At 41.9% G+C, this 57,671-nt stretch carries 58 protein-coding genes, 1 pseudogene and 2 riboswitches (1 of these 61 only partly in view); of the genes and pseudogenes, 44 read left to right on the forward strand and 15 right to left on the reverse strand.

From position 1 onward, the window contains the following. Nucleotides 1–83: 83 nt before the first annotated feature. The 6 genes from ABE28_RS05010 (at nt 84) to ABE28_RS05035 (ending at nt 7,637) form a co-directional block, all read left to right on the forward strand. On the forward strand, nt 84–908 hold the full coding sequence (locus ABE28_RS05010; RefSeq protein ID WP_257390716.1) for a transketolase: 825 nt from the start codon (nt 84–86) through the stop codon (nt 906–908). 1 nt (nt 909) lies between these two features. Then, nucleotides 910–1,857 (forward strand): transketolase family protein, encoded by a 948-nt coding sequence (locus tag ABE28_RS05015; RefSeq protein WP_064466770.1) that lies wholly within the window; start codon nt 910–912, stop codon nt 1,855–1,857. A gap of 34 nt (nt 1,858–1,891) precedes the next feature. Beyond that, nucleotides 1,892–3,346, forward strand: a complete 1,455-nt coding sequence (locus ABE28_RS05020) for a four-carbon acid sugar kinase family protein (RefSeq protein ID WP_064466769.1) — start codon at nt 1,892–1,894, stop codon at nt 3,344–3,346. Further along, entirely contained in the window at nt 3,347–5,104 is a 1,758-nt protein-coding gene (locus tag ABE28_RS05025; RefSeq protein WP_064466768.1) for a thiamine pyrophosphate-binding protein, read from the forward strand. 145 nt (nt 5,105–5,249) lie between these two features. Then, entirely contained in the window at nt 5,250–6,188 is a 939-nt protein-coding gene (locus tag ABE28_RS05030) for a sugar phosphate isomerase/epimerase family protein (protein ID WP_064466767.1), read from the forward strand. A gap of 198 nt (nt 6,189–6,386) precedes the next feature. Next, nucleotides 6,387–7,637, forward strand: coding sequence for an allantoate amidohydrolase (locus tag ABE28_RS05035; RefSeq protein ID WP_064466766.1), 1,251 nt, complete (start codon nt 6,387–6,389; stop codon nt 7,635–7,637). A 346-nt stretch (nt 7,638–7,983) separates the two neighbouring features. Here the strand turns inward: ABE28_RS05035 and ABE28_RS05040 are convergent, their stop codons facing one another. Then, on the reverse strand, nt 7,984–9,639 hold the full coding sequence (locus ABE28_RS05040) for a PucR family transcriptional regulator (protein ID WP_064466765.1): 1,656 nt from the start codon (nt 9,637–9,639) through the stop codon (nt 7,984–7,986). A gap of 574 nt (nt 9,640–10,213) precedes the next feature. Here ABE28_RS05040 and ABE28_RS05045 point away from each other — a divergent pair. The 7 genes from ABE28_RS05045 to ABE28_RS05080 all read left to right on the forward strand — a co-directional run bounded on the left by ABE28_RS05045 (nt 10,214) and on the right by ABE28_RS05080 (nt 19,364). Further along, nucleotides 10,214–11,566, forward strand: coding sequence for an allantoinase (locus ABE28_RS05045; RefSeq protein WP_064466764.1), 1,353 nt, complete (start codon nt 10,214–10,216; stop codon nt 11,564–11,566). Between the two features lie 318 nt (nt 11,567–11,884). Then, nucleotides 11,885–12,649 carry a (S)-ureidoglycine aminohydrolase gene (gene allE, locus ABE28_RS05050; protein WP_064466763.1) on the forward strand — a complete coding sequence of 255 codons (765 nt, stop codon included), beginning with the start codon at nt 11,885–11,887 and terminating at the stop codon, nt 12,647–12,649. Nucleotides 12,650–12,770: 121 nt separating this feature from the next. Further along, a complete protein-coding gene (locus ABE28_RS05055) occupies nt 12,771–13,151 on the forward strand; it encodes a cupin domain-containing protein (RefSeq protein ID WP_257390717.1) in 381 nt (126 codons plus the stop codon). A 247-nt stretch (nt 13,152–13,398) separates the two neighbouring features. Then, nucleotides 13,399–14,673, forward strand: coding sequence for a uracil/xanthine transporter (locus ABE28_RS05060; protein WP_257390718.1), 1,275 nt, complete (start codon nt 13,399–13,401; stop codon nt 14,671–14,673). A gap of 163 nt (nt 14,674–14,836) precedes the next feature. Further along, complete coding sequence (locus ABE28_RS05065; protein WP_064466762.1) at nt 14,837–17,014, forward strand: malate synthase G; 2,178 nt, start codon at nt 14,837–14,839, stop codon at nt 17,012–17,014. 554 nt (nt 17,015–17,568) lie between these two features. Continuing rightward, nucleotides 17,569–17,694: a hypothetical protein gene (locus ABE28_RS25645; RefSeq protein ID WP_257390719.1), complete on the forward strand. Its 126-nt coding sequence runs from the start codon at nt 17,569–17,571 to the stop codon at nt 17,692–17,694. 407 nt (nt 17,695–18,101) lie between these two features. Then, nucleotides 18,102–19,364: a pyridoxal-phosphate-dependent aminotransferase family protein gene (locus ABE28_RS05080; RefSeq protein WP_064466759.1), complete on the forward strand. Its 1,263-nt coding sequence runs from the start codon at nt 18,102–18,104 to the stop codon at nt 19,362–19,364. A gap of 345 nt (nt 19,365–19,709) precedes the next feature. On the opposite strand, the gene ABE28_RS05085 is transcribed toward ABE28_RS05080, so the two are convergent. Further along, a complete protein-coding gene (locus ABE28_RS05085) occupies nt 19,710–20,015 on the reverse strand; it encodes a hypothetical protein (protein WP_064466758.1) in 306 nt (101 codons plus the stop codon). Nucleotides 20,016–20,258: 243 nt separating this feature from the next. Between ABE28_RS05085 and ABE28_RS05090 the strand changes: the two genes are divergently transcribed. The 14 genes from ABE28_RS05090 (at nt 20,259) to paaX (ending at nt 31,961) form a co-directional block, all read left to right on the forward strand. Further along, nucleotides 20,259–21,587: a phenylacetate--CoA ligase family protein gene (locus ABE28_RS05090; RefSeq protein ID WP_064466757.1), complete on the forward strand. Its 1,329-nt coding sequence runs from the start codon at nt 20,259–20,261 to the stop codon at nt 21,585–21,587. 94 nt (nt 21,588–21,681) lie between these two features. Continuing rightward, nucleotides 21,682–21,807: a hypothetical protein gene (locus tag ABE28_RS25650; protein ID WP_257390720.1), complete on the forward strand. Its 126-nt coding sequence runs from the start codon at nt 21,682–21,684 to the stop codon at nt 21,805–21,807. Nucleotides 21,808–21,931: 124 nt separating this feature from the next. Further along, nucleotides 21,932–22,888, forward strand: coding sequence for a 1,2-phenylacetyl-CoA epoxidase subunit PaaA (gene paaA / locus ABE28_RS05095; RefSeq protein ID WP_064466756.1), 957 nt, complete (start codon nt 21,932–21,934; stop codon nt 22,886–22,888). Nucleotides 22,889–22,905: 17 nt separating this feature from the next. Further along, nucleotides 22,906–23,265 (forward strand): 1,2-phenylacetyl-CoA epoxidase subunit PaaB, encoded by a 360-nt coding sequence (paaB, locus tag ABE28_RS05100; protein ID WP_064466755.1) that lies wholly within the window; start codon nt 22,906–22,908, stop codon nt 23,263–23,265. Continuing rightward, nucleotides 23,255–24,055 carry a 1,2-phenylacetyl-CoA epoxidase subunit PaaC gene (gene paaC, locus ABE28_RS05105; protein WP_064466754.1) on the forward strand — a complete coding sequence of 267 codons (801 nt, stop codon included), beginning with the start codon at nt 23,255–23,257 and terminating at the stop codon, nt 24,053–24,055. Before paaB ends, paaC begins: the two co-directional genes overlap by 11 nt. 26 nt (nt 24,056–24,081) lie before the next feature. After that, complete coding sequence (paaD, locus tag ABE28_RS05110) at nt 24,082–24,579, forward strand: 1,2-phenylacetyl-CoA epoxidase subunit PaaD (RefSeq protein ID WP_064466753.1); 498 nt, start codon at nt 24,082–24,084, stop codon at nt 24,577–24,579. A gap of 18 nt (nt 24,580–24,597) precedes the next feature. Then, on the forward strand, nt 24,598–24,903 hold the full coding sequence (locus ABE28_RS05115; protein ID WP_064466752.1) for an EthD family reductase: 306 nt from the start codon (nt 24,598–24,600) through the stop codon (nt 24,901–24,903). Further along, a complete protein-coding gene (locus ABE28_RS05120) occupies nt 24,900–25,676 on the forward strand; it encodes an enoyl-CoA hydratase/isomerase family protein (RefSeq protein ID WP_064466751.1) in 777 nt (258 codons plus the stop codon). Before ABE28_RS05115 ends, ABE28_RS05120 begins: the two co-directional genes overlap by 4 nt. A gap of 10 nt (nt 25,677–25,686) precedes the next feature. After that, nucleotides 25,687–26,460 (forward strand): enoyl-CoA hydratase-related protein, encoded by a 774-nt coding sequence (locus tag ABE28_RS05125; protein WP_064466750.1) that lies wholly within the window; start codon nt 25,687–25,689, stop codon nt 26,458–26,460. 22 nt (nt 26,461–26,482) lie between these two features. Then, nucleotides 26,483–28,000: an aldehyde dehydrogenase family protein gene (locus ABE28_RS05130; RefSeq protein WP_064466749.1), complete on the forward strand. Its 1,518-nt coding sequence runs from the start codon at nt 26,483–26,485 to the stop codon at nt 27,998–28,000. A 115-nt stretch (nt 28,001–28,115) separates the two neighbouring features. Beyond that, nucleotides 28,116–28,988, forward strand: a complete 873-nt coding sequence (locus ABE28_RS05135) for a 3-hydroxyacyl-CoA dehydrogenase (RefSeq protein WP_064466748.1) — start codon at nt 28,116–28,118, stop codon at nt 28,986–28,988. Then, on the forward strand, nt 28,985–30,193 hold the full coding sequence (locus tag ABE28_RS05140) for an acetyl-CoA C-acyltransferase (protein WP_064466747.1): 1,209 nt from the start codon (nt 28,985–28,987) through the stop codon (nt 30,191–30,193). The genes ABE28_RS05135 and ABE28_RS05140 overlap by 4 nt, the downstream gene beginning before the upstream one ends. Nucleotides 30,194–30,216: 23 nt before the next feature. Continuing rightward, nucleotides 30,217–30,993 (forward strand): enoyl-CoA hydratase-related protein, encoded by a 777-nt coding sequence (locus ABE28_RS05145; RefSeq protein ID WP_064466746.1) that lies wholly within the window; start codon nt 30,217–30,219, stop codon nt 30,991–30,993. Nucleotides 30,994–31,100: 107 nt separating this feature from the next. Beyond that, nucleotides 31,101–31,961, forward strand: a complete 861-nt coding sequence (gene paaX, locus ABE28_RS05150; protein ID WP_064466745.1) for a phenylacetic acid degradation operon negative regulatory protein PaaX — start codon at nt 31,101–31,103, stop codon at nt 31,959–31,961. Between the two features lie 98 nt (nt 31,962–32,059). On the opposite strand, the gene ABE28_RS05155 is transcribed toward paaX, so the two are convergent. Beyond that, complete coding sequence (locus tag ABE28_RS05155; protein WP_064466744.1) at nt 32,060–32,572, reverse strand: gamma carbonic anhydrase family protein; 513 nt, start codon at nt 32,570–32,572, stop codon at nt 32,060–32,062. 80 nt (nt 32,573–32,652) lie between these two features. Here ABE28_RS05155 and ABE28_RS05160 point away from each other — a divergent pair, with 80 nt between their 5' ends. Then, nucleotides 32,653–33,618, forward strand: coding sequence for an NAD(P)H-dependent flavin oxidoreductase (locus ABE28_RS05160; RefSeq protein WP_156775916.1), 966 nt, complete (start codon nt 32,653–32,655; stop codon nt 33,616–33,618). A 339-nt stretch (nt 33,619–33,957) separates the two neighbouring features. Beyond that, on the forward strand, nt 33,958–34,569 hold the full coding sequence (locus ABE28_RS05165; protein ID WP_064466742.1) for a DedA family protein: 612 nt from the start codon (nt 33,958–33,960) through the stop codon (nt 34,567–34,569). Between the two features lie 45 nt (nt 34,570–34,614). Here the strand turns inward: ABE28_RS05165 and ABE28_RS24375 are convergent, their stop codons facing one another. Beyond that, complete coding sequence (locus tag ABE28_RS24375) at nt 34,615–34,782, reverse strand: YjcZ family sporulation protein (RefSeq protein WP_083231952.1); 168 nt, start codon at nt 34,780–34,782, stop codon at nt 34,615–34,617. 204 nt (nt 34,783–34,986) lie between these two features. On the opposite strand from ABE28_RS24375, the gene ABE28_RS05170 reads away from it, so the two are divergent. From ABE28_RS05170 to ABE28_RS05185, 5 genes are all read left to right on the forward strand, one after another. After that, nucleotides 34,987–35,742 carry a metallophosphoesterase family protein gene (locus ABE28_RS05170; RefSeq protein ID WP_257390721.1) on the forward strand — a complete coding sequence of 252 codons (756 nt, stop codon included), beginning with the start codon at nt 34,987–34,989 and terminating at the stop codon, nt 35,740–35,742. Nucleotides 35,743–35,840: 98 nt separating this feature from the next. After that, complete coding sequence (locus ABE28_RS25655) at nt 35,841–35,972, forward strand: hypothetical protein (protein WP_257390722.1); 132 nt, start codon at nt 35,841–35,843, stop codon at nt 35,970–35,972. Between the two features lie 137 nt (nt 35,973–36,109). Next, nucleotides 36,110–37,039, forward strand: a complete 930-nt coding sequence (locus tag ABE28_RS05175) for a cation diffusion facilitator family transporter (RefSeq protein ID WP_064466741.1) — start codon at nt 36,110–36,112, stop codon at nt 37,037–37,039. 239 nt (nt 37,040–37,278) lie between these two features. Next, nucleotides 37,279–37,968: a response regulator transcription factor gene (locus ABE28_RS05180; protein WP_064466740.1), complete on the forward strand. Its 690-nt coding sequence runs from the start codon at nt 37,279–37,281 to the stop codon at nt 37,966–37,968. Then, the gene (locus tag ABE28_RS05185) at nt 37,958–39,388 is read left to right on the forward strand and encodes a HAMP domain-containing sensor histidine kinase (RefSeq protein ID WP_257390798.1); all 1,431 of its coding nucleotides are present in this window, start codon (nt 37,958–37,960) and stop codon (nt 39,386–39,388) included. Before ABE28_RS05180 ends, ABE28_RS05185 begins: the two co-directional genes overlap by 11 nt. Before the next feature lie 65 nt (nt 39,389–39,453). Here ABE28_RS05185 and spx read toward each other — a convergent pair whose 3' ends face one another. Further along, nucleotides 39,454–39,849 carry a transcriptional regulator Spx gene (gene spx / locus ABE28_RS05190; protein WP_064466738.1) on the reverse strand — a complete coding sequence of 132 codons (396 nt, stop codon included), beginning with the start codon at nt 39,847–39,849 and terminating at the stop codon, nt 39,454–39,456. A gap of 105 nt (nt 39,850–39,954) precedes the next feature. Here spx and ABE28_RS25435 point away from each other — a divergent pair, with 105 nt between their 5' ends. The 4 genes from ABE28_RS25435 (at nt 39,955) to ABE28_RS05205 (ending at nt 41,757) form a co-directional block, all read left to right on the forward strand. After that, the gene (locus tag ABE28_RS25435; protein ID WP_167353385.1) at nt 39,955–40,092 is read left to right on the forward strand and encodes a hypothetical protein; all 138 of its coding nucleotides are present in this window, start codon (nt 39,955–39,957) and stop codon (nt 40,090–40,092) included. Then, nucleotides 40,089–40,742: a molybdate ABC transporter permease subunit gene (gene modB, locus ABE28_RS05195; protein WP_064466737.1), complete on the forward strand. Its 654-nt coding sequence runs from the start codon at nt 40,089–40,091 to the stop codon at nt 40,740–40,742. Before ABE28_RS25435 ends, modB begins: the two co-directional genes overlap by 4 nt. Before the next feature lie 138 nt (nt 40,743–40,880). After that, the gene (locus tag ABE28_RS05200) at nt 40,881–41,372 is read left to right on the forward strand and encodes a hypothetical protein (RefSeq protein WP_064466736.1); all 492 of its coding nucleotides are present in this window, start codon (nt 40,881–40,883) and stop codon (nt 41,370–41,372) included. A gap of 187 nt (nt 41,373–41,559) precedes the next feature. Further along, nucleotides 41,560–41,757: a cold-shock protein gene (locus tag ABE28_RS05205; RefSeq protein WP_028393295.1), complete on the forward strand. Its 198-nt coding sequence runs from the start codon at nt 41,560–41,562 to the stop codon at nt 41,755–41,757. Between the two features lie 61 nt (nt 41,758–41,818). Here the strand turns inward: ABE28_RS05205 and ABE28_RS24855 are convergent, their stop codons facing one another. The 4 genes from ABE28_RS24855 to ABE28_RS05220 form a co-directional block, all read right to left on the reverse strand. After that, a complete protein-coding gene (locus ABE28_RS24855) occupies nt 41,819–41,986 on the reverse strand; it encodes a hypothetical protein (RefSeq protein WP_156775686.1) in 168 nt (55 codons plus the stop codon). Between the two features lie 109 nt (nt 41,987–42,095). Then, on the reverse strand, nt 42,096–42,515 hold the full coding sequence (locus tag ABE28_RS05210; RefSeq protein WP_083231953.1) for a flavodoxin domain-containing protein: 420 nt from the start codon (nt 42,513–42,515) through the stop codon (nt 42,096–42,098). Continuing rightward, entirely contained in the window at nt 42,505–43,557 is a 1,053-nt protein-coding gene (locus tag ABE28_RS05215) for a ribonucleotide-diphosphate reductase subunit beta (RefSeq protein ID WP_064466734.1), read from the reverse strand. Before ABE28_RS05215 ends, ABE28_RS05210 begins: the two co-directional genes overlap by 11 nt. 45 nt (nt 43,558–43,602) lie before the next feature. Beyond that, nucleotides 43,603–45,900, reverse strand: a complete 2,298-nt coding sequence (locus ABE28_RS05220) for a ribonucleoside-diphosphate reductase subunit alpha (RefSeq protein ID WP_083231954.1) — start codon at nt 45,898–45,900, stop codon at nt 43,603–43,605. 138 nt (nt 45,901–46,038) lie between these two features. After that, nucleotides 46,039–46,218: riboswitch (cobalamin riboswitch) on the reverse strand. A gap of 293 nt (nt 46,219–46,511) precedes the next feature. Between ABE28_RS05220 and ABE28_RS05225 the strand changes: the two genes are divergently transcribed. Next, the gene (locus ABE28_RS05225) at nt 46,512–47,441 is read left to right on the forward strand and encodes a manganese-dependent inorganic pyrophosphatase (RefSeq protein ID WP_064466733.1); all 930 of its coding nucleotides are present in this window, start codon (nt 46,512–46,514) and stop codon (nt 47,439–47,441) included. Nucleotides 47,442–47,532: 91 nt separating this feature from the next. On the opposite strand, the gene ABE28_RS24860 is transcribed toward ABE28_RS05225, so the two are convergent. The 5 genes and pseudogenes from ABE28_RS24860 to ABE28_RS05250 all read right to left on the reverse strand — a co-directional run bounded on the left by ABE28_RS24860 (nt 47,533) and on the right by ABE28_RS05250 (nt 51,806). Next, the gene (locus ABE28_RS24860) at nt 47,533–47,679 is read right to left on the reverse strand and encodes a hypothetical protein (protein WP_156775687.1); all 147 of its coding nucleotides are present in this window, start codon (nt 47,677–47,679) and stop codon (nt 47,533–47,535) included. Between the two features lie 86 nt (nt 47,680–47,765). Next, nucleotides 47,766–49,070: pseudogene (locus tag ABE28_RS05230) on the reverse strand (SulP family inorganic anion transporter). A gap of 403 nt (nt 49,071–49,473) precedes the next feature. Next, complete coding sequence (locus tag ABE28_RS24865; protein WP_156775688.1) at nt 49,474–49,698, reverse strand: hypothetical protein; 225 nt, start codon at nt 49,696–49,698, stop codon at nt 49,474–49,476. 82 nt (nt 49,699–49,780) lie between these two features. After that, nucleotides 49,781–49,871, reverse strand: a riboswitch (cyclic di-GMP riboswitch). 488 nt (nt 49,872–50,359) lie between these two features. Continuing rightward, on the reverse strand, nt 50,360–50,539 hold the full coding sequence (locus tag ABE28_RS05245; protein WP_064466730.1) for a hypothetical protein: 180 nt from the start codon (nt 50,537–50,539) through the stop codon (nt 50,360–50,362). Between the two features lie 55 nt (nt 50,540–50,594). Next, nucleotides 50,595–51,806 carry an MFS transporter gene (locus tag ABE28_RS05250; RefSeq protein ID WP_064466729.1) on the reverse strand — a complete coding sequence of 404 codons (1,212 nt, stop codon included), beginning with the start codon at nt 51,804–51,806 and terminating at the stop codon, nt 50,595–50,597. A 212-nt stretch (nt 51,807–52,018) separates the two neighbouring features. Here ABE28_RS05250 and ABE28_RS05255 point away from each other — a divergent pair, with 212 nt between their 5' ends. Beyond that, nucleotides 52,019–53,326 carry a CitMHS family transporter gene (locus ABE28_RS05255; RefSeq protein WP_064466728.1) on the forward strand — a complete coding sequence of 436 codons (1,308 nt, stop codon included), beginning with the start codon at nt 52,019–52,021 and terminating at the stop codon, nt 53,324–53,326. Nucleotides 53,327–53,494: 168 nt separating this feature from the next. Then, a complete protein-coding gene (locus ABE28_RS05260; RefSeq protein ID WP_064466727.1) occupies nt 53,495–54,127 on the forward strand; it encodes a superoxide dismutase family protein in 633 nt (210 codons plus the stop codon). A gap of 246 nt (nt 54,128–54,373) precedes the next feature. Here the strand turns inward: ABE28_RS05260 and trhO are convergent, their stop codons facing one another. Continuing rightward, a complete protein-coding gene (gene trhO / locus ABE28_RS05265; RefSeq protein ID WP_064466726.1) occupies nt 54,374–55,339 on the reverse strand; it encodes an oxygen-dependent tRNA uridine(34) hydroxylase TrhO in 966 nt (321 codons plus the stop codon). A gap of 138 nt (nt 55,340–55,477) precedes the next feature. Between trhO and ABE28_RS05270 the strand changes: the two genes are divergently transcribed. The 3 genes from ABE28_RS05270 to ABE28_RS05280 form a co-directional block, all read left to right on the forward strand. Further along, nucleotides 55,478–56,542 carry a nitronate monooxygenase gene (locus ABE28_RS05270; protein ID WP_064466725.1) on the forward strand — a complete coding sequence of 355 codons (1,065 nt, stop codon included), beginning with the start codon at nt 55,478–55,480 and terminating at the stop codon, nt 56,540–56,542. Further along, nucleotides 56,514–56,969, forward strand: a complete 456-nt coding sequence (locus ABE28_RS05275) for a GNAT family N-acetyltransferase (RefSeq protein ID WP_064466724.1) — start codon at nt 56,514–56,516, stop codon at nt 56,967–56,969. Before ABE28_RS05270 ends, ABE28_RS05275 begins: the two co-directional genes overlap by 29 nt. Before the next feature lie 556 nt (nt 56,970–57,525). Then, nucleotides 57,526–57,671: the beginning of an undecaprenyl-diphosphatase gene (locus ABE28_RS05280; protein ID WP_064466723.1), read on the forward strand. Its footprint extends 418 nt past the window's final position; 146 of the gene's 564 nt are visible here — the first part of the coding sequence; it begins with the start codon at nt 57,526–57,528; the stop codon falls past the right edge of the window.

Below are 57,671 nucleotides of genomic sequence, written 5' to 3' on the forward strand. Positions count from 1 at the left end.
GTTAATAAGCAACAAAATACTTATTTTTTTAATTGTTAAATGAAACTGCGTTGCTTATTAAGATGCTAAAAGGAGGAGTAATAGTGGATTTTTCTAAAGAGAAAAGCGATTTTTATAATAATCTAACGAAAAAGATTCGCCGGCACATAGTTAAGATGACGAACCATGCAGGAAGCGGTCATCCCGGTGGTTCTTTATCAGCTACTGAACTAATGTCCGTGCTATTTTTTGAACACATGAATGTAGATCCTAACAACCCGGATTGGGAAGACCGAGATTGTTTCTTCCTATCTAAGGGCCATTGTACTCCTGTATTTTATTCGGTATTAGCTGAAAAAGGTTTCTTCCCAGTTGAAGAGTTAATGACCTTCAGGGATGTGGACGGCAGGTTGCATGGACATCCATGCGGAGAGCATATTCCGGGTGTAGATATATCGTCGGGATCACTTGGTCAAGGGTTATCAGTGGCTAATGGTGTGGGATTAATTGCAAAACTCGATGGTCGCGACAGAAGATCATACTGCATGATTGGTGATGGTGAACTCCAAGAGGGTCAAGTATGGGAAGCGGCAATGACAGCTGCACATTACAATCTTGATAACGTTTGTGCGATTATCGACTGGAACAAAATTCAACTTGATGATTTCGTTGAAAATGTAAAAGGTGTAAAAAATCTTGGTGATAAATTTAGAGCTTTCGGCTGGCACGTCGTTGAAATTGACGGTCATGATATTAATGCAGTCAATGAAGCGTATAAAGAAGCTAAACGCACTAAAGGCAGACCTACAGCAATTCTAGCTCATACGGTTAAAGGCAAGGGCGTTTCATTTATGGAAGATACACATGATTGGCACGGTATGGCTCCAAATGATGAGCAATTAGAAACCGCATTAAAGGAGTTGGCTTAAGATGGCGAATCTAGAAGCACCACGTAAAGGTTTTGCTGATGCACTGATCAGACTTGGAGAAAAACATGAAAATTTAGTGGTACTTGACGCGGATTGCGCAAAATCAAATATGACAAATCTTTATAAAGATAGATTTCCAGACCGCTTTTTCAACATCGGTATTTCTGAATGTGATTTAGTGGGAACTGCAGCTGGTATGGCAGTCGCAGGAAAAGTACCATTTGCGAATGCCTACGCAAACTTCCTTACTGGGCGTGCATTCGATCAAATGAGGATATCCGTATGTTATTCGAATAACAATGTAAAAATTGTTGGTCATAACGCTGGTACTTCAGCTGCTCAAGAAGGTGCAACACATTTACCGCTTGAGGATATTTCGTTAATGCGCACACTCCCACGCATGACTGTAATTGTTCCAGCAGATGCGGTTGAAATGGAAAAGGCAGTAGAAGCTGCTTACTACCATGAAGGACCTATTTATCTCCGTGTTGGCAAATTACCGGTACCGATCGTTACAAAAAAAGAAGAACCATTCAAAATAGGTAAAGCAATTAAATACCGTGAAGGAGCTGATATTACCATCATCAGTACGGGGATAATGCTTGATGAATCACTAAAAGCAGTAGGTGAATTAGAAAAGCAAGGTGTAAGCGCTGAACTTTTGCACATTCATACAATTAAACCTATTGATAAAGAAGCCATCATTGCCTCTGCTGCGAAAACAAAACATGTTATCACAGTTGAAGAGCATTCGATTATAGGTGGGTTGGGTAGTGCAGTTGCTGAAGTATTATCGGAAAACCAACCAGCTAAATTAAGAAGGATCGGTACGAATGATCGTTTTGGAGTTTCTGGGAAAATGGATGAATTACTTGATTTGTTTGAATTGAGATCACACCGGATCGTTTCGACTGCAAATGAATTATTAGGTCATAGAGTAACTAGCTAATCACATTTTTAAATAAAGAAAGGGGGGAGGGTTTTTGTCAAAAGGAACCCAATATCCAAGTTTAAAGGATGCTTTAGACCTCTTCTCTAAATCGGATGATGGTCTTCGTGCTGAAATCAAAGCTCATTTAAAACGAACAAAACATAAGTTCATCGTTTTAGATGATGATCCAACAGGTGTCCAAACGGTACATGATATTTTTGTCATCACGGACTGGGGAAAGGATTGGATTAAAAAAGGGTTATCTGATGAGAGAAGCGTACTTTATATTTTAACGAACACAAGAAGTTACAATTCAGAAAAAACGGAAAGCATCAATCGGGAGATTGTTCGAAACATTGTTGACGTTACTAAGGAAATGGGTATTGATTATTCGATTATAAGTAGAAGTGACTCAACATTGAGAGGACATTATCCACTCGAAATTAATGTGCTCCAAGATGAATTATTTAAAACGGCTCATGTGGAAATTTCAGGTCATTTAATCATACCGGCATTTTTTGAAGCACATCGTTACACCTTGGATAATACACATTTTTTAGGTGTGGGTGACCAGCTTGTACCAGTGAACGAGACAGAATTCGCGAATGATTCGGTTTTTGGTTTCAATACTGCAAATTTGCCGAAATGGATTGAAGAGAAGACGAATGGACGCGTGAACTCAGAGTCAGCTTTGATCATTTCACTTGAAGATATTCATAAAGGTGGCATTGATGAAGTTTATGATATTTTACTATCCGCCAACAATAATGCTCCTATTATAGTAAATGCAAAATCTTACTATGATTTGGACATCGTATCATTGGCAGTCCTTAAAGCAATTGATTCTGGAAAGCATTTCTTGTTTAGAACGGCAGCATCTTTTGTTAAATCGATTGCGGGTATTCAGGAGCGTCCATATTTATCAGCTAATGAGATTGTTTCAAATGATGCAAACGAAAAGAATGGCGGATTTATTATAGTAGGTTCTCACACGAATAAAACTACGGAACAAATTAAAGAGTTAATGAACAAATACCCGATTGAACAAATTGAAATCAGTGTTCCGAAAATTCTCGATGAAGAAACAAGAACGGAAGAGCTAACTCGAGTATGTCAATTGGTGGATCATAATATTTCTTCTAATCACGATACACTAGTTTTTACAAGCAGGGATTTAATTAGTGCAAACGACAAGGAAGAAAATTTGAAAATCAGTCAAACCGTTTCAAGTTCTTTAGTTCAAGTTATTCGCTCATTAAAAGTCAAGCCGAAATTCATCATGGCTAAAGGCGGTATAACTTCTAGTGATGTGGCAACTGAGGGCTTGGAAATAAAATATGCAAAAATTTTAGGTCAAGCGATCGCTGGTGTTCCAGTATGGTTAACCGGAAGTGAAGCTAAATTTAAAAATACACCTTATATCGTATTTCCCGGCAACGTTGGGGACAAAGAATCGATTGCTCAAATCTTTGATAATATAAAAAAGGATCAAAAGGGAGAGATATAAATGGCTAAACAAAAAATGACAGCTGCTGAGTTAATCGCCTTGTATTTAGAAAAACGAGGAGTGAAACATGTTTATGGTGTACCGGGAGCCGCAATTTTACCATTCTATGATGCAGTAAAAGAATTAACTGATATTGAATCATATATTGTCCGTCACGAGCAGACCGGTGCTTTCATGGCTGACGGGTATTCAAGGGCAACTGGTGAAGTAGGTGTATGTGCCGCCACATCAGGACCTGGTGGAACGAACTTCTTAACTGGTCTTTACGGAGCATGGATGGATTCAATTCCAATGATAGCGATTACTGGTCAACAAAAAAATAGTTTAATTGGAACCATGCAATTCCAAGAAGCCCCTATCGTGGAAATGGCAAAGCCTGTAACTAAAGCGGCATACCGTTTAACTGACGGATCGAAAGCTGCTGAATTTATCCATGAAGCATGGGTAACGGCCACTACTGGAAGAAAAGGTCCAGTTCTTCTTGACTTACCGGTCGATCAACAAAAAGTTGAAATAGAAGTTGATTTAGATGAACTTATCGCTTCCACTCCGGTCGATAACTTGCCACAAGCTTCTGCCGCTGATATAGAGAAAACATTAGAATTATTAAAAGATGCAAAAAGGCCGGTCCTGCTTTCTGGTGGAGGGGTCAACATTGCAAACGCTACCGCTGAATTAAAAGCATTAGCTGAAGAACTGCAAATCCCTGTAGTAACTTCTGGCATGGGTATGGATACATTCCCCAATGATCACCCTTTATTCGCTGGACGTATGGGAACGATGCTTGATACGCCATTCGGTAACAAAACAATTGTTGAAGCTGATTTAGTAATCAACCTTGCCGGACGTTTTGCAGATCGTTCTACTGGTAATGTTTCGGTATTCACACAAAATGGTAAGAAAATTATCCACGTAAATCTTGATAATAAGGAAATCGGTAAAGTGGTGCCAACCATTTTAGGTATCGTTTCCGATGTTAAAACATTCATGGTTAAACTTGCAGAAGCCCATAAAGCACTTGGTGCCCATGTAGCGGCAACTGCCGAGGTAGGTACTAGAGTTAACTTAACTGAAGAGCGTAAGAAATGGGCACGTAAAACGGATTACACATCACTTCCGATCAGACAAGAACGTGCATTGCGCGAGCTTCGTGAATTTTTGGATCGGGATGCTTTTGTATCACATGACTGCGGCATCAGCCAAATCTGGTCCAGTCAATTATTTGAAACGTATGTACCAAGAACATACCTATTAACTGGTGGTGCGGGGACAATGGGTTGGGGTCTTGGTGCAGCAATGGCAGCGAAGCTTGCATTTCCTGAAAGACAAAGTGTAAACATTCTTGGTGATGGAAGCCTAGGGATGTCATTACAAGATATTGCCACGGCTGCGAAACATGATATTCCGGTCATTATTTTCTGTATGAATAATTCATTGATGGGATTGATTCGACAACAACAAAACTGGTTCTATAATGAGCGCCAAATATCTACAGATCTAATATACAAAAATGAATTATGTGATAACGAAGAGCGAGGAATCGATTTTGTGAAAACGGCTGAAGGTATGGGTGTTCGTGGTGAGCTTGTGACACATTATGATGATATCAAACCAGCTCTACAACGTGCAGTTGACTCAGGTAAGCCGTATTTAATCGAAGTCATAGTCGATCCAGATCCTAAGAACGCATGCGAATTCTCTAACAACGGGGCCCTTAACGGATTCAAATACTCTGAAGATATCGATTATTCCAAATGATCACCACTTTATTGGACGTGATTTTTTTGAAGCAATGGGACATTAACCTGTTGCTTCAAAAAACATATCAGTAATGAAAAGTAGGATTGACCTTACTTAAATAAAAGGATTAATAAGGGAGGGAAGCCGAAAAATCGGCGATAAAATGTCAGCAAATCTTCATAATTCTATGAAAGTCGGAATTGTTCACTTTATGGCTTATCCGGAAACGATGGGGGGAGATGGTCCAACCGTTGAAACGATTAAGAAGATTGTACAAGATGATTTTTTCTCTGGAATTGAGATTACATCCATCAACAAACCAGAAGAACGTAAAGAAGCTGCTCAAATTTTACAATCTGGTGGAATGACTGTGGGATTTGGTGCACAACCGATTCTATTAAGAAACAAAGGAAACCTTAATTCTTTTGATGAAGCAGAGCGTAGAAGGGCCATCGATCTAGTTAAAGCAGGAATTGACCAAGCCTACGAAGTAAATGCTGCTAAACTTGGTTTCTTAAGTGGGGCCAAGCCGGAAAATCAACAAGATGTTGCTTTACAATTACTAACGAATTCCATCAAAGAAATATGTGATTATGCAAAATCAAAAGGAGATTTAGTACTTTCACTTGAAACGTTTGATGATGAAACGGACAAGAAATGTCTGATTGGTTCGAATAAACTTGCTGTTGAAGTCGCTAAAGAAGTCCGTAAGGTAGATCCCACTTTCGGTTTGATGCTCGATTTAAGTCATTTACCAATGCAACGTGAAACATCCAGTGATGCCTTAACGGCTGCTCGTGATTATATTAACCATGCCCATATCGGCAATTGCTATATTAAAGATCCTTCCGATCCGGCATACGGAGATCAGCATCCGCGTTTCGGATATCCAGGAAGTGAAATTGATGTTGCGGAATTAGCCGAGTATTTAAGATCTCTATTAGAAATTGGTTACATCGGTGAAGGGATAAAGAATATAGTCGCTTTTGAAGTGAAACCTGTAGGTACAGAAGCTTCAGATATTGTCATTGCACAGTCAAAACGTACTCTCATTGATGCATGGTCATTAGTACATTCAAGAACAGGGCGCTTAGTGAGTTAGCCTACCTATATATTTACAATATGGATTGAACGGTGACAGCGCTTTTGCCTGTCGCCGTTTAATCTACTATTCAAAAAGCTTATTTATGCAAAATTCCTATTGAGCCACAACTAAATAAGGTGTTACTATGACCTTGAATCTTAAGAAATTGGAATTACCTAACAAAAAAAGAGATTACATTGGCAAGGAAGTGATCGATTGGTTAAACTTCAGAAGGATATTGATGCTATAAGAATCAACACAAGGACAGAAGAACTCGCTGCTTGTTCATCCACCTCTGTGGGTGTCACTAGACTACCTTTCACAGTGGAAAGCTTGAAAGCAGAAAGACTTGTTGAAGATTGGATGAAAGCAGCTGGGATGACGGTAAGAAAAGATGCTCTTAGCAATATAATCGGACGTTATGAAGGGAAAGATCCTACAGCTCCAGTTTTAATGATTGGCTCACATTTGGATAGCGTGATTGAAGCAGGTAAATATGATGGTATTTTAGGAGTTATTACTGGAATAGAAGTTGTTCAAACTCTTAAGGATAATGGCATTATATTAAACAATCCAATCGAAGTGGTAGGTTTTTGTGATGAGGAAGGAGTAAGGTTTCACTCAACTTTCCTCGGCAGTAAAGCGATTGCAGGGACTTTTACTGCTGAAGATTTAGAAAGGGCGGACGGACAAGGAATAACAATTGCTGAAGCGTTAAAAGGAATTGGTATTGCTGACCCATATGCTTATAGAGAAGCTAGCCGTACCCCGGAAGAGCTTTTCGCTTATTTGGAACTTCATATTGAACAGGGGCCTGTGCTGGAGAAGGAAAATGAACCTGTAGGAATAGTTAGTGGGATCGCTGGTGCCACAAGATTTTATTTTGAAATTATCGGGAAACCTGGACATGCTGGGACAGTTCCCGTTGCCATCAGGCAAGATGCACTTTTAGGAGCTAGTGATCTCATATCCTACATTGAGCACATCGCTATCAAAAATCAACCATTAGTGGCAACCGTCGGTAAACTTAACGTAAGTCCGGGTGCCAGTAATGTAATACCAGGTCTTGTAACAGGGACGTTGGATATCCGTGATTTGAATGTTGATCGTAAGAAAAAAGCTATTGATGCCATTCTAACTGAAAGTGAAAGAGTAGCAAAGGCAAGAGGGCTTCAAATACGTTTTGAACAAGTCATGGAAGCCGATCCTGTATACTGTGATGATCGATTGGTTGCAGTAATCGAAGAATCCATTAGCGAACTGGATGGAAGCGTCATCAGCCTTGTAAGTGGAGCTGGCCACGATGCAATGGCTATGGCGGATGTGACGAATGTTGCAATGATTTTCGTTCGTTGTAAAGATGGTCTTAGTCACCACCCTGATGAATACGTTACTGTAGAAGATATGGGTGCAGGAGCTAGGGTCCTATACTCTACTGTAATTAAAATGGCCACTAAACAGTATTGAAGGACATATAAGCCTAGCTTCCAAAAAACTCGTGAACCGACTGTATCGGATCACGAGTTTTTTTAAAATGGAAATACAATTCAATCAGTCAACTGTAAACAGGAGCATTTCCTGTGGATCGAATGATTCGTAAGGCTCGTTTTGTAAGAATTAAGATCTTTCCTGCAATGAAAATGTCAGCTCAGATCTGGTTACATAAAGCGTTCTGCATATCCTCTATATCCTGTCCATTCCTCCACGATCAAACGATTCGGTAGCGTCACTTCCAATAAGGAAGTCACGATTTCCTTTATATTTAATTGTGTGTGCAAGTTTAGCTGCAGTCAATACCAGTAATTATACTCATTTATTGTTCACTGTTATCTCTGAAAATTGAAACCATGAGTAAAGCTATACGTAAATGAAGTGAATTTTTTGAATCATGGACGGAATAATTCAAAATGTCCTCACATTTGGCAATTCTGTATTTAACGGTATTGCGGTGAACAAACAGTTTCCGCGAGGTAACCGCAAGCTCACAATTATTATCCAAATAGACCAATAAGGTATTAACTAAGTCTTTTTCATCTTTAGTTTTAGGATAGGATAGAGAACGTAAAGTATTCTCATAAAATTTTTTCAAGTCTTTTTCGGGAATTAATCGAATCAGTGCGATTAATTCCTTGGACTCGTAAAAGTTTATGAATTTATTTTGAAACAGTTCAGACCCTTGTGTCCATGCTTCCACTGCCTCTTCGTATGTAAGTGGGATATAGGTAAGGTCGTTAGAAAAACTACCAACTCCGAACGATAACGAAATTTTCAGATTTGAATAAGCCTCATTCTGAAATTCCTTCAGTCGTTCTTCAATTATGCTTTTAATCGAATCATTAATATTCGGAGGAGATTGCATCAAAATAACAAAATAACCATCCTTCATAAAAACGATGTTGTTAGTATCTATTTTTAAAAATGATTTATGTAAAAATTTATAAAGATAGTCGTATAATCTATTCATGATTTCTGCACTTTTTTGTAAGGCGTTTTGTTTATCATAATCAATCTTACATACAATGCATGCATATTTCATATTGTCGATTAAGCCATGCTGTTTTCCCCTATGAATGATTTCTTGTTTGTTGGAGATGTTTCCATCAACAAGGGAAGCAAAAAAATTATTTTCTAACAGACGACTGTTTTCTCTAATAGCCTCGTTTTTAAGCAGCGTGAATGAAATGACTGTTGATGCTTGCTCTATAGCTAATTGGGAAGATGGGTATGAAAGCTTCTCAGGGTGAAGAATCAATAATAAATATGGATAGGGACGCATTGTTTTCACCCGAAACATTTTTATGGAAATATCAGTGTTCTGGATGTCGATTGTAAGCTTGTCTTTTTCTAGGTATGTTTCTATCTCACTTTTAATGTGTTCCTGAACACTTTTCATGACGGATTTCATATTTCCTGTTCGAAAATGATGAGAAAAGGATGTCACATCACCAATAGGATCAAGTAGGAGAACAGGACATTTTAATAGCGAGCCAAGATTTTCAATTAAAGAATTGAGGCCGTAGCCTTTTATCATCATATTGGTGAATTCCTTGTGAATATGCATCGCATAAAATAACTCTTCGATCTGGTTATCCCAGATAAAGCTTAATAATTGATGAGCGACCGCACCTAATGTTAATGTCTCTGGAATTTGAATAATCGGAAATTCTAATGAGTCAGCTAATTCAATTACTTCCGTCGGTATGTGATCAATGAATCTTTTTAGTTTAATGGCGATCCCAGCACAGGGCAGTTCATTAATCTGGGAAATGAGATTGCATAAAGCATGAGGATCGTCTTTAAAAGCGTATCCTGTTGTCAATAATAGGGAGTTTTCAGCTAAGAAATTGATGGCATCTGGCGTCTCTGAAATCTCAATCGATTCTACCTTCCTTTTAAGTCCCGCATGTCCAGCAATAATCTTGGCTTCGCGAAACACATCAACGATAAATAAATCTTCTATTTTTTTCATCATACACCTTCTATTTCGACATTTTGTCAGTTTATAATTCTAGAAAGGGAAGCAAACGAAGTTAGTAAATATAGACAAAAATTAATATGTTAATTGTTTACACTGCATAATGATTTTGTGAATCAATCCGCTTATAATCAATTGTATAGAGGATTGAAGGTTAATGAAACTGTTTCATTCGATAAATCATAAGTTTTCATTATTTGAGTAACTATATTCATACCTGCATAATTGTTAAATGATTAAATCTTCTAATCAGAGCTCACATTAAAATTTGTACAGACCCTTCATTCCGGTAAAGAGTAAGCGCTATCATTGTCCAGTGCTATAACGAGTGGGAAACCCCCTGGAACAATTAAGCTGGAATTATATGATTCAAGAAAAATGCAGAAACGAGAGGATGTGGTCAAAAAGGCTTAATTGATGGAAGGTAAAAAGTCCGAAAATTCAAACAAGCAAAACGAGCTTAGTGAAGTGAAATCTATTATATCCAAAAACGAAGTTCCGGACATTCAGGAGGAATTTCCTTACTATATTTATTGAAATTTAAGAGCTCAATGAAGGGAATGAACTTATGGCTACATATGATTTACTCATTAGAAATGGAAATCTTGTAATGTTGGATTCGATTTTTCAAGGAGATATTGCCATTAAGGAAGGGAAAATTAAAGAAGTGTCCATCGGAAAAAATATTGATGCTGTTGCAACAAGAGAAATTAATGCGGAGGGGCAACACATCCTCCCAGGACTAATCGATACTCATGTTCATTTCAACGAGCCAGGCAGAACTGAGTGGGAAGGTGTTCGAACGGGTAGCAGAAGCTTAGCGGCAGGTGGGGTAACAACCTACTTTGATATGCCATTGAACAGTACACCACCAACAATCAATAAAGAATATTTGGAATTAAAGAGAGCTTGCTCTGAAGAAAAGTCGGTAATCAATTGCCGCTTTTGGGGTGGACTTACACCAGAAAATATTGAGAATATTAAGGAACTTGATGAAAATGGAGTAATTGGATTTAAAGCTTTTATGTCACCGAGCGGAATTATCGATTTCAATCATGTCGATGATATTTCAATTTTTAAAGGGATGAGGGAAATTGCCTCTGTAGGTTCACTTTTAGCCGTTCATGCTGAAAGTACAGTCATTTGTGATCAGCTAGCGCAAGAAAAACAAAGGCAAAATAAAACGACTGCAAAAGATTTCGTCGAATCCAGACCGATAATTTCCGAAATCGAGGCGGTTAGCAGGATCATTTCATATGCTGAAGCTACAGGCTGTAAACTGCATATTGTTCATGCGAGCAGCCGGAAAGTGGTGGATGTCATTAATCAGGCAAAGCAAAGAGGTCTGGATATTACAGTAGAAACATGCCCTCATTATTTATCTTTGACATTAAAAGATTTAGAGGAAAAAGGCGGTTTGGCAAAATGCTGCCCCCCACTGCGTGATGAGGAAGAAGTGGAGCAATTATGGGAAGCTGTGGCAAATGGTGAAATTGACGTTATAGCATCCGACCATTCACCTGCACCTGCCTCAATGAAAGAAGTAATAAATGATGATTTTTTCAGTGCATGGGGTGGTATTTCCGGTGCTCAAACTACGCTTAATATTATGTTGACAGAGGGGCATTTCAACCGTAATCTCCCCCTGGGGAAAATTGTTGAATTAACATCAACGAATCCAGCTAAGTTATTTGGCCTTTATCCCCATAAAGGGATAATAGCCGTTGATAGCGACGCTGATTTGGCGATCGTTAATCTGAACGGAAGCTTCGAGCTGAAAAAGGAAGATTTGTTCTACCGTCATCAGCAGTCGCCTTATGTGGGCAGGACATTCAAAGGGCAAGTAACGACGACGATCGTCAATGGGGCTATTGTTTTTGAAAATGGAAGCATTACCACTGTGGAAAAAATTAAAATTTAATATTTATTAAGGTTAAGGACGGAAAAAATCTTAATCATTTCTTTTGCTTGATCGGTTTCAGAAATTTGTTTATGACCTAATCTAAAATGCAAAAATGTATGAATATATAAACAGATGTTTTATCTATAATCGATAAAAAACTTACTCGTTTTTGTTAATTAGGGTTAATGACTATTTAAATGAAAGCGTTTAACCTTTAGGTAAGGAAGCTATCAATATATGAAATGAAGCTTCAATTATAAGGTAATCTAGAGGGCACACCAGGATTTGATGTTAAATGAATACTCAAAAAATGCGATTAAAAGGAGAGTTTAAAAGATGGGTTATCCTAAAGATTTATTGTCAAGCAGATCAATAATTGAGCACGGTAAATATGCTTTAATTGCACCGGAAGGATTGGTCAATAATGTTGTACCAGGATTCGAGAATTGCATCATCTCCATTTTGGGTTCTCCAAAGCTTGGAGCAAGCTTTGTCGATTATATAGTGACAATGCAAAAGGAAGGTAAGAACAGCGAGGGTTTTGGTGGACAAGAAGATATAGAGACCTTTGTTTATGTTATTGAAGGGAAAATAAAAGCTGCTGCTGGTGAACAAGAGTTTGTCCTCGAAGAAAGCGGGTATTTATACTGTCCGCCAGGGACGAAGCTGTATTTAGAAAACCAGTTGGATGGTGATTCCAAACTATTCCTATATAAGCAAAAATATCGTCCGCTTGAAGGACGAAATCCATGGGTTTATTCAAATCATGCGAACAACATTGAATTTAGGATTTATGATGATATGCATAATGTCCATCTAAAGGACCTATTGCCTGCTGATATAGATTTTGATATGAATTTTCATATTCTTTCCTTTGATCCTGCTGCATCCCATCCGTTCATCGAAACGCATGTGCAAGAACATGGCGCATATCTACTCTCGGGAGAGGGGATGTATAATCTTGATAATCAGTGGGTCCCTGTAAAGAAGGGAGATTACATTTTTATGGGTCCATATGTACATCAAGCAGCCTATGCGGTAGGCAGAGAAAATCTAACATATGTTTACTCTAAAGATTGTAATCGTGATGCAGCCTTATAATAGGCACACCTACTAATGCGTAGAAACCAGCTTCAAGAGATTTAATGCGGCCAGAGGTTTTAACTAGGAAATCTGGGTAAGTGTAATTCAAATCCATTAAGTATGAAAGAGGCGCTGAAATATGGACAATATAATTTTGAACACAAAGTCGATAATGGAGGAAAGAGTTTTTGAAATTGATAAAATAGCAAAATTCGATCCGAATGTACCACAAAAAAACTATTTCTATGAAACGGATAAAACGGTTGGGGCCGTTTGGTGTCTTGAACCTGAGCAGGAAGTATATTTACATTCCCATTCGAATGTTGACGACATTTGGGTTTGCATCGAGGGGGAAGGAACTTACTTTCCAGATTTAGAGAATGAGATTACGATCAGACAAGGAATGGTAGTTTTGGCGAAGCCCAATCAAATCCATGGAATGCGTAATACGGGAAGCAGTAGATTCGTGTTTGTAGGCTTTGCTGCAGGGACATTGCCAATGGATATTACAAGATATTAAAAAAAAAGTTATTATTTCAAAAAACGGTAAAAGTGATCAAGGCGAAGCGGTTGTAATGAAGACAGCGCTTCGCTTATATGTTTATTTTTTTTTGAAATGATTAATTTCACGAAGAAACTAAGGCTTCCAAAGGAAAGAATACTTTTAGAGCATGGCTTTCATAAAAACCCACAAACAGATTTTATAAAGGAAATGGTGATGATTAAGATTGATTAAGATGACACAGCAAGGAGTTACTGTAACAATAATGTCCTCTTTACAGTGGCTTTTTTTTATTTTTGCCAATACGGTTGTCGTCCCAATTTCTGTAGGGGCAGCATTTCAGCTTCCTTCAGAAACAATTGAAATGACAATAAGATGCTCCTTTATCTTTACAGGAATAGCTTCTATTCTGCAGGCCTGGATTGGGCATCGTTATCCATTATTGGATAGCCACTCTGGTCTAATGTGGGGCCTAATGATAAGTATGGGCATTTCTGCATCTGCACTCGGATTGGATTTTGCAACCGTAGGAGGGGGAATTGCAACAGGTATCATGCTAGCGGGAGCTGTAACCATACTGCTTGCGGCATTTAACATGATTGATATCATACAGAAAGTAATTAAGCCGATGGTGATTAGTGTTTATATATTTTTGCTAACCTTTCAGCTCATCTTCATTTTCTTCAAAGGAATGTTTAAAATAACCGAAAGTGGAACGATTGATCTCCCTGTCAGTTTGTTTTCAATTTTGATTGTTATTTTCGTTGGTTTTTTAAGGATTAAGGGAGGGAAAATACTAGGCAATTTTTCAATCCTGATCGGAATTATCGTAGGATGGGCATTTTATCGGATTATTTTCCCTTCAGATCTTCCGACGGCCAGCTCTTCAGGAATGGCTTTCACTTTCTTTCCCCTCGGAACTCCAAACTTGGATATTGGTATTATTCTTGTCTCTTTTTTTGCGGTCCTTCTGAATTTAACGAATTCTTTCGCTTCTATTCAAGCCGTAGCGGATGTTTACAAGGAAAAGGTGGAAAATGGTCAATACAGGAGATCCATTTTTGTGACAGGTATTTTTGCATGTATCACCCCAATTTTTGGCTTGGTCCCTTTTACACCATTTACATCTACGATAGGATTTTTACAAAGTACCAAGTTATTAAAAAGAGCGCCATTCATTATAGGCGGATCCTTGTTCATTCTCCTTGGAGTCATTCCGCCATTAGGGAGGTTCCTGGGAACAATACCACTAACGATAGGTAACGCTGTTTTATTTGTCGCATACCTTCAATTGTTCGGGACTGCATTAAACAGCCTAAAAGGAACGTTTTTCAACTCTGAAACGATATTCCGCTTAGCGGGACCAGTCCTGGTTGGTGTCAGCATCATGAATATCCCGCCAGCATCATTCGGCAGTATTCCAGTCCTCTTGCAGCCCTTCATTGCAAATGGTCTCATTATGGGTGTCATTATATCGATCTTTTTGGAAAAACTTATAGATTGGAATAAGTTATCAAGTAAATTGGAAATCAGACAATAAACGATATATTTTCCGGTAAAATGATAAATGAGCAATATCCCAAAAGAAATGGAAATTGATTAATCGATTGTTGAACACGTTAAGGGTAAAGCGTTCACCTTGTTTACAAAAATTCTTCTGGGCGTAATCCGGAAGTCAAACTAAGTTAAAGGAGGAATGTTCCGTGGAACAATATGTAAAAGTAGGTAATATTAAAGTGGCTCCGGTCCTTTTGGAATTTATCAATCAAGAAGGAATTCCTGGAAGTAACCTGAATCAGGAGCAATTTTGGACTGATTTTGAAAAATTGGTATACGACTTGTCTCCAAAAAACAAAAAATTGTTAGCTCGTCGTGATGAAATTCAAACCAAAATCAATTCATGGCATAGAAAAAATAAAGAGATTGACTTTGCTGAATATAAATCATTTTTGCGGGAAATTGGCTATCTCGAACCTGAAGGAGAAGACTTTCATATTACGACAGAAGGTGTAGATGATGAAATAGCCTTCCAAGCTGGGCCCCAGCTTGTTGTCCCCGTTGATAATGCCCGTTATGCTATTAACGCTTCAAATGCAAGGTGGGGTAGCCTATATAATGCCCTATATGGAACAGATGCCATTGGCGAAAAAGGAGGTGCCTACCGAGAAGGAAGCTACAATGAAGTACGCGGTGGAGAAGTCATTTCATTTGCAAAGGATTTTCTTGATCAAGTAACTCCCTTAAATGGTCATTCACATAAAGACGCTGTGAAATATGCAGTGGTGGACGGGAAGTTGGCTGTTACACTAAAAAATGGGAAAATTACGAGTTTAGTAGAGGAATCTAAGCTAGTTGGCCATCAAGGCGAATTCGAAAAACCATCGGCTATATTATTAAAAAATAATGGCTTGCATTTTGAAATTCAGATCGATCGAAGTCATACGATCGGCAAAATGGATAGAGCAGGGGTTAAGGACATCCTAATGGAAGCTACGCTTACGACCATTATGGATTGTGAGGATTCAGTTGCCGCAGTGGATGCTGATGATAAAGTTCTGGTATATCGAAATTGGTTAGGTCTTATGAGGGGTGATTTGAATGTAACTTTCAAAAAGGAGAATAAAATGATCACCCGTACATTGAACCCGGATCGTTTATACAGCGCACCAGATGGTGAAGAATTCACATTGCCAGGTCGTTCACTAATGTTTGTCCGTAATGTGGGACACTTAATGACCACAAATGCTGTCATGGATGCAAATGGTGAGGAGATTCCTGAGGGAATCATGGATACAGTCATGACTAGCTTGCTTGCCAAACATTCCCTGATGGGTAATGGTGAATATTATAATTCCTCTAAAGGATCAGTCTATATCGTTAAGCCAAAAATGCATGGGTCCGAAGAGGTGGCTTTTGCCAATGAACTCTTCGATCGTGTGGAAGACATGCTTGGACTACAGCGAAATACACTGAAAATTGGTGTAATGGATGAAGAACGTCGGACCTCATTAAACTTGAAAGCCTGCATTCGCCAAGTTAAAGAAAGGGTGGCTTTCATTAATACCGGATTCTTAGATCGAACCGGAGACGAAATCCATACTTCTATGGAAGCAGGACCCATGATCCTAAAAAATCACATGAAGGGATCCATGTGGCTTCAAGGCTATGAAAAGTCTAATGTCCAAGTAGGTTTGACAACCGGTTTTCAAGGTCGTGCCCAAATTGGTAAAGGAATGTGGGCAATACCTGATATGATGGCGGAAATGCTAACGCAAAAGATAGGTCATGTGAAAGCGGGGGCTAATACAGCATGGGTGCCTTCTCCAACGGCAGCCACATTGCATGCTCTTCATTATCATCAAGTGGATGTAAAAAAGGTACAAGATGTGTTGAAAAAGAATCCAGTAAATTTACGTGATGATATGTTAAACATTCCATTGTCTCAAAACCTTGAATGGAGTCAGCAAGAAATTCAGCAAGAGCTGGATAACAATGCTCAAGGTATCCTCGGTTATGTTGTACGCTGGATAGATCAAGGGATAGGCTGCTCCAAAGTACCAGATATAAACAATGTAGGGTTGATGGAAGATCGTGCCACACTAAGGATTTCGAGTCAGCATATGGCTAACTGGCTTCATCATGGAATTTGTACGAAGGAACAGGTATTGGAGACTTTACAACGAATGGCTAAAGTAGTGGATGAACAGAACACTGGAGATTCAGCATATCAATATATCACGGGAAATTTCGACAACTCAGTGTCGTTTCAAGCGGCATGCGAACTAGTGTTTCAAGGCTATGACCAACCAAATGGGTATACTGAGCCCATCCTGCATCGACGGCGGATTGAAGCGAAAAAAATAAGAAATAACAATAAGTAAGTTTTCTTTACTTTCGTTCTAAAATATACAAATGAAAGTAATAAAGATATAAAGCCTGAACATACTTTAACTTCTTCTAGTAAATTCCTACGGGGGCATCGGGTCGAAAATAAGTGATCATTTTATAAAATGGGGAACAAGTGATCAACATTACTTGTTCCCCATTTCGGTTTTAATTCGTTATAAATAGAAGAAGACTGGTAAACATGGGTCAATCATTACTAAAAAGATTAATTATACCCTATGTAGGTTTGCAGATCATCAGAAGTCAATTTAAATGTTTGATTGGAATTGGTATCTTAATTGATAAAAAAATACCAGTGAAATATGATAAGATGCTAACTATAACAATATGGACCGCTTCTTTTGAGTATAGAAATCTGTAGGTTTTACACATTATTGGTTTAGTTACACTGGCTATATTGCACAAAAAAACAGCGAAATACTAACATTTTTGTCAATGAAGTCAAAAGCGAAAGCAAGTAAAATAATAGAAGATATAAATTTAGTGATTAATCATATTGTGAATGGATATTCAGAAGGGGAGCACTGTGATGGGCAGTCGAATCAATAAATTCATGGAGGAAAATGATGAAGCTGCGTGCGATGATAAAATGGTCAAAATGCTTCGGGTGCAACTGAAAGTCATGAGGAGAACCGGCTATTTTATTCCAAGGTAAAGGATGGGTGCTCAACCTTATTACATATTCTTATTTACAAGCAGTTTATTAGTCGGGCTTGGGGATGAATTCCTCGGGTGGGAGAATTCCGACTGGTTCTCATAGAGGCCTGGCAACGCCAATAATTATGGTGAAAATCATAAGTGAGAGTGAGCCATGCGGGTACGACTCTTATGTCATACAGGAAGGTGCCATTGGTTCTGCTTCGGAATTCAAGGCATGGATCATGGTTTTGTTGCTCACCTTGTCAGAACAAATATCAAATTATCCGGAAGCTGACGGAGCCCGGTTGCAAAAGTGTTCAGTTTGAATCGTCCAGCTTGCCAGCTTTTCGTTTTTAGGCAGGAGGGGATGAACGCTTTAAATGAAAAACTATCTAGATTAGTCTATTAAAGGAGTTGCTTGAAATGGCATATTCAGAGTTGAACGCACCGATAAGAACGATCATGACACCAGGCCCAGTCGAAGTGGACCCACGTGTCCTAAGGGCGATGAGCACACCGATATTAGGGCAATTCGATCCTGCTTTCACTACTATCATGAATGAAGTGATGGAAATGCTGCGATCGGTTTTTCAAACGAAAAACAAATGGGCGTTCCCGATAGATGGTACCTCAAGGTCGGGGAATGAAGCAATTCTATGTAGTATCATTGAGCCAGGAGATAAGGTTCTGGTTCCTATATTCGGCAGGTTCGGTCATTTATTGGTGGAAATCTGTGAGCGGTACGGAGCTGAAGTGCATACGATGGAATGTCCTTGGGGAGAGGTGTTCGAACCGGAAGCTGTCATCGCGGAAATCAAGAAGGTCTCCCCTAAAATAACGGCAATCGTCCATGGGGAAACTTCCACAGGTTGTATGCAGCCTATGAAGGAAATCGGGTTGGCTTGCCGTGAATTGGGAGTACTGCTTGTGGTGGATGCGGTTGCCTCCATCGGGGGCACTGATGTGAAGGTGGATGAATGGTGTATTGATGGATTGATAGGCGGAACACAAAAATGTTTATCCGTTCCTCCGGGTATGGCACCGATTACGTATAACGAGCGAATAGAAGAAATCATCCAGTCCCGCAAAAAGGTGGAACGCGGCATTGCTACGGATGAAGACAATCAAAACGTTTCGGGCCGTCCTCCGATTGCCAGTAATTATTTCGATTTAAGCATGCTGCAGGATTATTGGGGACCGCGCAGGTTGAATCACCATACAGAAGCCACTTCCATGATTTATGCGTTACGTGAAGGGTTGCGCCTTGTACTCGAAGAAGGCTTGGAAACACGCTTTGCCCGTCATGAACTTCACGAAACCGCTCTCGTTGAAGGGATCAAGGCAATGGGACTTACATTATTCGGGGACGGGAACAATAAACTTCCATGTGTAACCTGCATCGACATTCCAAAAGGAATCGATGGTGAAGCGGTAAGAGCCATGCTATTGAATGAATTTGGTATCGAAATCGCTTCCTCGTTTGGACCGCTTCAAGGGAAAATTTGGAGGATCGGGACCATGGGTTTCAGTTGCAGGAAAGAAAATATCCTGTTTGTATTGGCCTCCTTCGAAGCTGTCCTTTTGCGTCAAGGGTTCCAAGTTAATCGGGGAGAGGCTTTGCAGGCAGCACTGGATGTGTATGTAGGAAAGACGGAGAAACTGGTAGCGTCACGAGGGTCTCTATAAGTAATGGATATCCCAGTGCAACTTTGAAAAATCTTGGGAAGACTCTAGAAACTGGATCAAAATGTTGGCGGCGGGAGGCTGTAGCACATATTTTGATTTGTCATCGAATGTGATTCCGTCGAGCAAAAGGATCTCCTTGAGATGGGCAAGTTTTGAAAGAATTAGTCGGTTAAGATTTTGGATCAAGGGGGGAATGGTCCCGTGAAAAATAAGATGGAATCCTCTATATGATTTCTTCGGACCACACAATACATTCTAAGTGTGTTCGTGAAGCAAGGTTTATATAGTTTATCAGATTGATAGAATAAGTGAGAGGGAGCCCACGAAGTGACTTCGATATTGCGGTTAATAACTAGGGAGGAGGCTTTGCGAATTAAATTCATTATAAGTGGGGGGATTCCGAATCGGGAATCCCCCCACTTGGTCGACGAAGTATTGAGTCTTTTGGAAAACCATCGCCTCCATCGTTGCGAGCAGTTCTTTTTCGGCCACCACTTCTATATGATACCATGCGAGTTTATTTTTTTTGGCTTCTGTTGTGCCAGGACCAAGCTTTGTCAACTTCATCCTTGAAAAAGAGGCGTATGGTTCGTCCACAAGCACTTGCTTAATTTGGTCGTCATGCACTTCCTTATCAATTTCAGTGGTCATTCATTTCTTCCTTTCCCTAATGGTCTTTTGCTGAACAAATTCCGATTCCAATGTAAATTATCATAAACAGAAATTTTGCGCAATTAAAGTTTAAATATTCTTTAAATTCAAAAAACAATATTGACAAGGTGGAATTGCCGTATTAATCTTGAAATGAAGCATAACGTTAATTTGTTTTTCGTTAAAATATCGTTATTTATTAGTGTGACTGAAAACGAGTAAACAAAGAGGGGGACTGAAACCATGTACAATCCCGAGATTGAAACGGCTACCCGTGCTGAAATGGAAAGTATGCAATTGACACGTCTGAAAAGAACGGTAAGCTATGTTTTTGAAAATGTATCATATTACAGAGAGAAATTTTCAGAAATGGGTCTTGATCCGACAGATATTCAAACGCTGAACGATGTGACGAAACTACCCTTCACAAAAAAACAGACCCTCCGTGATCAATATCCTTTCGGGTTATTCGCCGTTCCGATGGAAGAAATATCACGGATTCATGGCTCATCAGGTACAAGCGGGAAACCTACCGTAGTGGGATATACGAAAAACGATTTGGAAAACTGGGCTACGATCGTCGCTCGCGGAATTGTAGCTGCCGGAGGACGGAAGTCAGACATATTCCATAACGCATATGGATACGGTTTGTTCACGGGCGGACTTGGTCTCCATTGCGGTGCAGAGAAGCTAGGGGTTGCCACCGTGCCTATTTCAGGCGGGAACACCGATCGTCAAATAACGATCATCAATGATTTTAAACCGCGTGGCATTTGTGGAACACCCTCTTATATCTTGAATATTGCAGAAAAAATGGAAGAGATGGGTCTTGATCCAGCCGATAATGGACTTGAATATGGAATATTTGGAGCTGAGCCGTGGTCAGAGGAAATGAGAGCGACACTTGAGAAAAAATTGAAGTTGAAAGCGATGGATATTTACGGTCTTAGTGAAATCATGGGGCCAGGTGTTGCGATAGAATGTCATGAAGCTCAGAATGGTCTTCATATCGCAGAAGATCATTTCCTCGTTGAAGTCATTAATCCCGATACCCTTGAACGTGTAGACGACGGCGAGGATGGAGAACTTGTGTTTACAAGCCTTACGAAGGAAGCGCTTCCAATCATTCGTTACCGGACGGGTGATATTGCCTCGATAACCCGTGAGCCGTGTACATGCGGGAGGACGACCACAAGAATGTCACGTGTTAAAGGCAGGACCGATGACATGATCATAGTAAGAGGAGTGAATGTATTTCCTTCTGAAATCGAGCGTGTGTTATTCCAAATGGAAGGAATTGTGCCGCATTATCAGATTCACCTCGTAAATAAGGGGCAGATGGATAGCGTTGAACTGCATATAGAAATCGAGAGCGGTTTCTACCGGGAAATCGAGGGAGATCTAGCTCATCAAAATGTCGGGAAATTAAAGAAAAGGCTCCAACAGCAAATGAAATCGACCTGCTTAGTAACGATTGAAATCGTAGTTAATATCCCGAAAAGCATTCCCCGCTCGGAAGGAAAAGCGATTCGTGTTGTTGATAAACGAAAAGGTGAAATTCTCAGTATGTGATTGATAATATAGGATCATCAGAGTGTTTGGAGAAACGCTAACAGTAGTCAGCGATGAAAGTATTTATCAAACCCGGTAACGAAGAGCGGCTTTCATGATTCTGGATGAAGTTGAGGGAGCTATGGAAGTCGCCGATGAATTGTTCGATGAAGCGTTGGAAGCTGTCCATCTGAATCAATCAAAGTGGAAAAGCCGGCATTCGAAAATGGCCATTGAATGAAGGTTTGTCTCATTATGTTTTCCTTAATTAAGGAAAAATACGGAATAATCTTGCATTTAATATAACATTAAAATATAATAACGTTAAATATACGTTATGAATTAATTAGTGAGAGGTGTTTTGGATGAATGTTCTTTTAAATGATATGGCAGAACAAGAAAGGCTGAATCATTTTATTGCCAGGATCGAAGCTGGGGAAAAGATAGAAGCTGATGATTGGATGCCTGAAGATTACCGAGGGACTCTCATCAAGTTAATTTCCATGCATGGCATCAGTGAAATAATGGGGGCGCTCCCAGAGAAGGAATGGGTGCCTAAAGCTCCGACCTTGAATCGAAAGCTTGGAATCATGGCAAAGGTACAGGATGAAATGGGACATGGACAATTATTGCTTCGTGTCGTCGAGGATTTGCTAAAGCCATCCGGCAAAAAACGGGATGACCTTATGCAAGATTTGTTTAATGGAGATTTAAAGTTTCATAACGTTTTTCATATGGAGGCCAAAACCTGGGGAGATGCGGGATTGATTGGATGGCTCGTTGATGGGGCAGCGATCATTTCCCAAACGAATATGCTAGGCGCTTCATATGGACCATATTCCCGTGCGCTACACCGTATTTGTGCCGAAGAGGTTTTTCATGCCCAGCATGGCGAGGCGATAATCATGGCCTTGGCCGAAGGTACGAAAGAACAAAGGAAATTAGTTCAGGACTCCATCAATTATTGGTGGGAATCATTGTTGCTCTTCTTTGGACCTCCAAGCAAAAAAGAGGTAGGCTCCTCCAAGCAGGATGTAACGATCAGGTACAGAATCAGAACGAGTACGAATGAAGAACTTCGCCAAGCCTTTTTTTCCAAGTATGTAAAGCGAATACTTTCGCTTGGCTATACCGTACCTGATGAAACCCTTCAATTTGATGAAAAATCAAAAAACTGGACCTACCAGCAGCCTGATTGGAGTAAATTGAAGGTGCTGGCTAGGAATGAAGGTCCCCGGTCACAGGATCGCTTAAGTCTTCGAAGAATCTCCTATGAAAATAACAAATGGGTCCGGGAAGCCTTAGCGCCGGAGGTCATCTAAGGAAGGGGAAGGACGATATGGAAGCTAGACAAAAAAACTTCTTTGAAGAATTTGAAGTATTTAGCCGTAAAACCAAATCCTCACCCGTCCAATATCACTTTAGCCTGCTTGCCCCAAACGAGGATATTGCGATCATGATGGCTCAGGAGAATTTCATGAGACGTGAAGCAGTCGATGATATCTGGGTGGTTAAAAGGCAGAATATACGGAAAATGACGGCCGAGGAGAAGAAAACGCTTCAGCGTATGGATAATAAAGATTACAGGACCACGAAAGGATATGGATATTTAAAGAAAAAATGGCGGAAGTACGAGCAGGAAATGCTCGATGAAAAAGAGATAATGTCTTGGGCGGGAGGCGTGGAAAATGGAGAATGATTCATTGAAGGACATGGCAATCAAGGAATTGCTTTATCAATTGGCTGATGATGATTTTATCCATGCATATCGCGGTTCTGAATGGCTGGGACTCGCACCGCATATCGAAGAAGATGTTGCCTCTTCCTCGATAGCCCAAGATACGATGGGGCATGCAGCGATATTTTATAAATTACTGGAAGAAACCGGTGAGGGAACGGCAGATTGGCTTGCTCACGCTCGTCCTGCTAAAGAACGGCGTAATGCCATCATCCTCGAAACTGTCAATGGTCCCGGATATTATATGAAAGACCCCGATTATGATTGGGCCTTTGCTGTGGTCCGGAATTATTTTTACACCCAGGCTAAAGCGATCAAGATCCAATCTCTGCAATCAAGTTCATATGAACCGCTGGCTGAAGTGGCACAAAAGGTACAGATGGAGCTTTATTATCATTTGATGCATTGGAAAATGTGGTTCGTCCAATTGATTGGTTCCAATCACATGGAAGCGGTTTCGAGAATGAAAGCAGCCATTGAGAAAACTTTACCCGATTTCGCGGGCGTGTTTTCATTTGGGCAATATGGCGAAGAAATGGTGGAGCTTGGCTTGATAGAGGGCGAGGCTTCCTTACAGAAGAAATGGGTCGATGCCGTCACTCCGATTTTTGAAAGTGTAGGCTTAGCTACAACATTTGAATTGGGAATGGCCAAAGGTGATGGACGTAATGGTGTGCATACGGAGGATTTGGAAACGGCGCTTGAAACGTTAAGCGAAGTGTATGCTTCCGATAAAGCGGCTTCATGGTGAATCATTAAAAGTAGGGGAGGGATAACATGTCGACCGTACTGATTAACGCAGATGATATATATAAGCTTCTGGAAGACGTTAAAGATCCCGAAATCGATACAGTGAGTATATTGGATTTGGGGATGGTTGAAGAAGTGACGGTTTCAGGCTCCGACGTATCGGTTAAAATGCTTCCGACTTTTCTTGGGTGCCCGGCATTGTCAATCATTCAAAAAAATGTGGAAACCGCTGTAAAACAGCTTGTTCTAGTGAAAAATGTAACCGTGGAATTTTTACGCTCGCCATCCTGGACATCCGATCGGATTACGGAAAAGGGGAAAGCTGGATTGAAGGTTTTCGGAATATCTCCACCTCCCAGACAAATGAAAGAAGATGGGTCGTGGCATATAGATTGCCCATATTGTGAATCGGCATATGTCACGATGGAGAACATATTCGGCCCAACGGCTTGTCGCAGCATTTTATATTGCAAAGCATGTAAAAACCCGTTCGAAGCAATGAAACCGATGATAAAAATGATCTAATAAATGGAGGTTTTCTAAATGGTAAAACTAATCGCCCTATACAAACAACCTGAAAACAAGGAAGCATTCGATGAGCACTATTTCAATGTCCATGGCCCGATCACGGAAAAAATCCCTGGTCTTAAAAAAATGGAGGTCACTAAAATAGTGGGGACTCCAATGGGCAAAGACTCTGAATATCACATTCTATGTGAAATGTATTATGAAGACCATGATGCCTTGCAAAAAGGGATGCGTTCGCCGGAAGGAAAAGCATCAGGGAAAGATTTAATGGGATTTGCAGGGAAACTTGTCACGATGATGATTGGTGAAGAAATAAAATGAATGCGCTTCAATTCATTGAAACGTCGATAGAGGAAGGGATTGGATACATCTTTCTAAACCGGCCGAAGCAACTGAATGCCCTTAACAGGAAAATGATCAGAGAAATCGTTTCTGCTATGGAAGCATACGATCTTGATCTAAGAGTGAAAGTGATTGTGCTGGCGGGCAATGGTAAAGCATTTTCTGCTGGAGCTGATATAGAAGAGATGGTGAATGACAACCCCGTCAGCCTGGAGTTAATGAACCAATTTGCCGATTGGGACCGAATAAGCCTAGTCAAGAAGCCAGTGATTGGTGCAGTGAAAGGTTTTGTGTTCGGTGGCGGTTTTGAACTTGCATTATCCTGCGATTTTTTGATTGCCGCTAGCGACACACAGTTTTCATTTCCGGAAGTGACGCTAGGAGTGATGCCTGGTGCAGGTGGTACTCAAAGACTGACGAAGCTGGTAGGTAAAACGAAAGCACTTGAATGGATATTGACGGCTGAAAGAATCAAGGCAAAGACTGCTCTGCAGTATGGTTTCATTAATAAAATCGTCGCTCCTGAGTTGTTAATGGAAGAAGCGGTTGATTTAGCGGGAAAGATTGCGAAGCAACCACCTTTAGCTGTAAGGCTCATTAAAGAATCCGTCAATAAAGCCGTTGATCATTCCTTATATGAAGGCATGCAATTTGAACGGAAGAACTTCTACCTTCTGTTTGCATCAAAGGACCAAAAAGAAGGAATGAGTGCGTTTGTTGAAAAAAGAAAGCCTAACTTCACAGGCGGATAAGGAGTGCTCTATGTACGAAACGATCACATATAGGGTTGAAAATGGAATCGCTTGGCTTACTTTGAACCGTCCTGATAAATTGAATGCCTTTACTTCCCAAATGAATTCTGAAATAAAGAAAGCGATCAAAGCATCTGCGGGATCTGATGATGTACGTGCGATCATCATCACCGGGGAAGGCAGGGCCTTTTGCTCGGGACAGGATTTATCGGAAGTGGATGAAAGCAAGCATCTAGGTCAAGTGCTGCGTGAAGACTACGGCCCGATGATGCAGCAAATAGCGGGCTGCGAAAAACCAATCATTGCGGCAGTAAACGGTGTGGCTGCGGGAGCGGGATTCAGCCTGGCTCTTGCATGCGATTTCCGGCTTGTTTCTGAAAATGCCAGTTTTATAAATGCTTTTGTCAATATCGGCTTGATACCGGATTCAGGAAACCTGTACTACCTCACGCGAATCGTTGGCCATGCGAAAGCCTTGGAACTATCCTTGTTGGGAGAAAAGGTCTCTGCCTCCGAGGCAAAATCCATCGGACTCGCAACAAAAGTCATCGGTGTGGGTGAATGGAACGAGCAATTGAAAGCCTTTGCAGGGAATATAGCTGCTAAACCGACGAAAGCAATCGGCTTGATCAAAAGATACTTAGAGGCAACCTATCACCTTACATTGGATGAATACTTAACGGAAGAAGCGGAAGGTCAGCGAATTGCCGGCTTGACGCAGGACTTTGCTGAAGGTGTGGCAGCATTCACGGAAAAAAGGAAAGCTCAATTCATAGGAAAGTAATATAAAAAGGGAGTGGGAGTATATGGCTAAAGTTCAAGAGGCGGCATTTGAAAAAGCGGAAACGAAACGTGATTATTACCACCTAATCATCAATGGTGAAAGAATGGAAAGCTCTAATGGATCGACTATCGATGCGTGCAATCCCGCCACTGGAGAAATCATCGCCAAAGTGGCAAAAGCCACTAAAGAAGACGCGGAAAAGGCGGTTCAAGCTGCACGTCAAGCGTTTGATAATGGGAAATGGAAGAAAACCCCGATTAATAAACGGTCCCGTGTATTGAACAAGATTGCAGCAATCATGCGTTCCCGCTTCAATGAATTGGTTGAGTTGGAAGTGTTGAACAGTGGGAAATCCATATCGGCTGCGGAGGGCCAGGTCATGCAGGCAATAGAGGATTTTGAATTTTATGCAGGTGCTTTAGTTGCGCACCGCGGATCTGTCAATAATGTACCAGGCCAATTCCATAATTATACCGAGAAAGAGCCAGTCGGTGTTTGTGCCCAGATCATTCCTTGGAATTATCCAATGATGATGGCAGCTTGGAAAATTGCCCCTGCAATTGCAGTTGGCTGCTCGGTCATCGTGAAGCCGGCTTCCTTAACGCCGCTGACTGCCATAGTCTTAGGGGAAATCTGTTTGGAAGCTGGTGTTCCGTCCGGAGTGGTCAATATCATTCCAGGTCCTGGAGCGGACGTAGGGAATTACTTAGTCGAGCATCCTGACGTGAATAAGGTCGCCTTCACTGGTTCTACGCCAATCGGAAGGGACCTCATGGGCAAGGCTTCCCAAACATTAAAGAGGGTGACATTGGAGCTTGGCGGAAAATCTCCTAATATCGTTTTTGATGATGCCGACCTTGAAGCAGCTATCGATGGTTCCCTATACGGCATTTTCTACAATACGGGACAATCTTGCGAGGCGAGATCGCGCCTATATGTGCATGAAGACATTTACGATGATTTCGTTGACAAGTTCGTAGAAAAGACGAAGAAATTGAAATTGGGCAATCCGCTCGATAAAGAAACGCATGTCGGTGCCATCATTGATCAAGGACAATTGGATGTCATCAATAATTATGTACAATCGGCCATTGCTGATGGTGCGGATATCCTTACAGGCGGAAAGCCGGCGGTCATTGAAGGATTTGAAGGCGGCTATTGGTTTGAGCCGACCGTCATCGCTAATGTGAATCACGATATGGATGTGGTGAAAGAGGAAATTTTCGGTCCCGTTGTTGTCATTATGAAATTCAAAGATGAAAAAGAGGCCATCAAACTCGCGAATGATACAGAGTTCGGTCTGGGCTCAGCGCTTTGGACCAAGGATGGCGGCCGTGCGACCAGGGTTGCCAATCAAATCGAAGCGGGGATCGTCATGGTGAACTGCCCATTCTCCGCTTTTCCTGGAACACCTTTTGGAGGATATAAACAGTCAGGGTTCGGGCGGGAGCTTTGTATTGAAACACTGGATCTTTATACAGAAACGAAAAGCATCATTTCCTTTTACGGAAGCCGTCCCTTAAATCCTTTCGGCATATAATCGAATATAAATAGATGGCTGGCAAAACGATTGCCGGATAAGTAATTCACGTATGGATGAATGCTGGTCTGATTCGTTGTGGCCGGCCATCTTTCAATAAAAGGAGGCACTATTAATGATTAAAAATCTAGTGATTGTCGGTTCCGGGGTCATGGGCAGGGGCATAGCCTACGTAGGGGCAACTGGAGGTTTTGACGTAATATTGGTCGACGTGAACCAAGTTGCATTGGAAGGTGCAAGAAACGAAATCGATTCCATTTTCGAGAAGGGCATCCGCTATCAAAAAATCTCGAAGGAAGAAGCGGATTATGCAAAAAACAGATTTTCCTATTCTACGAATCTGAAAGAAGCGGCAGCAGCTGCAGATTTGATTATAGAGGCTGTTCCGGAAAAAGCGGAAATTAAGAAAGCCGTTTTTGAAACGATTGAACAGCATGCAAAAGAAGACTGTTACTTTGCAACGAATACGTCCACCATGAGCCCGACGGAAATCGGATCTTATTGCAAACGGCCCGAAAAAACGATTGCCATGCATTTCTTTAATCCTGTCCAAAAGATGCCGCTCGTGGAAATTGTACGCGGACTTGAAACAAGTGATGAAACGGCAGCCATGATCAGGGAAGTTGCCGCAAAAATGGGGAAAGAGACCGTGGTCATCAATGAATTCCCCGGGTTCGTGACAAGCAGGATCAGCTGTCTCGTTGGTAATGAAGCCTTCTATATGCTTCAAGAGGGTTTAGGAACTCCTGAAGAAATCGATAAGGCCATAAAGCTAGGACTTAATTATCCGATGGGTCCATTCGAGCTTGGAGATTTGGTCGGATTGGATGCCCGGTTGAATAATTTAAAATATTTACATAGTAAACTAGGTGAAAAATACCGCCCGGCCCCCCTCCTTGAACAATATGTTAAAGCAGGCAGGCTTGGCCGCAAGTCCGGCAGGGGCGTTTATGATTATACAAAAGATGGAGAGCTGGTGAGGAAATGAAGGATGTCGTGATCGTCGATGCTGTAAGAACGCCAATCGGGAGATATAAAGGAGCTTTAAAGAGTGTTCGCCCGGATGACCTCGGTGCCATAGTAATCAAAGCACTGACGGATCGCAATCCGGCACTTCCGCCAGAGCAAATTGATGATGTCATCTTCGGCAATGCCAATCAAGCAGGGGAGGACAATCGCAATGTAGCAAGAATGTCCGCGTTATTGGCCGGTCTTCCCGTAACTGTGGCCGGAACGACCATTAATCGATTATGCGGATCTGGACTGGATGCCGTCATGTATGCTGCACGTTCAATAGCTGCAGGAGAAGGAGAGATTTATATTGCAGGCGGCACCGAGAGCATGACACGGGCGCCATTTGTCATGGCCAAACCTGAAAGTGAATTTCCTCGGGGAGCGATGGAGCTCCAAGATACGACGATCGGCTGGCGTTTTACGAATGAGAAGGTGAAAGAAATGTTTGGTGCGGATTCCATGCCTCAAACAGCGGAAAACATCGCCCAGCGTTTTTCCGTTTCAAGGGGAGAACAAGATCGATTCGCTCTCCAGAGTCAGCTGCGAGCCAAATATGCAGTGGAAAATGAGCGGTTTTTCAATGAAATCATACCAGTCAGGTTTACCGATCGAAAGGGCAAAGAGAGCATCTTCATTAAGGATGAACATCCTCGACCTGACACGACGATCGAAAAGCTGGAAAAACTTAAACCGATCTTTAAAGGGGGAACCATAACCGCAGGTAACGCCTCTGGTGTAAACGATGGAGCCTCTGCCTTGCTGGTGATGAGTGCAGAAAAGGCGCGCGAGCTTGGATTGAAGCCTATGGCCAAATATGTGGCTGGCGCGGTAGCCGGATTGGAACCGTCAATTATGGGCCTTGGTCCGATTCATGCGACTAAAAAAGCAGTGGAGAGGGCGAAGATAGCGATTGAAGACATTGGCCTGATTGAATTGAACGAGGCATTCGCTTCTCAAGCCGTAGAGTGCATCCGCCAATTGAAGCTGGATCAGGAAAAAGTGAATGTCAATGGCGGGGCCATCGCATTTGGCCACCCCCTCGGTGCAAGCGGTGCACGTATATTAACAACACTTGTCCACGAAATGAAAAAGCGGAATGTGCGTTATGGCCTTGCGACGATGTGTGTCGGTGTAGGGCAGGGTATTTCCGCGATCATCGAAAATATGGAAGAGGATTGAGTTGGAAAAGGGGGAGAGAAATCATGTCTAATGTCATTTATGAAATGAACAATCAAATCGGCTATATTACCGTCAATCGACCTGAGGTATTGAATTGTTTCGACTATGAGACACTTTCTGAGCTGCAGAAAGTCATCGATGGGATTTATCTGGACAGTGACATACGTGTGGTCATTTTCACGGGGGCAGGGGAAAAAGCTTTCAGCGCAGGCGCGGATTTAAAAGAGAGAAAGAGTTTGAATGATGGGGAAGTAAGAAGAAATGTTAAACTGATCCGCGATGTTTTTACTAGCATCGCCGGGCTGCCGCAGCCAACCATTGCAGCCGTCAATGGCTATGCATTGGGGGGCGGCTTTGAATGGTTGCTGTCATGTGACTTTGCTATTGCCGCAGAAGGCGTTTCTTTAGGACTTACCGAAACAGGCTGGGCAATCATTCCCGGTGCAGGCGGTACACAGCGATTGCCTAGATTGATTGGCGAAATGAAGGCGAAGGAATTAATCTTTACTGCTAAAAAACTGACCGCAGAAGAAGCTTTACAATTAGGGATCCTATTGGAAGTCGTGCCAAGAGGGCAGCTTCAATCAGCCTGTGAAGGGCTGGCGGCAGCAATCATGAAAAATGGACCGATTGCAGTCAATCAAGCCAAATATGCGATTAGCCAAGGAATGAATACAGATTTGCAAACAGGGATGGCGATAGAAGGAAAAGCCTATGAGCTGACCATTCCGACTCAAGACAGGTTGGAGGCACTCCGCGCATTCAGTGAACGAAGAAAACCGCAATTTACCGGTAAATGACATTGCAGTTTCCGCTTAACGGGATATAATAATTATTATGATGACCGTGGCAAAACGGTAACAACAGAAAGAATGAGGTGAGAAATATAGGAACTAATACGCAATCCATGATTTTTACAATCTACGGTGATTATATCCGTAACTATGGAAATAAAATCTGGATAGGTAGTTTAATTCGTTTATTAAAGGAATTCGGCCATAATGAACAAGGCGTGCGTGTAGCCGTTTCACGCATGGTCAAGCAAGGGTGGATCCAATCCGAGAAGCAAGGAAATAAAAGCTATTACTTTTTGACTGGACGCGGTGTACAGCGAATGGATGAAGCTGCCAATCGCATTTATAAGATGAAACCGAATGAATGGGATGGGAAATGGCGCATCTTGATGTATACGATTCCTGAAGATAAACGGCAATTGCGAGATGATCTGCGTAAAGAATTATTATGGAGCGGGTTTGGCAGTTTTTCCAATGGGTGCTGGATTTCCCCTAATGATCTCGAAAAAGAAATCGATCTTTTAATCGGGAAATATGAAATCGATGAATATGTCGATTTTTTCATTTCCGAATACAAAGGGCCAAAGGAAAATCATTCACTTGTCGAGAAGAGCTGGCATTTAGAAGAGATTGAAAATAAATATGAACAATTCATCGAGAAATACAGTAAGCAATTCATCGTTCACCAAAGCATCATCAGCAGGGGGGAAATGTCTGATGCGGATTGCTTCGTGGAACGGACCAACTTGGTGCATGAGTACCGTAAGTTCTTATTCATCGATCCGGGCCTCCCGAGGGAACTTTTGCCCTCAAAATGGAACGGTAACCATGCTGCTCTTTTATTTAGCCAGTATTATCAAGTTTTGGCTGAACCGGCAAGCCGCTTCTTCGAAAGTGTATTTCAGGAAAATAATGATTTATGGCGAAAAGATGAAGCTTATGATGCCAAGGACCATCCGCTGATCATTAAGTGAAAAAGAGCTTCAGCCAGTTGCTATTGATTACTGGCCGGGGCTCTTTTCTACATGTTAATGAACGACAGAAAAGCCATGGTTACCAAAATTCGAAAAAATCAATCGAGTATCGCTTTGAAATCCTTTCCTTTTTGAACATATGTATCGATTGAAAGCTGGATCAATTCAAGGTCCTTTTCATTCAATCTGCGAACCACTTTCCCTGGTGAACCGATCACGAGCGAACGCGGAGGGATGATTTTGCCGGAGGCAATCAAAGTATTCGCACCGACAATGCATTCTTCCCCGACTTCTACATTATCCAATATCGTTGAACCCATTCCTATAATGGAGCGTTTACCTATTTTACAGCCATGCAGGATCACGTTATGACCAACAGTCACTTCGTCTTCGATGACAACAGGGCAGCCCTCGAATAAATGAATTGTGGAGTTGTCCTGAATGCTGCACTTTTCCCCTATGGTAATGGAATCCTCATCACCGCGCAGGACCGAGTTGAACCAAACGGTCGATTCTTTCCCAATCGAAATATCACCGATTAAATGGACACCAGGTGCAATGAAAACGGTTTCATCAAAGCTGGGCTTCTTATTGTTATATGGGATAATCATAGTCTCGCTCCTTTTTGAAAAGTCAGAATTGTTTTTCTAATGATTATAGTATAACATTAAATGGACAGGGAGGGGTAATGGTGAAATATATTTGTGAGCTTTTATCGATTAAATATCCAATCATTCAAGGCGGTATGGGGAATATAAGCAATGCGAGTCTTGCGGCCGCAGTATCCAACGCAGGAGGCCTTGGGACAATCGGCTGCGGGACGATGACCCCTGGACAGGTGGAAGCCATCGTTGTTGAAACGAAGGAAAAAACCAATAACAATTTTGCGCTGAACATTCCGATAAACGTTAGTCCATATACAGATGAGCTAGTCAATCTTGTCCTGAAGCATGATATACCTGTCGTTGCCTTGTCGGCAGGAAATCCTGCCCCTTACATTCCGGCACTGCAAAAAAAGAAGGTAAAAGTGATCGCTATCGTGGCATCGGTCAAGCACGCCCAAAAAGCAGAGGCTGCCGGAGCTGATGTGTTGGCTGCGGAAGGGTTCGAGGCAGCCGGGATAAACTCTAACCTGGAATTGACGACCTTTACCCTCATTCCGCAAATTTGCAAGCACGTGAAGCTGCCGGTATTGGCGGCCGGAGGGATCGGTAATGGTCAGGGAGTGGCAGCAGCATTGATGCTGGGTGCCTCGGGAGTCCAGTTAGGAACGAGGCTTATCGCAACGAAGGAAGCGCCCTTCCATCCAGCTTACAAACAGAAACTAATTGAAGCGATGGACAATGATACGTGTATTTTGGGCAGATCGGTTGGCCAGGTGAGGAGAGTATTGAAGGCCCCATATTCGGAGAAGATCCTGGACTTGGAAAAACAAGGCCTGTCGCCTATGACCTATCGTGAAATGACATCTGAGGTTCATCATATATATGGTGCGATGAATGGAGATGTCAACAAAGGGTTCATGAATAGCGGCCAGGTTGCCGGATTGATTGAGGATATTCCCACGGTTCAGGAATTGCTTGATGGGATGATGATAGATGCAAAAAAGCAAATCGAGAACGGGTTAGCTGAGTTTTCAACCCCCTTCATGATTTAACACTGGAAGCATTATACCGACTTATAGGAGATGCTGTCTGTAAATTACAGGCGGCATTTTTTTTGGTTAAACCTTCTTCAATAATTTATACTAAAATAATGTCTGAAATAAAAGTATCCTGCAGGATAGACTTGTATCAATATTGAGTTCATATTTATCCCCCCTAAGCATTCTATCTAAGATCATCATGATCATGAAATTGGAATCCAGCAATAGATTATGAAAATTGCAATTGAACTTGTGATACAATGGAAAATGTCCTTTTTGAAATCAAGGGCTTTACCGATCTAATTCAGGCGAAGCCTTATTATATGTAATAAGCGAAATGGGGAAATCTCAATGGAAACTATAATAATGGATATGATCGAAGCGTTTAAATCTTTATCTTATTTCGGTGTGATGCTGGCATTGACCTTTGAATTCATTCCTGCTGAAATAGTATTGCCGCTGGCAGGCTACTGGGTTTATCAAGGTGACATGAATTTATATTTGACCATTTTTGCCGGTTCAATTGGAGGAGTAACGGGACCGCTGACGCTTTATTTCTTGGGGAAATATGGCGGGAGACCGCTCGTGTTGAAGTTTGGGAAGTACTTTTTGATCAAGGATGAGCAGTTGAATAAGGCGGATCGGTTCTTTGAAAGGTATGGTGGGGGTATTGCTTTCTTTGGACGATTTGTACCGGGAATCCGTACAGCCGTATCCCTTCCATGCGGAATGCTGAAAATGAATGTTTGGAAGTTCATTTTATTCACCTATTTGGCCATGCTTCCCGTCACAAGCGCTTATGTTTATTTAGGGTATAAGTTAGGGCCTAGATGGGAACAGGCAGGAGCGATCTTTTCTCAATATGCGAACTTCCTGCTTATTCCGATTGCACTTATCGTCATCTGGTTCGTTATGAAGGCACAAAAACAAAAGCAAAGACAAAAACTGAAGGTCGATCAATAATAAAGAAGGCGCCGTAAACCGGCGCCTTTTTCATTTATGTTTTTATTAGCAGAATCCGCCGTAACCGCCGCCGCCATAGCCGCCGCCACCAAATCCCCAACTGCATCCAATGATGACTAACAAAATGAATAATACGATCAGTAAAGCGAATCCGTTATCGAAACCGCCGCAGCCGCCACCGCCGCCACAACAATCGTTACCATTTCCACCCATTTAATTTCCTCCTCATACTTTTTATGAATTACATACCTAGCAAAACATCTTTACCGGGAATACTTCATACTATGTATTCTAGGCCGAAGTGTTTGCTGATTCATTAAAAATGGGCGATGGTCGATCAGGGGAAATAAGCCCGAATATTTTTTGGATTTTGAATTGAATGGTATAATACACCATGTGAATGATGGAGGAAGGGAGATGAATTTATTTATGAAGGTTGCCCTTATTACGGATGTACATGGGAATGCTTCAGCCTTAAAAGCCGTACTCAATGAAATCGATCAAATGGCTGAAATAGCTCATATCTATTGTTTAGGGGATATGGTCAGTATTGGCCCGGCTACTAATGAAGTCCTTGACCTTTTATTTTCCAGGAAAAATTTATCGATGCTGACTGGAAATCATGATGAAGCTGTGCTTGCCATCATAAACGGTGAGCCACATCCTGCAGGGCACATTCATGTTAAGGAGCATCATGAATGGATAGCGAGAAGAATGCATCCGGATTTCATAACCAAACTTGAAGAGTTGCCCCGCACCATTCAGCATACCATTCATGAACACTCCGTTTTCTTCACTCATTATCACATGGAATCGAAGAATTTGAATGAGCACATAAGCAAAAATCCATTCAGTAAAATAGTTGAACCGTCTTTAGCGAATTTAGAAAGCCTTTTTAAAGATCAGTATCACGATTTAATTGGGTTTGGACATCATCACCCTACCCATCATTTTCGAAATGATCGCACGATATTCCTCAATCCGGGTTCTCTTGGGTGCACTTTTGAACCTATGGCTCCTTATGCGATCGTTACGATTGAAAAAACAGGGATTTCTGTGGATATTGAAAAGGTTTCCTATGATAATTCATCGTTCCTGATGTCATACAAAAGCCTGCAAGTACCCGAGCATGAATTCATCATCCGTGCTTTCCATGGCGGACAGAAGGCTTGATGCGTTTAGCGATTATGGAATATGGGGAATTATCCAGCATAAAGGTACATGCCTGGGGATACGATAATAGGCAAAACATTTGTTGCTGGAGGTAAATCATGAAAGAAAAAGAACGGGTAATAAATCCAGACCAAGAAGAGATGGAACAGCATAGTCTTGTCTGTAATAATGAATTATTCAATAAGGATCTGTATGCCATTGTCGATGATACGATGCAAGAGGAAGGTTAAACGGGAAAAGCGCTGCAGGAAATATCTGTAGCGTTTATTTTTAGTTATTGAATGGTTGAAGGCAAAGGAAACATTTGAGACCATTCTGAATTTATCCCATACTATATATAAATTTTACATCCGGGAGGAGGGATGGAATGGGACATCATCACGGGCATGCTCATGATCATGGGCACGGTCACCACCACCATCATTCAAACAATAAAAAAGTGTTGTTGGCATCTTTCATATTGATCTCCACATTTATGGTAGTCGAGGTTATTGGAGGATTCTTGACGAATAGTCTGGCGTTATTGTCGGACGCAGGCCACATGCTTAGTGATGCGGCAGCTTTAGGGCTTAGTTATACAGCGATAAGGCTGGGTGAAAGGAAGGCGACATCTTCCAAATCATATGGTTATAAACGGTTTGAAATCATAGCTGCCTGCTTGAATGGATTGACCTTGATCGTGATATCCGTATTCATTTTAGTCGAGGCTATCAAGAGGTTCGTGAATCCTCCAGAGGTGCAAAGCTTGGGAATGCTGATGATTTCAATCATCGGTTTACTCGTTAACGTCATTGCCGCATGGATTTTGATGAGTGGGGATAAGGAAGATAATTTGAATGTACGAAGTGCTTTTTTACATGTGATCGGTGATATGCTTGGATCTGTCGGGGCCATTGCTGCTGCACTCTTGATTTATTTCTTCGATTGGGGGATAGCAGATCCGATTGCAAGCGTCATCGTTGCGTTCTTAATTATTATCAGCGGATTTAGGGTAGTGCGGGATTCCTTTCATATATTGATGGAGGGTACGCCCGATCAAGTTGATGTGGATGATGTAAAAACATCCTTGCTTGAATTGGGCAGTGTATCAAATGTCCATGATCTTCATATTTGGACGATTACCTCGGGCTTTTTGACAATGAGCTGTCATGTTGTCATAGATGAGAGCGGTAATCATGACTCCGTTTTAGCAGAAGCACAAAAACTGCTTCATGATCAATTTGGAATTGAACATAGTACGATACAAGTGGAAAGGCAGGATGCGGGGTGTCCGAATCCACACGAGACATGTAATTGAAGGGTGGCTGGCTCTAACCTGAGCCAGCCTCTTAGAGATGTCTTACGTGATGGGACTAGGAGCCTCCCCGAACGATGTGTATCACTGGCCAAATCCGAAGTGAAAACATGCGTTAATTTTTGCCGTGAACATATTCCTGACACATAAAAAGGATAGGATGGAGGGAAAAGCCCAAATGGTTGAAATCGTTGCCATAGTTAAAACGATTCCACAATAGTTCAGAAATGAGGAATCCATAAATGACGAAAATACTAATAGTCGAAGATGAAATTTCAATTTCAATGGTGCTGAAAGCATATTTGGAGCGTGAAGGTTTTGATGTAATCCAAGTTTACGATGGGTTGAAGGCGATTCCGGTTTTTGAAGAGACGGGCCCAGATCTTGTTCTGCTGGATGTCATGCTGCCAGGGAAGGAAGGCTGGGATATATTAAAGGAAATCCGTGAGTACGATGCATGCCCGGTTATCATGCTGACGGCACTGAATGATGTTGATTACCGATTATCCGGCTTTAAATCAGGCGCGGATGATTATATCTCAAAGCCCTTTGTAGCAGAGGAAGTCGTTGCGAGGGTGCATGCCGTTTTAAGAAGATCGCGTAGGACGGAAGATGCTGTCGATCATATACATGAATTCGGGAGCTTAACCATCGATGATCAGTCTTATACGGTGCTATTGAATCGGGAAGAGATAAACTTGACGCCTCGTGATTTGTCGCTGCTCATTTTTTTCGCAAAGCATCCGAATCAAATCTTCACGAGAGAGCAACTGCTCGATCAAGTGTGGGGTATGGATTATGATGGCAGCGACCGCGCCGTGGACCTGGCAATCAAACGAATCAGAAAGGCCATTGATGCATGGCCTGCAACTGAGGGGGAAATCAAAACATTGCGTGGATTGGGGTATCAATTGAGTGTCTATGAAAATTAAAAAAAGAACGACTTTACAACGCTATTGGACAAAAAGATACGTACTGACCTTGATTTCAGGGTTAATATTATTGTCTGTCTTCTCTTTATGGTGGATGGAAAAAACAGCATTGGAATATAGGCTTAGCCTACTTAAGTACTTAGCTGATGAAACATCCGACAGGGCAATAAAGGAAAATGGCCAGATTGTCGTCGGGCCGATCCTTTCGGAGATTGTTGAGGAAAGGGAGAAAATCCTTCATTTGAACCAGCAGCCCATCATTTATATCGTCGACCCTGATGGCAGCATCATTTATACGATGCCTCAACTGTACATCGATCCAGATGAAAATAAACTTCCAGATGTCATCATGAAAAATACGGAACTGATTCAGAAAGTCAAGATTTCCGACAATAAAGTATATGTCGTCAAATCCCCGATAACTTTTAATGATGAGACGCGAGGCTGGGTGGTGATTGCCCAGGAAGAAGGAGCTTTAAAGGAAATTAACCAAGATCATGGCTTATTGGCGATCATGATCGGAGGCCTGTTGATTTTGGGGACAGGGGTCATTTATTTCCTTTCGCGGCAGATTTCACGGCCCATCCAAGATGTAGCGAACGCAGCTGTCCAGGTTCGTGAAGGCAATTATGATATCCATTTTAAAGAAGAAGAAGAGATCAAGGAAGAAGAAATATATGAACTGATAAAGTCATTTAAGGAAATGACGAATCGCTTGAAGGTCATGGAGAAGCTGAGGGCGGAATTGCTTGCAGGGGTAACCCATGATTTGAAGACACCGGTCACTTCCATTAGCGGATTGATACAAGCGGTTAAGGATGACGTCGTCACGGGTGAGCAGAGTAAGGAATTCCTGGATATATCTTTAAAGGAAACCCAACGGCTCCAAGGTATGATAGAAGACCTGCTTAATTATAATGCCATCTCGGCAGGCGCATTTAAAATTCGGGTGCAAAAAGAAAATATCAATACATTCGTTCAGGAAATCGCCTATCGCTGGCAAGTGACGCAAGAGGATGGGCAAACATTCGCCCTTGATATCAAAGTCCCTGATGAACCCCTCTTTGGTCTAATAGACTCCTTGCGGATGCAGCAGATCGTCATTAACCTTTTGAACAATGCCAGGCATGCACTTGATGGCAACGGCAAAATAACGATTGACCTTTATGAAAAAGATGAGGGTCGAATCTGCATTGATGTACAGGATAGCGGCCGCGGAATCCCGGAGCATGAACAGCAGTATGTGTTCGAACCATTTTACCGAGGCGAAAACAAAAAATTGAAGGTGCGTGGTTTAGGTTTGGGACTGCCATTCAGTAAGATGCTCGCCAAAGCACAAAAAGGTGATCTCATCCTGAAGGATAGCAATCAACAAGGAACCACCTTTACAATCATCCTTGAGAAATCGGATCAAGGATAAAAAAAGAGGTTGTCCAAATTATATTGGACAACCCTCTTGTATAAAGCATTTTAACGGAACGGTGCTCAAGCCAATTGGCTGATTGCACGCCATAATTGTACATGGCGTACCTTCCTTGGAAGGAAGCGCCCCATTTCTTCTTCGTTATATCCTGCGTGCAGGTTTTTATGGTCGAAGATGATCGGACGGCGAAGTAAATCCGGGTTATCTTGGATGAGCTTGCAAAGTTCATTCAGTGGAGTATTATTTATATCGATATTCAGGCTTTTAAATTTTTTTGAGCGGGTCGAAATGATTTCATCAGTTCCGCCCTCTGTTTTACGTAAGATCTCTTTGATTTCATCAATAGAAAGAGGTTGCGAATATAGGTTGCGTTCATTGTAGGAAATTTCATTTTTCTTAAGCCAAGCTTTTGCTTTACGACAGGCTAAACTGCTTGGTGTAGTATAAATTGTTACCATATTAAATCGACTCCTTCTAGGTTTCAAAGTTTTAAAGTTTATTGGAATGAAAATTATTTTTCTATTTGTGATACTCTTACTTTAACGTCCCTATGTGTCAGCAATATGTCAAGAAAAATAAACTTAAAAGTTATTTCAAAAAGAAAGGGAGAAATTGAAATGAAATCTGCCTTTGCGTTCATGATGTATATAAGCTTACATATGCTGCTGATTGCCAATATCAATGCCAGGGTAGCAGCATGACAGAGGGCTTTTGGTCGCCTGTTCAGCTATCGATACAGGTTGCAGGGCTAGCGGGTATCCTTGTTTTCATCTTTGGGATTATCCTAGCGCGAATCATGGCTAGAAAGAAGTTCAGGGGAAAAGTCCTGTTGGAAACCGTATTTTTGTTGCCGCTAGTTCTGCCGCCCTCTGTCGTCGGTTTTTTATTGATTGTGATCTTTGGAAAAAATGCACTCCCAGGCAAATTCATTGAAAATATTTTTAATCAGCCCATAATGTTCACGTGGTGGGCGGCGGTCATTGCATCTGCCGTGGTTGCTTTTCCACTTATGTATCAATCCGCAAAGACGGGCTTTGAAGGTATAGATGAAGGAATTGAACATGCTGCAATGGTTGACGGGGCAGGGCCGTTTAGGTTGTTCCTATTCATTTCGCTCCCGTTGGCGGTCAAATCCATCGTTACAGGAACGATATTGAGTTCTGCACGTGCCTTGGGGGAATTCGGTGCAACATTAATGTTTGCCGGAAATATTCCTGGACAAACACAAACGATACCTACCGCTATTTATATTGCCATGGATTCCGGGAATATGACGTTAGCGTGGCTATGGGTTGCCATGATCATTGCCATTTCTTTCATTATGCTTTTTGCCGTAACGTACATTAAATGAAACGTTTTGGTTAGAAAAAGGGTATCGGTATCCTGAATCAAAATTCCCGCTTAAGCCGGCCTGGAGGGAGATTATAGTTTCTTATCAGTCTGTGTTATAATCGAAAAACAAGATGAATTAATGAAATGAGGAAGAAATTTGTTAACATTTGAAGAAAAATTAAGCATTATCGAGACTTTCCCTGAGTTACAGCGAAAAGACGTTTCATTGGGGCGTGTGAACTTCCATTATCCTGAAAGCGTCCAGGAGAAAAAGATTGTCGTTCAGCACTTGCATCCCAACGGAAATGGTTTCGTTTATGCAGGGCATATGAGAAAAAAAGACACAGACCGTAAAGGGTTTATCAATATACGTGACTATGATGAAGCGGCATTAAAGGAATTGATCCAGAAAAGCATGGACTATCTATCTGAACCTGCGGTTGAAATCGAAGAGGAGGATAACGAGTTCGCTAGGCTGGAAGGAACTTGGCTTGGCAGGGAAAAACAAGAGCTTACGCTTATCAGGGAAGATCAACTCTGGAACGTGTACTCCGGTTCGAATTTGGAGGAGTGTTTCGAGAGCCCGATCGAGGCAGAGCGCTACTTGCTTGACGAAGGCTTTCGTCAAAGCAGGAAGCGGGAAATGTAGAAATTTAGGATAATTTGTCGTTTGAATTACTGTTTTTTTAAGGTTTTCCATGATATAATATGGGTAATTATTTTTGTTCGGAATAAGTTTGATAGATGGATTTACCGTTATAGGATTCCTCTTGAAACATTATCCAGAACCAAAAATAGTAATAAAATGGATTTTTCCAAACACAGGAGGAACTATCATGGTACAAGGTAAAGTAAAATGGTTTAACGCAGAAAAAGGTTTCGGTTTCATCGAAGTTGAAGGCCAAGACGATGTATTCGTACATTTCTCAGCTATCCAAGGCGAAGGCTTCAAAACTCTTGAAGAAGGCCAAGAAGTTTCTTTCGAAATCGAGCAAGGCGCTCGTGGACCACAAGCAGCTAACGTTCAAAAATAATTGAACGCATATAAAAAAAGACTCCTTTTTTATGGAGTCTTTTTATTTTTTTCCCTGCCGTTCAATCTTCTTTTTTCCTCGACATTTCCTTTAGTACTTTATCCAGTTTTTCCTCAATTCGTTTTGAACGTTTAAAATGCCCTGATAGGAAAAACGCGATGAATATAACGAATCCGACCAGTACAAGCATAAAAACGATGGGTATTAACTGAGCAACATTAGCAGGCATGATGATCTCCTTTTTCCTTCATTATACATCAAGATTGCCCTAATCGTGGCTGGATTGAGCCGGGCTTAAACAAACGAAAGGGACATGCAAAACGCATATCCCTCATCATTCAGCCTTGGAAAAAGGAAGCAAACTTCTGTAGCCTTGACAAGTCTGAATCCTGATACATTTGTTCTATCTTCAATGTTACCAATAACTGACTCTTGGCAAATAACATGTCCCGAAAATGATCGACGGCTCCACAAAAATGATTGTAGTTCGTTTCGCCAGTCCCGAAGACCCCTGTTTTTAAGGAAGCAATCGGGAGCTGCTCCAGTTCTTCATAAAGGGCTGCCGATTTGGCCGGAAGCTCTCCATTACCCCAAGTATACGTACCGACAATCAATGCATCGTAATCCGGTAATGTACGTAAATCGAATTCACTCATGCGATATATTTCAGCTTCGGGTAATTGAGAAGCAATGGCTTCGGCGAGCGCTTTTGTATTGCCGCCTGCAGAGTGATAAACGATGGCAATCCTATAACTCATCGAACCCATTGCTGGCATTTACTTGACTGTATGTTCTTGATTTTTGTTCGAAGAAATCTGTTTTGGTCAGTCCGATCGATTCATCATCGAAGGTTTTGATCCATGGCATCGGGTTTTCGTCATACTCTTTGTACAGATTTTCAAGTCCTAGCATGCGCAGCCGTTTGTTGGCGATATATTCGATGTACTCATTGAATTCTTCCAAGTCGAGGTCAGCTTTCGTTTGGATGTCCTCAAGCATATATTCCGACCATTCCTTTTCAAGTTCGACGGCTTTTTCGATCGTTGTATAAATGAATTTCTTGTTTTCTTCATTATTCAATTCAGGATATTCATACATCAGAATTTGAATGAGCATTCCAATGAAATCGAAATGGACCATTTCATCACGATGGATGTACGAAATCATCGTAGCCGAACCGGTCATAATATTCTGCCTGCCTAAATTATAATAGAATGCGAAGGCCAAGTAGAAATAAATTCCCTCTAGGTTTGTTGAATGGATCAGTGCCTCGAAAAGATGCTGGGGGCTTGGATCGTCCACGAATGTTTGATAGGCATCCACAATTGGCTGATTACGCTTTATCACTTCCGGATGCTCTTTAATACGGTCGAAAAGCTGTTTTTGCTTGCCTACCGGTATCAAGGAAGCAAGGATATACGAATAAGATTCATTATGGATCGATTCCTGTTGGGCCATATTGGCAAGGATTGCCTTTGCTGCCGGGTCCTTGATGTAGCGCAGAATTTCCACTAAGGTAGGTGTTTGCAGGCTGTCCATCCCAGCAATCATTGTCAGGATATCAAGAAAGGCATCCTGGATATCTTCATCCATTTCTCCCCACTGTTTTTTATCCTGAATCATGTTTACGCTCGAAGGCTTCCAAAAATTATTGATGAGCTGAGTATAGGTATCATAGAATTTTTCATACTGAATATCGTTCCAAAGGAGAAAGCCTGAAGCTTCTCCTTTGAAAACACCGGTCGCTTTAGTTGGATGCGTGGGTTCGAGCATCCTGATTTTTTTTATATGATTGGTCATTCGTGAAAACTCCTTTAAAAATAAATTACTGGTTATGAGCGAACGTTAACTTGAACAGCTTTCGCAAGCATTGTCATATTCGGAAGAAGTGGAACGAACGTAATATGTTGATTTCAAACCGCTTTCCCAAGCCGTTAAATGGATATCCAATAGAACCTTCGCTTTGATCGTATTGTGAACATATAAATTAAAGCTGATCGCTTGGTCAATATGCCTTTGGCGGGCTGCGTTCTGTTTGATGCTTTCCAGCTGGTCCAAATTAAAGCGCGTCTTTTTATAATATTCATACGTATTGGGCGTCAAGCCAGGTGCAGTCACCTTGAATTTGAAGTTTTTCTTTTCTTCATAAAATTCAATTTCATACAAAGGATCGATTCCATCAGTGGAATTGCCGATCTTGGCAGTAGATGAATTAGGTGCAATGGCCATTAAGTATCCATTACGAGTCCCATGCTGCTGCACGTTCTCTTTTAAATCAAGCCATTTTTGATCGGTATAGTCACGGAGCTCGAAGTAATCCCCTGTATGCCAGTCCGAACCTTCAAAATAAGGGTATGATCCTTTTTCCTTCGCCAATTCGTTTGATGCCTTGATCGTCAAGTAAGCGATTTTTTCGTACAAAGAATCTGCATAGTGAACGGCCTCATCGGATTCCCAATAAATATTTTCTGTGGCAAGTAAATGGTGCCATCCAAAAGTCCCTAAGCCGATTGCCCGATACCGTTTGTTCGAAATCGATGCCTGCTTGACCGGCAGATTATTCACATCAATGACATTATCGAGCATCCTGATTTGAATGGGGATCAATCTTTCCAAAACATCGCTGCCGACTGCACGGGGCAAGTTAATCGATGATAGGTTGCAGACAACGAAATCACCGCTTTTACGAACGACGACGACATCCCCATCTTCTGTTTCGTATTCATCCGTGATTGTCGAAGGACTAAGGTTTTGAGCGATCTCGGTGCAGAGGTTGGAGCAATAAATCATCCCTTTATGCTTATTCGGATTCTTCCGGTTTACTTCATCACGGTAGAACATATATGGAACGCCTTCTTCTAATTGAGAAATCATGATGCTTTTCATGATGTCCATCGCATTGATCTTTTCAAAGCCATAGCTTGGCAGCATACCATTTTGAGCGGCTTCGACGGCAAGTGCATAATGATTCCTGAAGCTTCCTTCGCCTTTTTTCTCGTCATATAGATCTTCAAGTGAGAATCCAAGGGTCTGCTTGACGGTATGCGGGTCAAAAAGGTACCATTCTTTTCTGTCGCGGACAGCCTCCATGAACAAGTCGGGAATGCATACACCCGTAAAAATATCATGTGCCTTTAATCTGTCATCCCCGTTCTGTGTTTTTAAATCAAGGAAGCTCATGATATCCTTATGCCAGGCATCCAAGTATATCGCTATCGCCCCTTTACGCTGACCTAATTGATCGACACTGACGGCAGTCTGGTTGAATAGCCGGATCCAGGGAGTCGTACCTGAACTATTGCCGGAGAAGCCGCGGATATCGGAACCAAGCGAGCGAATCTTCCCGACATAAAGGCCCACACCACCGCCGAATTTGGAAACCTTGGCGGCATCGTAGTTAGCTAGATAGATGCCGTCGATTGAATCTTCAATGGCGTCGATGAAGCATGAGCTCAATTGTCCATGCGCTTTACCAGCGTTCGAAAGTGTTGGGGTGGCAACGGTCATATAAAGATTGGACATGGCCCAATAAGCTTCTTTTATAAGTTGCAGGCGATGTTCCGTTTTTTCCAAACGCATGATTTCCATCGCGATGATCATGAAGCGTTCTTGGGGCAGTTCGTATACTTTGTCTTTTTTAGGTCGAGCCAGGTAGCGATCGTTTAGTAAGTAGATGCCTATGTAGGAAAATAGTTTATCTTTTTCAGGGTCGATCACTGAACCCAATTCTTCGATTTCTGCTTTAGTATAAGAAGAAAGCAGCTCTGATTTATAAATTGGATAGCGTTGTCCATCTTGCAGTTGTGAAAGTTCCTGTATAAGGTCATAAAATGGACCATAACTCATGCCTTCATACCCTCGATTGGCCTGTGCATCCCTATACATCGTATTCAATAGCTCTGTAGCTGCGACGAACGTCCAATCCGGGGCATCGATATCCACGCTCTCAAGAGCAAGCTGAATCAGTTTTTTTGAAGCCTGTTCATCGGTTGAATCACTTTTGCGATCAAGCCATTTCGTAAAACGCTTTTTGAATTTCTCCATATCGAGACGGTCTTCAAATTCCTTCGATAGCATCTCCAGCTGAAGGGAATTCGTTTCAGTATCATTTTCGCTTATGGTAGAGTTATATGTTTGAGTCATTAATAATCCTCCTTGTAAACATCAGGTAATAAAAAAAACCGCCCAACGAGTTGAGCGGATCAAACGACAGCATAAAAGAGCCATGAATGAAATAGCCCTTATACTATCGTTTCATCATCTCAATCCCCGAAGAATAAGAAACGTGAAAAATTCAAGGCAGGTCTCCTGACTCATGATCACCCTACTTCGAGACCTTCCCGTATAGAGAGCTATACAGTGGTTCCTCGTTTCGTCACATTCACAGTTGCGGGGACAGTTCCGGGATTACACCGGATTCCCTTTTCAGCCATCACTGGCACCTTGGATTATAAAAAATTCTATATATAGTTATCAGTATTGTTTTAGTAATCAATATCTAGTATTTCTGCTTATATTATCGTAAGCCATCTGCGGTGATAATTCAACTAATATATTTAAGAAAAACGAACCCTTATCTATTGACAAAATGAAGGTTCAGGAAAGAGGAATGAAAGATTTTCTTGGGGAAGTGGCAATTCAAGCACTGAAATTAACGGGTTTTATGTTAAAATAAATTGTAGAGTAAAGGTGGCTTCCCCTTGATGCGATAAGGGGATTCACGGAAAAATATTTATGAAAAAGGGGATTAGATCTTGGAAAAAGTATTAGTTTTTGGACATAAAAACCCGGATACAGACACGATTTGTTCAGCAATCGCTTATGCAGATCTGAAAAAACAGCTAGGAATCAATGCTGAACCAGTTCGTCTGGGTGAAGTGAATGGAGAAACCCAATATGCACTGGACCAATTCAGCTTCGAAGCTCCTCGTCTTGTCGAAAAAGTGGCAGGGGAGGCGGACGCCGTGATCCTTGTGGATCACAATGAACGCCAGCAAAGTGCTGAGGATATTGATCAAGTCCGCGTGCTGGAGGTTATCGATCATCACCGCATCGCTAACTTTGAAACAAGCGACCCTCTATATTACCGTGCAGAACCGGTTGGTTGTACGGCAACCATTTTAAATAAAATCTATAAAGAAAACGGAATAGAAGTCCCTAAAGCAATCGCAGGTCTGTTGCTGTCTGCCATCATTTCCGATTCTTTATTGTTCAAGTCCCCGACCTGTACTGAGCAGGACGTGGCAGCGGCAATGGAGCTGGCAGCTATTGCAGGAGTCAACGCTGAAACTTATGGATTGGAAATGCTGAAGGCAGGAGCTGACTTAAGCGACAAGACGATTGCCCAGCTAATCACTCTGGATGCAAAAGAATTCAGCATGGGAATGGCAAAAGTGGAGATAGCCCAGGTAAATGCAGTAGATCCGAATGAAGTCCTTGCCAAGCAAGCTGAGTTGGAATCGGCAATTGAAGCGGTCATTGGAGTGAAGGAACTGGATTTATTCCTTTTCGTCGTTACGGATATCTTGACAAATGATTCCGTAGCCCTGGCTCTTGGACGAGCAGCGAATGCCGTCGAAAAAGCTTATAACGTTTCTTTAAATAATAACATCGCCGTCCTGGAGGGCGTTGTCTCGCGCAAAAAACAAATCGTGCCGGTATTAACGGATATATTCAGTAAATAAGTAAGTGAAAAAAAGGGTGTTTTTTGCACCCTTTTCCCAAACGCAAAAAAAGACGCAAACATTACGGATGATAATGTTTGCGTCTTTTTGTTCAATTTAAGGCATCCTTCTCTTTTTCATAGGCGATGACAATCAGTTCTTTATTCGCTTCCTCGCCAAGTTTGCTTTCGAAGCTTTTCAATTCATCCAATAAATTTGGAGAAAGGTTGGCGGCCGTATAATCCTGCTCGGATGTCATGTTTTTCGCTCCCTTCCATATCGACATATTTCCTGTTAGTTATTCTGTCGGTTTGGAAGATTTCTATTCAGCGGAAATAACCTTCTTCAGGATATTTTACTTTTAGAAGTGGCAAGCTTATCAAGCAATAAGGAGCTTTCCAGATCGAGGCCCTGTACATGGACGGCTATGCCTTGATGATGGTATTTAAGGACAACCTTATCGACAGCTTCGACTGCAGATGTATCCCATATTTTTGAGCGGGAAAAATCAATGATGATCGTCTCTGCTTCATCATTAACATCGAATTTGGAAACAAAGTCTTGCACCGAAGCGAAAAAGATTTGTCCTCGGATTTCATAAATCATTTTCTTATTCGTAATGTCCGCCTTTTTTTCGACCGTCACCTTGGATATTTCGGCACAGAAGAAAATCATGCGTATAAAGGACGATGATGACAGTCACGATCATCACGGCTGCATCCGTCTTTGGAGCTATCTTGAGCCTCTTATCATGACAGCGACAAGCGCAGCCATGGGTATTTTTATAAGGATGTCATTCAATGCGACAATCAATACCATAAGGAAAGCGCCGGCCACAAATGTGGAAAGTCTGCCTCTGCCCCCTGACTTGATGTTGATTCCGGATTGTCCGATCATTGCGCATCCAGCCATTCCCCCAAAACATCCGGCAATGATATTGCCTAGGCCCTGTCCTTTTGCCTCCCGATTTTTATTGCTTGGTGTGTCAGTCAGCTCATCGACTATTTGGGCCGTCAATAAAGATTCAAGCAGCCCTACAAATGCAAGCGCTATTGAATAGGGCAATATGATAGCCAGCGTTTCAAAGGCCAAAGGGATGTCTGGGAGCATGAATATCGGGAGTGCTTCGGTCAATTGCCCCATATCCCCAACTGTACGGACCGTCGCCCCTGTTGAAATGGCGGCGATCGTTATCAAAATGATGGCAACGAGAGGGGAAGGGATGGCCTTCGTAATCCGTGGGAAAAGATAAATGATCGCTAATGAAACGGCGGTCATGACATACATGACCCAAGATTCACCCGCAAAATGGGTAAGCTGTGCTGTGAATATCAAGAGTGCTAATGAATTCACAAAACCAGTCATTATCGTTGCCGCAATTAAATAGTTAAGGCCGTGATCTTTAACAAGGTCGACCATGACAAGTGCCATTGCTCCTGTGGCAGCCGATATCATTCCTGGTCTTCCGCCGACAAAAGAGATGACGATGGCAATGCAGAATGAGGCGTATACACCAACCATTGGGTCAACACCAGCAATGATCGAAAACGCAATGGCCTCCGGAATCATTGCAAAGGCAACGACAATACCTGAAAGAACATCTCCGCGGACGTTGCCGAACCATTCCTGTCTGTATGCAGATATATTCAATGAAACGCTCCTTTTGCTTTATAAATGGTGTTTACTTTTTCGCGCACTAAATTATAGCATGAGTATATATTTCCAACTATTGGTTTATTAATCCGGGGCGAACGGAAGCCAGTGGCTCAAGAAGGTCATTATCAAAGGGCTGTCAGGGGCACCTCTAATGGAAAGTGCAAAAAAACGATGAACTTTAATGGAAGGAGTTTGGATGAATGACGCACTTTCATCAACCTTTGGTCTGTATTCAAGCAGGGTGGTGGATGAAAACGGGAGTTGCCATTATGGAAGGGAGTGAAAGGAAACATAATTAGAGGAAAGGCTCATGATTGGTTAAGGGTTGCAGAAACGGGTGAAGCTGATGAACGTAAGGGGGACCATTTTTGTTGGTTTTACCTATATGTTTCCCATCTTACCTAGGGTTAGGCGGGCGGGAGACGGAGTAATTCCCATGAATGATGCTGGATTTACATACGGGGCATGTCACTTCCTTATAATGCTTGAACGTGATCTTGCGAAGGTCGCTTCTGGTCAGGATGGCAAATACATGATATCTTGCGCCGCATGCACACGTATTTTTATCTTTAACGATGTGCCGCTCATTTGTATTAACTGAATAAATGGTTGGAAAAAACATATATAACCCCTCTTTTTTCTAATTTTAGGCAAATTAAAAAGAGACAAGAAATAAATAATTAAGCGATTTAATCAAGATAAATCTTGGCGGCCCGGCTGCCATGACAACCAAGTCGTTGTTTTAGGCCCGTGGCTTTGCGTCTTTTATTTTCATAAAATTTGCCCTTATATAATCTTAACATAAAATGACAAGCGATTATTAGATCATGAACAAATACTTTGATCTGTGACTATCTTATCGTTCCAATTTGAATTTATCTTTACATGGAGTGCAGGTTATTTCCGTCATAGGCTTGAAAATGACTTGTTTCAAATCTTTTTTCTCGAATATCCGTCGGTAATTATGAATGATGCCACATTCGCAATAACGTTGATTTTTGATGATGTGCACTTTTGAATAAAATGTGAAAGTCGGGTACATGATTAGCTCCTTGTGTATGGGTATAATATACTAGGTATATTATACTACTTGAACACAGTGCTAGGTAACTGATTTTTATAGTGAAGTTGAAATAAACGATAGGGGATATAGGATTTTTTAATTACATGGTTTCGCAGAAAATTCGCCACCCCACTATGCAGGAGAACGAAGCTGGAATGAAAGAAAGAACGAGCATCCAATTTGCGGGTAAAACTGCTAAACTCACGGGAAGCGCCCGGACTTAAAGAAAACTTCTCCACTTCTGCCCATGACTATCGTTTAAGGTTGCTTTAGATACTGTATTAGTCGTGATATGCCAAGAAAGACTGATATCTACCCTTTTATCGGAAGTATTGGAACCTAAAGAAGATGCTGCCTGCAATATACAGGCAGCATCTTCTTTAGGTTGACTAGCTGCCATCTAAAGTGTCCCTTATAGAGGGATACTTCAGATAACAGGATTCTAATAGTGAGTATTAATGGGAACGTGCCAATTCCGGATTGCGGTGCATCGCTAAATAAAGGACCAGTCCGGCGATGAGGAGCAAGGTGCTGGTCGTGATGAAAACAGCGGAGAATCCATAGAATCCAGCGACCATTCCGCCCATTGCTGGCCCGATGATATTGCCTAAAAAACGAAGACTTGTATTGTAGCCCAAGACTTCCCCCTGCATTGCGACGGGCGCTTCCTGACGAATATAGGCAATCCTTACTGGGATGATGCCGCCTATGGCCATGCCTAGTAAGAATCGGACAAAAACTAACTGCCAAAACTGATTGATGAAGGCTCCAGGCAAGTAAACGAGTGCTGTCAGGAAGAGAAGCAGTACAAGTATCTTCACATGTCCGTGCCGATCGCCAATTTTGCCCCAGTGACGCGCCATCAGTAGATTCCCCAGTCCTGCTGCGGAAAAGGCGATACCTGAATAAAACCCAAGATTGGAAGTGCCGTGCAGTTCCCCGACGTATAAGGAAAGTATGGGCTGGATGCTGAAGTGGGCAACTTGGACTAGTGTTGAAATGAGCATGATATTGACAAGGATGGGGTTGCGCAGGATATGAGAGAGAACTTCCCTGCTAGTGTAGCTTGATTTCGTTCCCGACTGCCGTTTCATTTGGTATTCCTTCGTTGCAATGACGAGGAGACCAGAAATGAAAATGGTGATCGAGGTGAATTTGAAAGCGGTAGAATAGCCGACTGTGTCGGCAAGGATGCCGCCAAGCAATGGTCCGAAAAGCGAACCGGTTATATTTCCCGTTTGCAGCGTTCCAAGAACGCGCCCAGCAATTTCTTTCGGTGTTTGGGTCGAAATGAAGGCCTGTGACATCGATATGAAGCCAGTGAATATCCCCGTGAACATCCTTAAGATGAATAGCTGCCAAACATTTTCAACGTATCCCATCAAGAAAATGGACAGCCCCATTCCGAAGGCACAAGCAATCAAGATTTTCTTTCTGCCATAGCGATCGCCAATTCGGCCCCAAACAGGAGAAAATAAAAATGCAGTCACAAAAGTGATTCCGAATGTCCATCCAGACCAATGCTGAATGTATTGTGTCGAATAATTTCCGAATGTACCGATGTATAAAGAGATGAATGGAAGGACCATCGTCATGCTTCCGCCAATGAAAAAGTTGGCGAACCACATGATGGTTAGGTTTCGTTTAGCTATTTGATGTTGTTTCATTTACAATCAACACTTCTTTCCTCCGAAAAATACTTCGGGTTCCTAAATAATAGTATACAGAATTTAACTAATTTATTAAATGATTTTGCTTTTTGTACATAAAAACAGGTTTTTTAATGTAAGTACAGATGATATAATTTGAAAATATTTATTTTTCAGAAAAATTAGATAAGTGTGTGGGGGAGTTTTTTCTAAAGGAAGGGGTTTTTAACTTGTTAACTGTTTTGGGATTTTGCATGATTTTGACGTTCCTTGTCCTTGTCATCACAAAGCGTCTGTCCGTAGTCGTCGCTTTTATCTTCACGGCAATCGCTTTTGGTGTGATTGGCGGCTTTGCCTCCGAGATGGGAGATATGATGTTGGCAGGGATATTGAAGGTGACACCAACAGCGGTGATGATCGTTTTTGCTATATTATATTTTGGTTTGATGATTGACGTTGGATTATTTGAGCCGATGATCGGTAAAATCTTGAGTTTTGTAAAAGGAGATCCGCTAAAGGTCGTTATGGCAACAGCCATCATTACGATATTGGTGGGGTTGGATGGAGACGGGTCCTCCACATTCATGATCACTGTGTCGGCGATGCTGCCGCTTTATATGAAACTAGGGATGAATAGACTCGTATTGGCCTGTGTCGTCGGCCTAGGAGCGGGTGTCATGAATATGATCCCTTGGGGTGGCCCCTTGGTCAGAGCGGCAGCCAGCCTCCAGGTTGAAGTGTCGGATTTATTCATACCGCTCATTCCAGTCATGATTTGCGGACTATTATGGACGCTTTTTTCAGCATATATCTTAGGTAAGAAGGAAAGGGAGAGGCTGGGAGTCCGTACGTTGGGGACGGACATGGCACAAGGAATGAGTGAGCATGCTGCATCCGTTGAAACCAGTAATGGAGGACAAGCGAAGTTGTTTTGGTTTAACTGGCTCTTGACGATATTACTGATGGTGTTTTTGGTGATGGAAGTGCTTCCAATTCAAATCTTATTTGCCTCGGCGTTTGCAATTGCCTTATTTGTTAACTTCCCGAATCCGAAAGAGCAGCAGGAAAGGATATTAAGTCATGCCAATAGTTTCGTGATGATATGTACACTCATTTTTGCAGCAGGAATCTTTACGGGAGTATTATCGGAAACAAAAATGATGGACTCGATGGCATCTAGCATCGTAACGGTCATTCCGGATTGGGTAGGGGCACATATGCCGCTTGTTGTGGCGCTTACAAGTTTGCCGATGGGGTTCATTTTTTCACCAGATGCCTATTATTTTGGCATACTGCCCATCATCAGTGAAACGGCATCGAATTTTGGCATTGCCCCAGTGGAAATAGGAAGGGCGGCTTTGCTGGGCCATTCGACCACGGGTTTTCCATTATCCCCATTGGTCCCTGCAACCTTCATATTGATCGGCCTTGTTGGGGTGGATTTTTCCGATCACCAAAAATTCCTGTTTAAATGGGCGTTTGGGACAACCATCATCATGACGATCGCAGCCATAACCTTTGGTGTCATCCCTTTGTGATATATGAGTACATTAAACTATGATGACAAAGTCTTGACTGAGAATTTAGTAAGGCATTGACTCTCATCCGTGTAATCTATTTTACCATTTAACTCTCCTTCGGTTTATACTTCGATAATAGTGGAAAGAAATAGGAGGAGATAGATAACGGAAAGAGAGGGACAGGTCATGAACTATAAACAAAAGCTAATGTTGCCTATGTGTGCTGCCTTTTTACTTTATGGCTGCAATGCAACGAATGATTCCAATCATGGCGATAAAAATGTCGAGGACATGAATACGGCAGGTCAAGGAACCGAGACGGACGTGGATCCACAGGTGAAGGCGGAAGTTAAGGACGTGGAGGGGAAAACGCTCGGCATCGTAAACTTTACCGCAGAAGAGAATGCAGTATTGATCCAGACAGCTTTGGAAGGGCTTGAACCCGGCTATCACGGCTTTCATATTCATGAAAATGCGATCTGTGAGCCCGAGGCGAAAGAAGGTCCATTCACTACAGCTGGAGGGCATTTCAATCCAACCGATGAAACGCACTCGCATCATGCAGGTGATATGCCGCCTTTATATGTAAAAGAGGATGGCACCGCAAAATATACGGCAACGTTGGATAGCATGACGATCGACCAACTGAAAAAGGAAGAACTGGCAGTCATCGTTCATGCAAACCCAGACAATTTTGCCAACATTCCAGACCGCTATGAAGCTGATGGACAAAAAGGTCCTGATGAAGATACGTTGAAAACCGGGGATGCTGGCGATAGGCAAGCTTGCGGAATTATTGTGGGTGCAGAAGAGAAATAACGATATTTGAAGCAAGATGAGACAAAAGGCTTCGGAATGTTTTCATTCTGAAGCCTTTTTAATTTTTCTTTTCCTTGTAAAAAAGGTTTTTCTTATTTTGATATAGAAGTAAGAGAGGAAGTGAAGGTGAGTATTTGAATCAAAATGGTATTGACTATAAGGAAGTTAAATTCACGAGTTGATGCATCGAATTGATTGAAAAAAACCCGAATCGAGACGGATGTCCACTGATTCGGGTTTGCTTATTCATTTGGTAAGAAGTCCGTCTTCAATTCGTTGTAATCTCTCAGCGACTTCTTCCTCAGAAAGGTCATGCTCGACTATATAGCGGTTACGCGGGTGTACCCTGCATTCGTGAGAACAGCTGCGCATATGTTTGTGCTCATTCTCTTCACTGCAAAGGATTTTCTTGTTGCATTCAGGATTGGCACAATTGACATATCGCTCACACGGTTCGCCGGAATAAATATCACGTCCGACAATGACATGTTCCTTTTGATTGATGGGAACGGCGATCCTTTCATCGAATACGTACATTTGACCATCCCAAAGATCACCTTGAACTTCAGGGTCCTTGCCGTATGTCGCGATGCCGCCATGCAGCTGGCCGACATCCTCAAAGCCTTCTTCGACAAGCCAGCCGGAGAATTTTTCACAGCGGATGCCGCCTGTACAATACGTTAGGATTTTTTTACCCTCGAACATTTGTTTATTTTCGCGGACCCAATCCGGAAGTTCACGGAAATTCGTGATATCTGGCTTGATAGCTCCCCTGAAATGTCCTAAATCAAATTCATAGTCATTTCTGGCATCAAGCACAATCGTATCTTCGGCTTGCATTTGCTCGAAAAATTCCTTCGGGCTCAAGTATCTGCCCGTCGTCTGGTTCGGGTTGATGTCATCTTCCAAGCGAAGCGTGACGAGCTCATTCCGTGGACGAACATGCATTTTTTTGAATGCGTGACCATCAGCTTCGTCTATTTTAAACACGATATCGGCAAAGCGGGGATCGCTTTTCATCATGTCCACATATTGGTTGGTTTGTTCAACCGTACCTGAAACAGTACCGTTGATCCCTTCCGATGCCACCAAGATCCGGCCTTTTAATTCAAGGGCTTTACAGGCCGCAAGATGCTCGACTGCGAATTCTTCGTGATTCTCGATAGGCACATACAAATAATAAAGTAATACTCTATATGGTTTTGTTTCCATTTTTTTACCACCTATGTTTTATATTTGCAAGATATAAAGGGTGATCATTTAGACACTTTTCTCTTACAGACAATCATTATACCAAGAAAACGTAAAATTGATAAGGGCATGAACAAAAATCAAAAGGAGTTGTGTGGAATGTTCAAAGATTTATTGAGGTATCCCATCATTCAAGCACCAATGGCAGGCGGGGCATCCAATCCAAAGCTTGCGGCTGCAGTGTCCAATGCGGGAGGGGTGGGATTTCTTGCAGCTGGCTATAAGACTGCAAGAGAAATGAAAGATGAGATAGAGCAGACCCGTCGTTTGACGGAGTTCCCTTTTGGTGTCAATGTATTCGTGCCGGGTAACGAAGTGATTGATGAAAACTCAGTATTGGCTTATCGTGAGAAAATTGAACAGGCCGCCGAGAGTGTGGGCGCCTCGGTTGGTAACGCAGTTGCTGATGATGATGATTGGGATAATAAATTGACTGTATTGAAAGCGTCCAAGGTTGATTTCGTGAGTTTTACATTTGGCTGTCCTGAATCCAGAATAATAAGGGACCTTCAAAGCGCAGGATCGCTCATTATCGTGTCCGTAACGAACCTTCAGGAAGCGAAAAGGGCGGCAGGTGCTGGTGCCGATGTTTTATGTGTGCAAGGGATTGAGGCAGGAGGGCATCGAGCCAGCTTTGAAAACAGTACAGAGGATGATTATGGTCTATTAGTATTGATAAGGATGATTGAAAAAGACCTGAACGTACCGATCATTGCCGCAGGTGGATTGATGCATGGTAAGGATATCGCTGCTGTGCTCGCTGCAGGGGCGATGGCGGCACAATTGGGGACGGCATTCCTTCGCTGTCCAGAGAGCGGTGCAAGTCCCATACATAAGGCAGCGCTCAGCAATCCTCGTTTTAGCCACACTGCAGTTACCCGGGCTTTTAGCGGTCGAAGGGCACGCGGGTTGGTGAACCACTTTATAACGGAATATGATCATGCTGCACCAGCCGCTTACCCACATATCCATCACATGACTAAGCAATTACGAAAAGTGGCAGCGCAAAAAGGCAATCCTGAATATATGGCTTTGTGGGCAGGACAAGGGTATAAACTTAGCAAGGAAATACCGGCTTCTGAATTGGTGGAGCTTCTTGTGGAAGAACTTAAATCAGTAAGGGGGGTGTATGGAGATGGAGATAAGAAGGTTATTCATGAATGAATCACCACCGTTGCATCTGTTGCTGTTGGCAGATCCATCAAGGGAATTGGTAGAGGACTATTTGAAAAAAGGAATATGCTTCGTTGGTGAGCGAAATAACCAAATCCTCGGCGTGTATGTTTTGCTGCAAGTAGGACCGGAATCAATGGAGATAAAAAACATCGCAGTGGATGAAAATCATCATGGAAGAGGAATCGGTAGACAATTGATTGGACATGCCATCAGCTATGCAAAGGAACAAGGGTATAAAACGGTGGAAATCGGTACGGGGAATTCAAGTATTGGACAGCTTGCCCTTTATCAAAAATGCGGATTCAGGATAATTGCCGTTGATCGCGATTTTTTTACTAAACATTATGACGAAGAATTGTATGAAAATGGAATTCAGTGCCAGGATATGGTTCGCTTGTCTCGAAGCATTCGGTGAATGTGATTTGAAATGAATTATCAAAATCCAACGGTCAGTGAGGGAAATAAGGTTATACCTTTCGCCAAGCTTAGAATACACATGGAGGGGAATACTGAAATTTCTTGGAGTGATGAGATTTTGTTGGGAATATGACTTATTTTGGGCGAATTCATAAATGAATTCGCCTTTGTCAATTTATTGGACGGACATGTTTAAGGGGTAATATTAATTGCTTGAATTAGAGCTTGGTTTTTAAAGCTAAATAATGGAAGAAGTAATGGTTCCTTAATCATGTAAGCAGATGGTTAATAAGCCTCCTAATGTATGACCGCAGTTTTCGAATTGGATGGTCTTGATTAGGTGAAAAAAGCGATAAAGGTAAACGGTGAATGCTGGGAACATCTTGTGGTTATATATGGATTTATTGTTTATATTTGAAATTTTTGGAGCTGTGTTTTCCTTCTAAACTACCTGCTTAATATTTAAAAAAAACGTTGATTCTTTAATTATGTTGCCATTCACGTTATTATGGATTAGCTTTTAACGAATAGATGAATTAAGAAAGGAGGGCAAAATGAATTACGAGTTATTTCAAGCCGTTCATCGGCATGCAGGCCACCATCTTTTCATGGATGGCTTTATGGTATTCATTACTGAGAAAGCATTGATCATATATGCCATAGCTTTACTTCTCATGTGGTTTTTGGGCAGTAGGATATA

The organism is Peribacillus muralis, assembly GCF_001645685.2.
GTDB classification, from domain to species: Bacteria; Bacillota; Bacilli; order Bacillales; family DSM-1321; genus Peribacillus; species Peribacillus muralis_A.

What these genes read in the sequence shown, in the direction of transcription:
- ABE28_RS05250 (WP_064466729.1), bottom strand. Translation starts at nt 51,806, where the DNA reads ATGAAACAACATCAAATAGCTAAACGAAACCTAACCATCATGTGGTTC.
- ABE28_RS05120 (WP_064466751.1), top strand. Translation starts at nt 24,900, where the DNA reads ATGAATGCGCTTCAATTCATTGAAACGTCGATAGAGGAAGGGATTGGA.
- ABE28_RS05040 (WP_064466765.1), bottom strand. Translation starts at nt 9,639, where the DNA reads ATGAAAAAAATAGAAGATTTATTTATCGTTGATGTGTTTCGCGAAGCC.
- ABE28_RS05155 (WP_064466744.1), bottom strand. Translation starts at nt 32,572, where the DNA reads ATGATTATCCCATATAACAATAAGAAGCCCAGCTTTGATGAAACCGTT.
- ABE28_RS05115 (WP_064466752.1), top strand. Translation starts at nt 24,598, where the DNA reads ATGGTAAAACTAATCGCCCTATACAAACAACCTGAAAACAAGGAAGCA.
- ABE28_RS25645 (WP_257390719.1), top strand. Translation starts at nt 17,569, where the DNA reads ATGGGCAGTCGAATCAATAAATTCATGGAGGAAAATGATGAAGCTGCG.
- ABE28_RS05210 (WP_083231953.1), bottom strand. Translation starts at nt 42,515, where the DNA reads ATGAGTTATAGGATTGCCATCGTTTATCACTCTGCAGGCGGCAATACA.
- ABE28_RS05140 (WP_064466747.1), top strand. Translation starts at nt 28,985, where the DNA reads ATGAAGGATGTCGTGATCGTCGATGCTGTAAGAACGCCAATCGGGAGA.
- paaB (WP_064466755.1), top strand. Translation starts at nt 22,906, where the DNA reads ATGGAAGCTAGACAAAAAAACTTCTTTGAAGAATTTGAAGTATTTAGC.
- ABE28_RS05030 (WP_064466767.1), top strand. Translation starts at nt 5,250, where the DNA reads ATGTCAGCAAATCTTCATAATTCTATGAAAGTCGGAATTGTTCACTTT.
- ABE28_RS05145 (WP_064466746.1), top strand. Translation starts at nt 30,217, where the DNA reads ATGTCTAATGTCATTTATGAAATGAACAATCAAATCGGCTATATTACC.
- paaD (WP_064466753.1), top strand. Translation starts at nt 24,082, where the DNA reads ATGTCGACCGTACTGATTAACGCAGATGATATATATAAGCTTCTGGAA.
- ABE28_RS05260 (WP_064466727.1), top strand. Translation starts at nt 53,495, where the DNA reads ATGAACTATAAACAAAAGCTAATGTTGCCTATGTGTGCTGCCTTTTTA.
- modB (WP_064466737.1), top strand. Translation starts at nt 40,089, where the DNA reads ATGACAGAGGGCTTTTGGTCGCCTGTTCAGCTATCGATACAGGTTGCA.
- ABE28_RS05015 (WP_064466770.1), top strand. Translation starts at nt 910, where the DNA reads ATGGCGAATCTAGAAGCACCACGTAAAGGTTTTGCTGATGCACTGATC.
- ABE28_RS05025 (WP_064466768.1), top strand. Translation starts at nt 3,347, where the DNA reads ATGGCTAAACAAAAAATGACAGCTGCTGAGTTAATCGCCTTGTATTTA.
- ABE28_RS05220 (WP_083231954.1), bottom strand. Translation starts at nt 45,900, where the DNA reads ATGACTCAAACATATAACTCTACCATAAGCGAAAATGATACTGAAACG.
- ABE28_RS05205 (WP_028393295.1), top strand. Translation starts at nt 41,560, where the DNA reads ATGGTACAAGGTAAAGTAAAATGGTTTAACGCAGAAAAAGGTTTCGGT.
- ABE28_RS25650 (WP_257390720.1), top strand. Translation starts at nt 21,682, where the DNA reads ATGATTCTGGATGAAGTTGAGGGAGCTATGGAAGTCGCCGATGAATTG.
- ABE28_RS05170 (WP_257390721.1), top strand. Translation starts at nt 34,987, where the DNA reads ATGAATTTATTTATGAAGGTTGCCCTTATTACGGATGTACATGGGAAT.
- ABE28_RS05175 (WP_064466741.1), top strand. Translation starts at nt 36,110, where the DNA reads ATGGGACATCATCACGGGCATGCTCATGATCATGGGCACGGTCACCAC.
- ABE28_RS05270 (WP_064466725.1), top strand. Translation starts at nt 55,478, where the DNA reads ATGTTCAAAGATTTATTGAGGTATCCCATCATTCAAGCACCAATGGCA.
- ABE28_RS05130 (WP_064466749.1), top strand. Translation starts at nt 26,483, where the DNA reads ATGGCTAAAGTTCAAGAGGCGGCATTTGAAAAAGCGGAAACGAAACGT.
- spx (WP_064466738.1), bottom strand. Translation starts at nt 39,849, where the DNA reads ATGGTAACAATTTATACTACACCAAGCAGTTTAGCCTGTCGTAAAGCA.
- ABE28_RS05180 (WP_064466740.1), top strand. Translation starts at nt 37,279, where the DNA reads ATGACGAAAATACTAATAGTCGAAGATGAAATTTCAATTTCAATGGTG.
- ABE28_RS24860 (WP_156775687.1), bottom strand. Translation starts at nt 47,679, where the DNA reads ATGACATCCGAGCAGGATTATACGGCCGCCAACCTTTCTCCAAATTTA.
- ABE28_RS05135 (WP_064466748.1), top strand. Translation starts at nt 28,116, where the DNA reads ATGATTAAAAATCTAGTGATTGTCGGTTCCGGGGTCATGGGCAGGGGC.
- ABE28_RS25435 (WP_167353385.1), top strand. Translation starts at nt 39,955, where the DNA reads ATGTCAAGAAAAATAAACTTAAAAGTTATTTCAAAAAGAAAGGGAGAA.
- ABE28_RS05085 (WP_064466758.1), bottom strand. Translation starts at nt 20,015, where the DNA reads ATGACCACTGAAATTGATAAGGAAGTGCATGACGACCAAATTAAGCAA.
- paaA (WP_064466756.1), top strand. Translation starts at nt 21,932, where the DNA reads ATGAATGTTCTTTTAAATGATATGGCAGAACAAGAAAGGCTGAATCAT.
- ABE28_RS05055 (WP_257390717.1), top strand. Translation starts at nt 12,771, where the DNA reads ATGGACAATATAATTTTGAACACAAAGTCGATAATGGAGGAAAGAGTT.
- paaC (WP_064466754.1), top strand. Translation starts at nt 23,255, where the DNA reads ATGGAGAATGATTCATTGAAGGACATGGCAATCAAGGAATTGCTTTAT.
- ABE28_RS05060 (WP_257390718.1), top strand. Translation starts at nt 13,399, where the DNA reads ATGTCCTCTTTACAGTGGCTTTTTTTTATTTTTGCCAATACGGTTGTC.
- allE (WP_064466763.1), top strand. Translation starts at nt 11,885, where the DNA reads ATGGGTTATCCTAAAGATTTATTGTCAAGCAGATCAATAATTGAGCAC.
- trhO (WP_064466726.1), bottom strand. Translation starts at nt 55,339, where the DNA reads ATGGAAACAAAACCATATAGAGTATTACTTTATTATTTGTATGTGCCT.
- ABE28_RS05185 (WP_257390798.1), top strand. Translation starts at nt 37,958, where the DNA reads ATGAAAATTAAAAAAAGAACGACTTTACAACGCTATTGGACAAAAAGA.
- ABE28_RS05125 (WP_064466750.1), top strand. Translation starts at nt 25,687, where the DNA reads ATGTACGAAACGATCACATATAGGGTTGAAAATGGAATCGCTTGGCTT.
- ABE28_RS05245 (WP_064466730.1), bottom strand. Translation starts at nt 50,539, where the DNA reads ATGGCAGCTAGTCAACCTAAAGAAGATGCTGCCTGTATATTGCAGGCA.
- ABE28_RS05215 (WP_064466734.1), bottom strand. Translation starts at nt 43,557, where the DNA reads ATGACCAATCATATAAAAAAAATCAGGATGCTCGAACCCACGCATCCA.
- ABE28_RS05090 (WP_064466757.1), top strand. Translation starts at nt 20,259, where the DNA reads ATGTACAATCCCGAGATTGAAACGGCTACCCGTGCTGAAATGGAAAGT.
- ABE28_RS05165 (WP_064466742.1), top strand. Translation starts at nt 33,958, where the DNA reads ATGGAAACTATAATAATGGATATGATCGAAGCGTTTAAATCTTTATCT.
- ABE28_RS25655 (WP_257390722.1), top strand. Translation starts at nt 35,841, where the DNA reads ATGAAAGAAAAAGAACGGGTAATAAATCCAGACCAAGAAGAGATGGAA.
- ABE28_RS24855 (WP_156775686.1), bottom strand. Translation starts at nt 41,986, where the DNA reads ATGCCTGCTAATGTTGCTCAGTTAATACCCATCGTTTTTATGCTTGTA.
- paaX (WP_064466745.1), top strand. Translation starts at nt 31,101, where the DNA reads ATGATTTTTACAATCTACGGTGATTATATCCGTAACTATGGAAATAAA.
- ABE28_RS05275 (WP_064466724.1), top strand. Translation starts at nt 56,514, where the DNA reads ATGGAGATAAGAAGGTTATTCATGAATGAATCACCACCGTTGCATCTG.
- ABE28_RS24865 (WP_156775688.1), bottom strand. Translation starts at nt 49,698, where the DNA reads ATGTTTTTTCCAACCATTTATTCAGTTAATACAAATGAGCGGCACATC.
- ABE28_RS05080 (WP_064466759.1), top strand. Translation starts at nt 18,102, where the DNA reads ATGGCATATTCAGAGTTGAACGCACCGATAAGAACGATCATGACACCA.
- ABE28_RS05045 (WP_064466764.1), top strand. Translation starts at nt 10,214, where the DNA reads ATGGCTACATATGATTTACTCATTAGAAATGGAAATCTTGTAATGTTG.
- ABE28_RS24375 (WP_083231952.1), bottom strand. Translation starts at nt 34,782, where the DNA reads ATGGGTGGAAATGGTAACGATTGTTGTGGCGGCGGTGGCGGCTGCGGC.